Genomic DNA, 56,612 nt, shown 5'->3' with positions numbered 1-56,612 from the left:
CATGAAAAGACGCGTCATATCGAACGCGCCATGTGAGGATTCGTTTGCTAACGCTTCGAGACGTGATTCGCAATCGGCGCGATGCTCGATTTTTGCAATGCCGGCTGCGCAAAATCACTCGTCGAACACGCCTTCCAGCGCATAATGCGTCACCGTCTTGCGATTGGCGATGAGCTCGTCGATCGTCGGCTCGCCCTTCAAAGCGCGGGAAATCGCCAGCTTCGTCGCCTCGTAATTGGTGCGATAGAGGTCGCGCCGATCGAGATTGGGATCGGTCGCGCAACGCGGATCGAGCCAGACCATGATGATCATGACGAGATCATTCACCTGATCTTTCGGAATGATTCCTTCGGAAACCGCATCGACGATGGCGTCGCCGGTCGCCGCCTGCACGACGCCGCCGAGCAGCTCGACGTAATCATTGGAGCGCACCGTCATCTTGGTCGTCATCATGGTGGCGGGGCGCACCTGCTGATTGAGATCGCGAATGACGAACATGCGCGGATGGCCCGCGACCTGTCCCGTCATGGAGGCGAAAGCCGTCCCCACCGGGCCCTTCACGCTGCCGATCAGCACTTCCGGCATGGCGTCGGTATATTGCCCGTCCGCCGCCAGAACCGTCGCTTCGCCCGTCGCCAGCCAGATATCGGTCATCGTCGTTTTCCTTTTCATTCGTCGGAGGCGGTCGAATAGCACCGGCCGTCCGCTGCAGGAAGAGGCGCGCCACGCGGGAGGGACAGCCGTTGAATGCGCCGATAATTCTACCTTTTAAATATGATTTAGCCGAGCTAGAGTGCGGTCCTGTTTCAAAAGAGGCCGCCAATGAAGACATTCGCCCCGATACTTCTCCTCGTCGGCGTCTCGGCCGGCGCTTGCGCCGGTCTCGCCTTCGCGCAATCGGAGCCGGCGCGCCGGATCGGCGCCGCCGCCTTCGGCGATTGGCGTCTGGACGCGCCCGGAAGCTGGCGCAAGATCTCGCCCGCGGATCTGCCGGCCCCGCTCGCCAGCGCGCCTGTCGCCTCACGTTCGCAAGTGGTCGCGCGTCCCGACGGCGCAGCGCCGCGGACGCTTCCCGGCTTTTCGGCGGAGGTTTTCGCCTCCGGCCTCGAAGGGCCGCGCGTCATTCGCCACGCGCCCAATGGCGATATTTTCGTCAGCGAGAGCATCGGCGGCCGCATCCGCGTCTTCCATTCGCAGGAGGGGAGGATCGCGCCGGCCTCGTCCCATATCTTCGCCTCTGAACTCGAGCGGCCATATGGGATAGCTTTTTATCCTCCGGGGCCGGAGCCGCGTTTCGTCTATGTCGGCACGCCGACGGCGGTGCTGCGTTTTCCCTATCGAAACGGCGATTTGAAAGCCTCCGGCCCTGCCGAGACGATCGCCGCGCTGCCTTGGGACGGCGGCCATTGGACGCGCGATCTCGTCTTTTCGCGCGACGGCGCGACGCTCTATGTCGCCATAGGCTCCAAGACCAATGTCGCCGAAGGCCATCCGCGCCCTTCCGCGCAGGAAATCGCGCAGCTCGAGAAGGCGCATGGCGTCGGCGCGGGAGCAGGCGCGGAATTCGAGCGCGCCACCGTGATCGCCATAGACCCGGACGGAAAGAGCCGCCGCAATGTCGCCAATGGGCTGCGCAATTGCTCCGGCCTGCAATTGCAGCCGGAGACCGACGCGCTCTGGTGCGTGGTGAACGAGCGCGACATGCTCGGCGACGATCTGCCGCCCGATTACGCCACGCGCGTGAAGGAGGGCGGTTTCTATGGCTGGCCCTGGCATTACATCGGCGCGCATGAGGACCCTCGCCACGCCGGCGAGCGGCCCGACCTCGCGAGCAAGATCACTGTTCCCGATGTGCTGTTCCAGCCGCATTCGGCGCCGCTGGGCATCGCCTTCTACGACGGCGGCCAGTTCCCGGCGGAATATAAGGGCGACGCTTTCGTCGCTCTGCACGGCTCGTGGAACCGCGCCGAGCGCACCGGCTACAAGATCGTGCGCCTTTCTTTCAAGGACGGCGTCCCGACCGGCGAGTATCAGGATTTTCTCACCGGCTTCGTCGTCGACGACACGAGGGTCTGGGGCCGCCCCGTCGATGTCGCCGTGGCGCGCGACGGCTCGCTGCTGGTGAGCGAGGACGGCAATGGGACGATCTGGCGCGTCTCCTACAGCGGCGCCGAGCGGGCGCAGAGCTCGGGGCTGACGCCGGGCAAGTGAAGGGCAAGTGAAAGGCGAGTGAAGGGCGACGAGGCGAGCGTATGGCCGCGCGGCTGGACGCGGCGGGCGCCTTTGGCCTATTTCTTGGGAAAAATGCCGGGATACGATGACGTCCTCCCGGCGCTCCCGGAAACGCCGAGGCTAGCGCTATGTCCCTCCCACTCGCCACGCCGGGCCGCAAGCTCGGCTCGATCGCCCTTTGGACCGGAATCGTCGCCATCGGCGTCTTCTCGCTCTTCACTCTGGCGGTGGCGCGGGGCGAGACCGTCAACGCAATGTGGCTGGCAGCGGCGGCGATCTGCGTCTATCTCACCGCCTATCGCTTCTATTCGCTGTTCATCGCGGAACGCGCGCTCGGCCTCGATCCGCAGCGCAAGACGCCGGCGCATCGCCGCAATGACGGGCTCGATTATGTGCCGACCGACAAATATGTGCTGTTCGGCCATCATTTCGCGGCCATAGCCGGGGCGGGGCCGCTGGTCGGCCCGGTGCTGGCGGCGCAAATGGGCTATTTGCCCGGCACGCTCTGGCTGCTCACCGGCGTCATTTTCGCTGGCGCGGTGCAGGATTTCGTCGTGCTGTTCATCTCGACGCGGCGCGATGGGCGCTCGCTCGGCGATCTCATCAAGACGGAGCTCGGGCCGGCCGCCGGAATCGTCGCAATGGTGGGCATTCTCACCATAATGCTCATATTGCTCGCCGTTCTGGCGCTCATCGTGGTCAAGGCGCTGGCCGACAGCCCCTGGGGCTTCTTCACCGTCTTCGCCACTTTGCCCATCGCCGTGCTGATGGGCGTCTACGGCCGCTATATTCGCCCCGGCCGCATTTTCGAAATGTCGGCGATCGGCTTCGTTCTGCTGATCGGCTCCATAGCGCTCGGCCGCACGGTCGCCGAGACGCCGGCGCTCGCCGCGCTCTTCACCTTCAAGGGCGAGGCGCTCGCCTTCATGCTGATCGGCTATGGCTTCGTCGCCTCCGTTCTGCCGGTGTGGCTCTTGCTCGCGCCGCGCGACTATCTCTCCACCTTTCTGAAGATCGGCACCATCGCCTCTCTCGCGCTGGGGATTTTCTACGTCATGCCGGAGCTGAAAATGCCGGCGGTCAGCCGCTTCATCGACGGAACCGGCCCGGTCTTCGCCGGCAGCGTCTTTCCCTTCCTCTTCATCACTTTGGCCTGCGGCGCCATCTCGGGCTTTCACGCGCTCGTCTCTTCCGGCACCACGCCCAAGATGATCGGCGACGAGGCGCAAATCCGCTTCATCGGCTATGGCGCGATGCTGATGGAGTCTTTCGTGGCCATAATGGCGCTGGTCGCCGCCAGCGTGCTCGATCCGGGCGTCTATTTCGCCATGAACAGCGCGCCCGCCGTCATCGGCTCCACGGTCGACGCCGCAGCGCAGACCATTTCGTCCTGGGGCTTCGTCATCACGCCGGAGGCGTTGAGCCAGGCGGCGGCCGAGGTCGGCGAGAAGACGGTGCTCTCGCGCGCGGGCGGCGCGCCGACGCTCGCCGTCGGCATGGCGAAAATATTGTCGGGGGCGATCGGCGGCGCGTCCATGACAGCCTTCTGGTATCATTTCGCCATTCTGTTCGAGGCGCTGTTCATCCTCACCACTGTGGACGCCGGCACGCGCGTCGCGCGCTTCATGATTCAGGATCTCGTCGGAACCTTCTGGCCGCGCTTCAAGCATACGCGCGCCTGGATTCCCAATTTCGGCGCCACGGGACTCGCCGTCGCCGGCTGGGGCTGGTTCCTCTATCAGGGCGTGGTCGATCCTCTGGGCGGCATCAACACGCTCTGGCCCATGTTCGGCATCGCCAATCAAATGCTGGCGGCCATAGCGCTCACCCTCTGCACCGTGGTGCTGTTCCGCATGAAGCGGGAGCGCTACGCCGTCATCGTCGCGGCGCCTGCGGCCTGGCTCTATATCTGCACGCTGACGGCGGGCGCCGAGAAAATCTTCCATCCCGATCCCAAGATCGGCTTCCTCGCCCATGCCGCACGCTATTCCGCCGCCGCGGCGGAGGGCAGGCTGCTCGCGCCGGCCAAGACCGCCGCCGAGATGAGCCGCATCGTCTTCAACGATTATGTGAACACGACGCTCTGCGCCGTCTTCATCGCGCTGGTCCTGTCCATGCTGTTCTTCGGCCTGCGGGCGATCGGCGAGGCGCGGCGCGCGACCAGCGTCACCACCAGGGAGACGAGCGATGAGCTGCACGATCTGCGGATTGCCCGCGCTTGATCTTTCCAAGCTCGGGCAAAAGCTGCGCAATGGCGCGCGGCTGATGATCGGGCAGGGGGATTACGAGGCCTATGCCGCGCATCGGCGCGAGAACCATCCCGACGAGCCGGCGATGACGCGCGAGGAGTTTTTCCTCGAACGTCAGGCGAGCCGTTTCGGCGAGGGCGGACGGCGCGCGCTACGCTGCTGCTGAGCGGCGGAACTGACCGCGCAGCGCCTGAAAGGCCAGCAGCGCGGCCGCCTCGGCGGTGTTCAGCGAATAGGTCATGTAGAGGAAGCCGAGGAAGGTCGGCCGCGTCTCGCGGATTTTCCGGACGAGCGACGTCGGCTCGAAGGGCGCGCGGGCCGCGAGCTCGCGCAATATATTTTCCGCGGCAAGGCGATAGCGGTCGCGCTCGGCGAGGGGAGCTTCGTCCCAAGGCTCCGATCGGGAGCCGAGACTGACGAACAGCGACTGTGCGAGGTTTTCGACCACGTCGATCATGTGAATTCTCTTATGAAGATTTTGAAATCGAGAACGCCTGTCGACGAATGAGACGCCGGATCGCCGCTCTGTCTTCGCGGCGGAACTGGACGGCGTCGCCGCTCGGCCGGAGGGCGGAACGCCCTCTTCTCACCTTCGCCCGATCGCCGTCTTTTACGCTTCGTTAAGCTATCGACGCGCCCCGTCTGCGTGTAGATCGATAATCTACGCAACCACATCGTCCGCGCCCGTCGAGCGATCGGCGGCGCTGCGCGCGAGCCGTCGCCTTCCGCCGTCTCGCCCTTCACCTTTTCGCGACGCTGATCTAATCTCGCCGCCATGTCCGCTGACGCCGATCTCTCCACGCAGACGGGCCTCGCCGCGCTCGTCGATTGGTATGTGACGATCGGCGTCGACATAGCGATCGACGAGGCGCCGCACGACCGTTTCGCCGAGAGCGCCGCGCCGCCGCCGGGCCGCGCCGCCGCCGCGCCTCCGCCCGTCGCCGCGCCCGCGCGTCGCGCCGAGCCGCCGGCGCGGGAGACCCGCTCGCCGCGCCCAGCCGCTCCGGTCTTCACCGAGGAGGCCGCGCGCGCCGCGCGCGAGGCCGCGAGCGAAGCACGAACGATCGACGAATTGCAGGAGCGGCTCGCGGGTTTCGACGGCTGCGCGTTGAAGGCGACCGCCGGGCATTTTCTCTTCTCGGCGGGGACGCGCGGCGCGGCTCTGATGGTTCTGGACTTCGCGCCCGGCGAGGAGGAGGAGCGCGGCGGCGAGGCTTTCGTCGGGCCGGAGGCGCGGCTGCTCGACAATATGCTGCGCGCGATTGGCCGCGACCGCTCCGGCGCCTATCTAGCCTATGCGACGCCCTGGCGCCCGCCCGGCGCGCGCGAACTCAACCCTGCGGAAGTCGCGGCGCTCAATCCCTTCCTGCGCCGCCATGTGCAGCTGGCCGCGCCGCGCGCGCTTCTCATTCTCGGCGATTTCGCCGCCCGCGCCGCGCTCGGCTCGCCGGATGTCGCGCGATATCGCAACGGCTGGTTCGATTATGATCACGGCGGCGGAACGACGCGCGCGCTGCTCGCCCCGCCGCTCGCCAGCCTGCTGCGAACGCCCGTATTGAAGCGCCGCGCCTGGCGCAATCTGCGCGCGGCGGCGGCGGCGCTCGGCTGATCACTCCGCCGCTTCGCCCTCGGTGCCGCCGAAGCGACGGGCGACATAATCCTCGACGATGCGGGTGAATTCCTCGGCTATGCCCTCGCCGCGCAAGGTCATCGCCTTCTTGCCGTCGATGAAGACCGGGGCGGTCGGCGCCTCGCCCGTGCCGGGAAGCGAAATGCCGATATCGGCGTGCTTGGACTCGCCCGGCCCGTTGACGATGCAGCCCATCACCGCGACATTCAGCGTCTCGACGCCCGGATAATCCTGCCGCCACACCGGCATACGCTCGCGAATATGGGATTGAATGTCGCGCGCCAGCTCCTGGAAGACGGTGGAGGTGGTGCGGCCGCAGCCGGGGCAGGCGGCGACCAGCGGCACGAAGGTGCGAAAGCCCATCGTCTGCAAAATCTCCTGCGCGACGCGCACCTCATTGGCGCGATCGCCGCCGGGCTCTGGCGTCAGCGACACGCGGATCGTGTCGCCTATGCCGTCCTGCAGCAGCACGCCCAGCGCCGCCGCCGAGGCGACGACGCCCTTGGAGCCCATGCCGGCCTCCGTGAGGCCGAGATGCAGCGCATAATCACTGCGCAGCGCCAACATGCGATAGACGGCGATGAGGTCCTGCACGGCGGAGACCTTGGCCGAGATGACGATGCGGTCGCGCGAGAGGCCGATCTCCTCGGCGCGCTCGGCCGAGATCAGCGCCGAGCGGGCCAGCGCCTCGCGCGTCACCGCGCGCGTGTCCAGCGGCGCTGTGGAATTGGCGTTGATGTCCATCAGATGCGTCAGCAGCTCCTGGTCGAGCGAGCCCCAATTGGCGCCGATGCGCACCGCCTTGCCATGCTTTATGGCGAGCTCGACGATCGCGCCGAACTGGCGGTCTTTCTTCTCCTTGAAGCCGACATTGCCGGGATTGATGCGATATTTTTCGAGCGCCTCGCCGCAGGCCGGATGATCGGCGAGCAGCTTGTGGCCGATGTAGTGAAAATCGCCGATCAGCGGGACGTCGATATTCTTCTGCGCGAGACGATCGCGAATATGCGGCACGGCGGCGGCGGCTTCGTCGCGATCGACGGTGATGCGCACCAGCTCCGAGCCGGCGCGGACCAGCGATTCGATCTGCGCGACGGTGGAGTCGACATCGGCCGTGTCGGTATTGGTCATGGACTGGACGACGATGGGGGCGCCGCCGCCGATCGTCACCGCGCGCGGCCCCCGGCCGATCGTCACCGCCGCCGTCCTATGGCGCGGCGCCGGCTCGGCGGAGATGGGGTCGGGAAGGCGGGTCTCGATTTCGTCGGTCATCGTCGGTCTTGTCCCCTCGATGGGATTTGGGCTCTTGGTGGGCCGGAACGCGTCTCGCGTCAAGCCGGCGGCAAAGCGATCTGTCGGCAACCGATTCTTCGTGTGAGCGGGAGCTTCCACCTCCTCCTGGAGGGGGGAGGTCGAGCGCCGCAGGCGCTCGGGAGGGGGGTGACGCGCCGAGTCTCGCGAGCTTCACCCCACCCCGTCCGGCTTCGCCGGCCGACCCTCCCCCTGAAGGGGAGGGTGGAGCGTCTCGGCCGGTGGCAGCAGCCCCATGCGCTTGGCGAGGATGCGGTCCACCAGCCGCGCCGGCAGCAGGCGCGGCAGCAGCCAATCCAATAGATAGTTCGGCACGACGCGAATGCGCGCCGGGGGCCACTTCTCGGTCAGCGCGCGCAGCACGGCGGCGGCGACCCGCTCCGGCGGCGGGGCGAGCCGGCCCTTCTCCACCGCCCATTTCTGCAGCCTGCGGGCGGAGGGGCCGTAGACGGTGGAATCATAGCGGCCGAAATCGGCGTTCTCGGCCTTGTCCCATATTGGCGTGGCGATCACGCCCGGCTCTATGACCACCACATCGACGCCGAAAATCATCAGCTCGCGCCGCAGCGCGTCGGAGGCGCCTTCGAGCGCATGTTTGGAAGCGGCGTAGGCGCCGAGAAAGGGCGAGGCGAGGCTGCCCGCCACAGAGCTCATATTCACGATGCGGCCAGGCGGCTCGTTGCGCTTTGCCGGGCTCGCACCGAGCAGAGGCGCGAAAGCCTGGGTGACGGCGATCTGGCCGATGACATTGATCTCGATCTGAAGGCGGACCTCCTCGATCGGCTGATAGAGCAGCGGCGCCGGAAACGCCGCGCCGGCATTGTTGACGAGGCCGGTGAGGCGCGCGCCGTCGAGGCGCCGCTCGGTCTCCCGCGCGGCCTCGGCGACGGCGGCGGCGTCGGTCAGATCGAAGAGGAGCGGAGTGAAGCTCGCCGCGCCGAAGCGCGCTTGCAACCGCGCGCTGTCGGCCGGCGTGCGGACGCTGCCGAAAACGTGGTAGCCTCGTGTCGTCAGCGCCTCCACCAGCGCATAGCCTATTCCGGTCGAGACGCCGGTGACGACGACGAATTTTTTCTCGCTCACGCGCCTACTCCCGCCAGCGCGCGCAAGGTCGCAATAGTTGAGGAATCTGCGCGGCCGTCGACGAGGGCGGGGCGGAAATGCCGCTGAAAGGCGGCGACTGCGCCGGCGCAGGCTTGATCGTAATCGCCGGTGACGTCGATCTTATAGCCGTAATCGGCGAGCGCCTGCTGCAATCGCCTCACCTCGTCGCCGCGCGCGCCGGTCTCCAGCGTCGCGCCGCCTGTGATGGCGGCGGGCTCCACATAATGGCCGACGCCGAGCTCCGCGAGCGCCTTCCAGGGGAAGAACTCGCCGGGATCGATCTTGCGGCCGATGGCGATGTCCGAATGGGCGAGCACGCGCCGCGGCGCTATGCCCTGCCGCGCGCAAATATCGCGGCAGAGCGCCGCTGTCGCCTCGATCTGGCGGTCCGGGAAGGGGCGCGGATCGTCATGGCCGGGATGGACGATCTCTATGCCGATGGAGGCGGAATTCAGATCGGTCTCGCCGGCCCAGAAGCTGCGGCCGGCGTGCCAGGCGCGGCGCGCCTCCGGCACGAGCTGGAGGATGGTCCCGTCCTCATCGATGAAATAATGCGATGAGACCTGCCCCTCGGAGCTGGTGAGCAGCGCCAGCGCCGAGGCCGCCGTCGGCATCCCCGTATAATGCAGGATCAGCGCGGAGACGGGCGTCAGCCGCTCATTGTGATTGGGCGAGGGACGGAAATCGGCGGCGTGCGGCGTGTCGGGTGCGGGCATTTCGATTCCGATGAGGCCTATGGCCTTCTATACCCCCGACCTGCCGCTCGCGGCCAGCGCCCTCATGCGCGGGACTGCTTCGTCTCGCGCCGCTCACGCCGCTAGAGCGGCGAGCACGCGCGCCCAGGAGCGAGAGCCTTTCTTGAACGAGCTATAGGCGTATTTTTCGTTGGGCGAATGAATGCGGTCGTCCTCGAGCGCGAAGCCGATCATCAGCGTGTCCATGCCGAGATCGCGCTTGAAGGCGCCGACGATCGGAATGGAGCCGCCGCAGCCGACCAGCGCCGCCTCCTTCTCCCACTCGTCTTGCAAGGCCCGCCGCGCGCGCGTGAGCGCCTCTGAGCCGAAGGGCAGCTGCAGAGCGCGCGAGGCGCCATGGGGAACGAATTTTGCGCGCACGTCCACGGGTAGGTGATCGCGCACGAAGGCTCGGAACGACTCCAACACTTTCTCCGGGTCCTGCGTCCCGACGAGGCGGAAGGAGATTTTGGCGCTCGCTTGCGCCGGCAGCACGGTCTTGGCGCCCGGCCCGGTATAGCCGCCGATGATTCCGTTCACGTCGCAAGTCGGGCGCGACCATACTTGCTCGATGAGGCTGCGCCCGCGCTCGCCAGCCGGGCGCGCGACGCCGACGCTCTTCAAAAACGCCGTCTCGTCAAACTCCAGCCCGCGCCATTGCTCGGCGATCTCTTCCGGCAGCTCGGCGACGCCGTCGTAAAAGCCCGGCAGCGTGACGTGGCCTTCGGCGTCATGGAGATCGGCGATGATCTTCGCCAGCACATGGATCGGATTGACGACCGGCCCGCCGAATATGCCCGAATGCAGATCGCGATCGGCGGCGGTGAGGATCACTTCCTCCTGCGCCAGGCCGCGCAGCATTGTGGTGATGGCGGGCGTCTTGGCGTTCCACATTCCGGTGTCGCAGACGAGCGCCAGCGCCGGCTCGGACAATTCCTCGCGATTGGCGGCGAAAAAATCCGGCAGGGACGGTGAGCCGGTCTCCTCCTCGCCCTCGAAGAGGAAAGTAATATGGCAGGGCAGGCCGCCATTGCGCTGAAAGGCGCGGCAGGCCTCGAGAAAGGTCATCAGCTGGCCTTTGTCGTCCGAGGCGCCGCGGGCGACGATCTCCTCGCCCTTCTCGCCTTGGACGAGCCGCGGGTCGAAAGGATCGCTGACCCACAGATCGAGCGGGTCCGGCGGCTGCACGTCATAATGGCCGTAGAACAGCACATGCGGCGCGTCCGGCCGCTTGGCCTTGGCGTGGCCGACGACGATCGGATGCCCGGGCGTGTCGCGCACGCTGGCCTCATAGCCGAGCTCGCGCAGCTGGCTGGCGAGCCAGTCGGCGGCCCGGCGGCATTCGGAAGCGAAGGCGGGATCGGTGGAGACCGATTTGATGCGCAGAAAGTCGAAGAGGCGATCCGTGGCCGCGGGCAGATCGGCGTCCAAGGATTGGAGAACGGTTTCCGTCGACATGAAAGGGGCTCCGCTGCGGGTCGCGCGCATTTTCGGGACGGCGCGAGTCGCGATGAAAACTGCAAGCTGGCCTCGAAGCTAGTGCGAATGGAGCGTCATGAAAAGAGCGGCGGCCGTGAGATCAGCTGCGCGGCACGGAACGTGCGGCGCGAGCCGCTACAATAGAGAGAAAACGATCTCGAACGATGGCGAATAATTTGGGTGGAAGCATTCCATAGGCGACCGATAGATCATCGGCTCCGGGGAGCCGACGCAGGTCTGGTCCGGGCCAAACGAATTCATTCCATTCGGATAGAACGACCCAAGAGCGCGCTTCGTCCAGACCGAGACGTGATTTGACTTTCGCTGGGATTTCGACCGCCACGGCCGCGTCGCTCGGCTCCCGATGGGTGATCGGCAATACCAGCACGCGCGTGACGCCGACCTTGTCGGCGCGAATCGCCGCGATAATCGCGCAGGGCCGGTCCTTTTGGCCTTCTTCGCGACCGTCCAGAAACTCGCTCCGCCAAAGGTAGCTGTAACGGACGACGAGTCCGGGAACGGGTGCGGGAAGCGCCACCGTCTTTAATTCAATTCATCGTCGAGATGAGCGAATTCTTCTGGAACCTGCGCTCGGCGGACTGCTTCCGCCCATTCCTCTGGCAATTCGCTGGTCGGGCCGACGTTTCGACTACACTGCTTCAGCCGCTCCCACTGCTCTGCGGAGATGACGACGAGCGAGTCGCGGCCCTCGCGAGTTATGACCACGGGCTCATGGCGCGCTTTATCGCTCAGGGCTCCGAAGTCCTGCTGAAACTCGGCGGCGGTCACGCGTGTGGTCGACATGAAATTCTCCAAAGCAATAGTAGGTCCAAACCCGCCCCCGTTCAATCCGAAGTTCTGTCCCCTTCCGGCGTCGCCCGCACTTCCCAAGCCCTCATGTGCAGCCTAAGTAATGGGCGCGCTCCGTTCGGTGGGGCGGTGACGTCATGAGGAGACTTTCGGATGAATTTTTCCTTCCGCTGGCCGTCTCTGCTGGCCGCTCTCTTCCTCGCTCTCTCGCTATCGGGTTGCGGCTACAACACGATTCCGACGCAGGAGGAGGAAGCCAAAGCCAAATGGGCCGAGGTGGAGGCGCAATATCAGCGCCGCGCCGATCTCATCCCCAATCTCGTCGCCACCGTGCAGGGCTACGCCAAGCATGAGAAGGACGTGCTCACCGCGGTGACGGAGGCGCGCGCCCACGCCTCGCAGGCCAAGGTCGATGTCTCGCAGCTCACCGATCCTGAAAAATTGAAGCAGTTTCAGGAGGCGCAGGCGCAGCTCTCCGGCGCGCTGGGGCGGCTGCTCGCCGTCAGCGAGGCCTATCCCGATCTGAAATCCAACACCAACTTCCTGGCCTTGCAGTCGCAGCTCGAGGGCACTGAGAACCGCATCAATGTGGCGCGGCGCGATTACATTCAGGCGGCGCGGGAGTTCAACACCTCGCTGCGCACCTTCCCGACGCTGCTCTGGGCCAAGACCGTCTTCGCCGGAACCAAGCCGCTCGCCGAATTCACCGCCAACGCCGGCGCGGAGCAGGCGCCCACGGTGAAGTTCTAGAATCTTTTTGCAATGGGAGATCGCCGCTGATGCCGTCGCTTCCTTCGTGGCCTTCGCGTCGCCGCGGCGTCTTCGCCACGATGCGAGGGACACGAAGCCTCGCTCTGCTGGTCTTTCTCCTTTTGCCGGCGTTCGCTTTCGCGGCGCTCGATTTTCCCGCGCTCACCGGCCGCGTCGTCGACGACGCCCATATTATTCCGCCGGCGGCGCGGCAGGCGGTCGAGACGAAATCGAAAGAGCTGGAGGAGAAGTCCGGCATTCAGCTCGTCGTCGCCACAGTGCCGTCGCTGCAGGACACGGATATAGAGACTTTCGCCAATGGCCTGTTTCGCTTCTGGAAGCTCGGCGAGGCGAAGGTCAATAATGGCGTGCTGTTCCTCGTCGCGCCCAATGAGCGCAAGATGCGCATAGAGGTCGGCTATGGCCTCGAGGGGACGCTCACCGACGCGCTCTCCAAGGTCATCATCGCGACGGCGGTGACGCCGAAGTTCAAGACCGGCGATTTCGGCGCCGGAATCGAGCGCGGCGTCGATGGCATCATCGAAGTGCTGAGCGGCGATTCCGCCGAATGGGAAAAGCGCGTGAAAGTGCGCGCCGAGCATTCCGAGCCCGGTTTCGACGAGATCGTGCCCTTCATCATCTTCCTGCTCTTCATGTTCGTCTTCTTCTCCATGCTGGCCAACGCCCGCGGCGGCGGGCGGCGCATCTATCGCGGCGGGCGCGGGCCGATCGTCTATTTTCCGCCGTCGAACGACAGCTGGTCCGGCGGCTCCTCCTGGGGCGGCGGCTCCTCTTGGGGCGATGGCGGCGGATTTTCAGGCGGCGGCGGCTCGTCGGGCGGCGGCGGCGCCTCGGGGGATTGGTGATGCCGATTTCAGATGCGGATAAAGAGCGCATAGCGGAGGCGATCGCCGCCGCCGAGCGGCGCACGGCGGGGGAGATCGTCTGCGTCCTGGCGCGCCGCTCCTCCGATTACGCCTATGTGCCGCCGCTGCTGGCGGCGCTCATCGCGCTCATCGCGCCTTGGCCGCTCGTCTTCTTCACCGAGCTCGGCGTGCGGCTCATTCTGGCCATTCAGATTCTCGTCTTCATCGGCGCGGCGCTGCTGTTCTCGCTGCCGCCCTTGCGGCTCGCGCTGACGCCACGCTTCGTCAAGCGCGAGCGCGCCCATCGCGCGGCGATCGAGCAATTTTTCACGCGCGGCGTTTCGGCGACCAGGGACCGCACCGGCGTGCTGATCTTCGTCTCGCTCGGCGAGCGCTATGCGCGCATCATCGCGGACGAGGGGATAGCGGCGAAAATTCCGCAGGAGGATTGGCGCGCGGCGCTCGATCTTCTGCTCGCGCGCGTGCGCGAGGGGCGCATCGCCGATGGCTTCGTCGATGCGATCGGCGAATGCGCGCGGCTCTTGTCGAAACATGTGCCGCCCGGCGGCCATGAGGAGCTGCCGGACCGGATCTATGTGATCTGAAAAGTCCCGGAGGCCCGGAGGCGCTCCGGGAAGTCGCGCGAGGAGAAGGCTCTCAGCCGAGCAGGCGGGTGAGCTGGTGAATGACGACGATGAAGAAGGCGAGCGCGCCGATGATGCCGGCCAGCGCTTTGAAGACCTCCGCATTGCTGTGCATGACGTATTCTCCCTCAGTGCTTTTTTTTCGAAGACGATGACGCAACCGCATCGCCCGTGCGCATCGTCGTGAATGAAACTGCGCCGCCGCAGCGGCGCCGACAATTGCGCGGAGCTGCGGCAGAATGGCGCGAATAGCGCAACCGAATTGTATTTTCGGCGGAAAGCGCGGCGGCTACAAAAAGTCGCGCCCAGCTAATTGCGAGACGGGCCCGCGATAGCCGCAACTCGACTCCGTCACCGTCGCGTCGTTAATGGAAAAGCAATCTCTATGGCGACACGGGGCGCGGAAGCTTATTCCAAGCATTAACCCGTTTACGTTAATATCCGTAGGGCGCGAGTCGCGAGCGGCGCGCGCCGGCATCGTTCGAGAGCGGATGGCGCGCGAAAAGCGCGCCCGCCGCCGGTGGCGTGAGGCAGGAGAGCATGGTGTTCCGCGGCAGTTTCGCGCGTGCGTCCATTCTGGCGTTCGCAGTCGGGCTCGGTTCGTCCTTCGTCGTTGCGCATGGCGCAGACGCCGCGCCGCGCGCGCCCTTTCGCGGGCCGCTGGCCGTCGCGCCGCCGCCACTGGTTCGGCAGCTCGAGGTTTCTCGGCCGCCCATCGGCGAGCCGCCGGCCGAGCTCTTCCCGCCGCCGCGAACCTCGGCGCTGCTTCCCATCGTCAATTCCGTTTCGATCGTTCTCCCGCCCGCAGCCGGCGGCTTCGATGTCGCCGAGGCGCTGATCGGCGAGGCGCAGCGCGCTTTCGCCGACGCGCTCGACGCCTGGGCGAGCGCGGCGCGCGGCTCGGAGCAGCGCGCGCGGCGCAAAGCGATCGTCGCCTTTTATGCGCAGCGCGCCTATGCGCCGCTGTGGCGCGAGGGCGACTCCTGGCGCGCGTCCGCGCCGGCGGCCATAGAGCGGCTGAGCCGCGCGCGCGACGATGGTCTCGATCTGCGCGGCCTCGCCTATCCTTCGGAGACGAAGCTCGGCGGCGACGCCGATGAATTCGCTTTGTCGGAGGCGGTCGTCGCTTATGCGATTCAGGCGTCCGGCGGGCGCGTCGATCCGCGGCGCTTGTCGCGGCTCATCAGCGCGCATCCCGCTCTGCCGGAGCCGGGCGCCGCGCTCGCGACCATCGCCGCCGCGGGATCGCGCGCCGGCGATCGTCTACAAGACTATAATCCGCCGCATGAGGGCTATCGCGCGCTGCGCGCCAAGCTGGTCGAGCTGCACAGCGCTGGTCTGCCGGAGCTGGACAGGCGTTTCGCCGCGGCGTCGCATTCGCTCGCGCGCGACGCCGATCCGCGCGCGCAGGCGCCGAGCGCGCCGCCGCGCCGCTCCAATGCGCAGGTGGAGGCCGAGATCATCGCCAATATGGAGCGCTGGCGTTGGCTGCCGCGCGAGCTCGGCGAGAGCCGCATAGAGGTGAATATTCCGGATTTCGAGCTCGCCGTGGTGCGCGACGGGCAGGTGGCGCATCGCGCCCGCGTCATCGTGGGCAAGGAGGGCACGCCGACGCCGGTGTTCTCGGACAAGATGCAATTCATCATCGTCAATCCCTATTGGAATGTGCCGCCCTCGATTCTGACGAAGGAGATGCTGCCCAAATTCGGCGGCGATCTCAGCGCCATCGCCGCGCGCGGCTATGAGGTGATCACCCGCAAGGGACAGACTTTCGTGCGGCAGAGGCCGGGCGAAGCCAATGCGCTCGGGCGCATCAAATTCATGTTCCCGAACGACTTCTCGGTCTATCTGCACGACACGCCCAATCATGGGCTGTTCACTTCGGCGCATCGCGCCTTGAGCCATGGCTGCGTGCGCGTCGATCAGCCCTTCCGCCTCGCCGAGGCGGTGCTGGGGCCGGGCAGCGGCTGGCCGGAGGAGCGCGTCCGCAAGCTCGTCGGCTCCAGCGAGCGCTACATAAATCTCGCGCGGCCGCTGCCGATCCACATCGAATATTTCACCGCTTTCGTCGATGAGAACGGCCGCCTGCAATTGCGCGGCGATCTCTACGGCTATTCCGCCAAGGTGCGGCAGGCGCTGGGGCTCGAGGGGTAATTTCGGCTTCGCGCGGCGCCGGCCGCCTCCTTCTCCCCGCTTGCGGGGAGAAGGTGAGGATGAGGGGCTCGGGGCCTTTTCCGCTGCGGATAAAAAGCCCAGGCCCCTCACCCTGACCCTCTCCCCGCGCGCGGGGAGAGGGAAAGAGCGTCACAGAGTCGGCGCGTAGCCGAAGGCTTGATTCAATCGCGACAATGCGACGCCGAGGTCGATCGCGGCGCTCGCTCGCGCGCGCTGCGCGTCGAGCTGCAATTGGCGCACGCGGTAGAGATCGAAAGCGTTGATCTCGCCGAGCCGGAAGGAGCGCCGCGCGAGATCGAACTGTTCGGTCGCGACCGAAAGGCGCTTGGCGGCGAGGCCATCGGCGCGTCGCGCCGCGGCGACGGCGGCGCGGGCGGCGTTGATCTCCGCGGCGACGAGCCTCTGCGCGCGGCCGAATTCGGCGTTGGCGCGGTCGAATTCCGCCTGCGCCTCGGCGATGCGCGGAATGTTGCGGCCGGGCGTCGGCAGCGGAATGCGAAAGCGCACGCCGACCGTATTATTGTTGGAGCGGATCGGATCTTCGGTGGCGGGCTCTGTGCCTTGCTCATTGCGGCCGAAGATGGCGATCTCCGGATTGTCGATGAAGCCCGTCTCGATGAGCCGCATCTGCGCCTGCGCCTTGGCGAGCGCGGCGATCGGCGCGCGCAGCGCGGGATGATCCTCCGGCGGGCGCGCCGGCAATGGCGCCTCCAGCGTTCCATCCGGCGTGGCGCCGTCGGTCAGCACCTCATAGGCGGCGCGCGCGGCCTTGGCGGCGGCGTCGGTCTGCGCCACTTCCGTCTCGGCGGCGAGCGTCTCATTGCGCGCGAGCAATTCGTCCTGCGCGGCGTTTTCGCCGAGCTCGACGCGCCGCTTCATGTCATGGCCGATATCGCGCGCCGTCGCCAGACGATCGCGCGCGATGGCCGCGTCTTTCGCCGTGCGTTGCGCCGTCCACCAGGCGTCGCGCACCAGCGCCGCGACATCGAGCCGGCGCAGCGCCAGACGCTCGACGATCTCGGCGACGCCGGCGGTGACATTGAGCTCATACGCCTCGCGTTCGCCTGGCAGCCAGATCGGCATTCCGATCTCGAGCTCGGATTCGCGATAGCCCTGCACATTGCCCTTGACGCGCTCCTGCCGCGAGCCGCCGAAGTAGGGCGAGCCGGGCGTGAAGGAATTGGCCTGGGCATAGCGCGAGGCCACGGCGCGGCGTTGCGCTTCCAGCGCGGCGCTCTGCGCATCTATGCCGATCGCCTGATCGAGATGGCGCGTGAGCACGAGGCCGAAGGGCTTGCCCGGCGGCTTCTGCTTTGGCTTGGGTTTCGCCTCTATTCCCGGCGGCAGCGGCGAGACGGCGAGCTTGGGCTTCGTCTGCGCGGCCGCGCTCGCGGCGAGGACAAGGACGAGCGTGGTCGTAAGAAGCGGACGAATGCAGCGCATGGTTTTCATCGGCGCTGAATCCGCCAGCGAGAATCCGGCGTCGCCGAGGCGGGAGGGCGCGTCGCGGCGCGTCGGCGCAGCAGGCGCTTGAAGTCGAAGCGTTCGTAGAGAATGGGCAAGAGCAGCAGCGTGAGCGCGGTGGCGGTGACGAGGCCGCCGATGACGACGATGGCGAGCGGCCGTTGGATTTCTGCGCCCGGGCCCTTGGCGAAGAGGAAGGGCGCGAGGCCGAGCGCGGCGATGGTCGCGGTGAGCAGAACCGGGCGCATACGGCGGCGCGCGCCTTCGCGCACGGCCTCCGGTATGGCGCGGCCTTCGGCGACGAGCTTGTTGATATAGGAGATCAGCACCACGCCATTGAGCACGGCGATGCCGATGAGCGCGATGAAGCCGACGGAAGCCGGCACGGAGAGGAATTCGCCGGAGAGCCACAGGCCGATGACGCCGCCGATCGCCGCGAAAGGCACGTTGCAGAAGACGAGCGCCGCCTGCGACAGGGAATTGAAGGTGAGATAGAGCAGAAGGAAGATGAGCCCCAGCGCCAGCGGCACGACGATGGCGAGCCGCGCCGAGGCGCGCTGCTGATTCTCGAACTGCCCGCCCCAGACCAGCTCATAGCCCGGCGGCGTATGCACTTCCTTGGCGACGGCGGCCTTGGCCTCGTCGACGAAGCCGACGAGATCGCGTCCCGTGACATTGGAGAGCACGGTGGCGTAGCGCCGCGCCTCTTCGCGGATCACCTGGATCGGGCCGTTCTCGGCGCGAATGTCGGCGAGCTGCGACAATTCCACCACCTTGCCGTCGGCGGAGACGACCGGCACGCGGGCGAAATCCACCGGCGAGCGGCGCGACACCGGATCGCCGCGAATGACCAGCGGCGTGCGCACCGGGCCCTCGAGCACGAGGCCGACCTGCGTTCCGTCCACCCATATGCGCAGGCCGTCCTGTATCTCGCTGGCGTTGAGGCCGAAGCGGCCGGCGGCCAGACGATCGATGCGCGTGGTGAGATAGCGCATTCCGTCGTTCTGCAGCGCGAAGACGTCGCGCGAGCCCTCGATCTTGCGCAAGGTCCCGGCGATCTCGCGGGCGAGGCGGTTCAATTCGTCGATGTCGTCGCCGAACACTTTCACCACGACGTCGCCGCGCGCGCCGATGATCATCTCCTGCACGCGCATGTCGATCGGCTGCGAGAAGGAGTAGGAAATGCCGGGGAATGTGTCGAGCACCTTGCGCAGCTCGCCGAGCAGCCAGGCTACGTTCGGCTCGCGCCATTTGTCCATCGGCGCGAGCGTCAAATACATGTCTGTCTCATTGAGGCCGACGGGGTCGATGCCGAGCTCGTCGGCGCCGGCGCGCGCCATCACGCCCTTGATCTCCGGCACGCGCGCCATCAGCGCGCGCTCGATGCGCATGTCGGTCTCGGCGGTCATGTCGACGCTGATGGTCGGATGCTTGCGCACGGTGATGACCGGCGTGCCTTCGTCCATCACCGGCATGAAGGTCTGGCCGATGTGATTGGAGGCCAGCAGCGCCAGAGCGAGGCCGACAGTCACGGCGGCGCCGACGACCATCGGGCGCTGCAATGCGCGCTCGAGCAGCGGGTCGTAGAAGGCGGAGATTTTGCGCACGAGCCAGGGCTCGTCGCTGCCGCCGGCGCGCAGCAGGGAGGCGGCCAGCGCCGGCACCACGGTGAGCGAGAGAATGAGCGCCGAGCCCATGGCGAAGGCGATGGTGAGCGCGACCGGCGCGAACAGCCGCCCCTCGAGCCCCTCGAGCGAGAGCAGCGGCAAAAAGACGGTGATGATGATGACGGCGCCGGAGACGAGCGGGCCGGCGACCTCGCGCGTCGATTCGTAAGTGATGCGAATGCGGTCTTGCAGATCGGCCTTTTCCATGCCGGCGAGGCGATGCTCGACATTCTCGACGACGACGACGGCGCAATCGACCAATATGCCGATGGCGATGGCGAGGCCGCCGAGCGACATGATGTTGGCCGAGAGCCCGTAGAGCCGCATGATGGCGAAGGTGGAGAGCGCGGCGAGCGGCAGGATCAGTGAGACGACGAGCGCCGCGCGCAGATTGCCGAGGAAGAGGAACAGCAGAATGACGACGAGGACGATGGCCTCGATCAGCACTTTCTGCACGGTCCACACCGCTTTGGAGATGAGCTCGCTGCGATCGTAGAAAATCTCGACCTTTACGCCCTCCGGCAGGCGCGGTTTCAGCTCCTCGAGCTTGGCCTTGACGCCGGAGACGACGGTGCTGGCGTCGGCGCCGCGCAGGCCCAGCACCAGCGCCCAGACGGCCTCGTCCTCGCCATTGCGCGTGGTGACGCCATTGCGGGCCAGAGCGCCATTGCGCACTTCGGCGACATCGCCGACGCGCACGATTCCGGTCGGCCGCGCGGCGACGACGACGGAGCGTATGTCCTCGAGCGTGCGCAGCCGTCCCTCGGCGCGCACCAGCAGCGCCTCCTCGCCGTCGCGCACGCGGCCGGCGCCGTCATTGCGGTTGTTCTCCTCGAGCGCGTCCTTCAGCATCTTGACCGTGATGCCGCGCGCCGCCATGGCCGGCGGCGAGGGCGCGACCTCGAAAGTGCGCACATAGCCGCCGAGCACATTGACGTCGGCGACGCCGGGCAGGCCGCGCAGCGCGGGACGAATGGTCCAATCGACGAGGCTGCGCTGCTCGGCGGGCGTGAGGCCGCCTCCGACGAGGGTGAACATCAGCATTTCGGCGAGCGGCGTGACGATGGGCGCGAGGCCCCCCGAGGCGCCCGCCGGCAATTGGTCGGCGACCGAGGCGAGGCGCTCGTTCACTTGCGTGCGCGCCCAGAAGATGTCCGTGCCTTCGCTGAACTCGAATGTGAGCAGCGCCACCGAATAGCGCGTCGTCGAGCGCATACGCACGAGATTGGGAATGCCGCGCGCGGCGATCTCGATCGGCGCGGTGACGCGATTTTCGAGCTCTTCCGGCGTCAGGCCGGGCGCGCGCATGGAGACGAGCACCTGCACCGGCGCGACATCGGGAAAAGCGTCGATCGGCAGCTTGGAATAGGCGTTCGCGCCCCAGACCGCGAGAGCGATCGCAGCGAGAAAGACGAGAAGCCTCTGGCCGAGCGCCGCTTTGATGAGTTTATCGAGCATGTCGCCTTTCGCTCACTTAGCGCTCGGATCCTTGGCCGCCAGCTCGGCGAGCAGGGTCAGCATTCCGCGCGTCGCCACTTGATCTGCGGCCGAGAGCGGCCCTTGAATCGACGCGGATTGCGGCGTCTCCGAGACGAGGGTGACCGGCACGGCGCGAAAACCATCCGCAGAGCGCAGAAACACCCAGTCCTTGTCGCGATAATGGACCACGGCGTCGGCCGGCACGCGCCAGAGCGTCCCGCCCGTTCCTTTGATGCGCAGAATGGCCTGCACCGCCTGTCCCGGTCGAATCGGGGATTTGCCGGGCGAGAATTCCGCGACCGCAGTGACCGATTGCGTCGCCGGATCGACGGTGCGGCCGATGCGGATGAGCTTGCCTTCGACGCCATGGCTCGGCAGCACGACCTTATCCGTGCGGTCCAGGGCGGCGGCGCGGCCGGTGGGGATTTGCAGATTGACCCAGATCGGCTTGAGCCGCGCTATTGTGACGAGCGGAGCGGCGGCCATCACGCGGTCGCCTACAGTGGCGTGGCGGGCGAGGATGACGCCGGACACGGGCGCGCGCACGGTGAGGGCCGCGCCGAGCTTGCGCTCCTTGCGCAAGGTCTCGATCGCCTGCTCGCTCATGCCGTCGAGCGCCAGCAGCTGGCCGCGCTCGTCGAGCAGCGAGCGCGCCTGCGCCGCCTCGGCCCGCGTCACCAGCAGGCGGCGCTCGGCGATGATTCGTTCCTTATATAGCTGTTCGTCGCGGCGCAGCTTTTCGGTGGCGAGCGCCGCATCGGCGGCGGCCTGCAGAAAGGACCGCTGCGCCTCGATCAGCTCGGAGGATTTCAAGGTGGCGATGGGGTCGCCCTCCTTCACCTCCTCGTCCGGCGAGACCAGAATAGTCTCGACGAGGCCGGCGGCGGGAGCGGCCACCATGCGCAATTGCTGCGGCGGAACCGCCACGACTCCCGGCGCGACCAGCTCGTCCGAGCCGGAGCTCTTTTCCACCGGCTTGGTCTCTATGCCCGCGGCCTGGACATCCTGGTCGCGCAGCGGAATGGCGATCTCGTCCGCGGCGACGGCCGCGCTCGCGAAAAGCGCGCCGGCGAGGCCGGCAGCGAAAGCAAGATGCTGAAACTTTTGTATTTTCATTCCGCCTGGAACCGGTCTTTGCGTCGGGGCGCAATTTCGCTTATCGAAGCTGACGAAAAGCTGACGAGCTCGAACTCGACGCTGGCGCGACGACCCATGTTCGAGCGGATCATAGCATCGCAGCGCCGACACATGCGAATTTTGCTGGTGGAAGACGACGAGCGCATTTCCCGCGATGTGGCGAAGGCGCTGCAAGCGGCGGGCTATGTCGTCGACGCCGTCGCCAATGGCGAAGAGGCTTGGTTTCTCGGCGACACCGAGAATTTCGCGGCCGTCATTCTCGATCTCGGCCTGCCCGGCCTCGATGGGCTCGCCGTGCTCGAGCGCTGGCGCGAGCAGGGCCGCCGCACCCCCGTCCTGGCCCTGAGCGCGCGCGGCTCCTGGAGCGAGCGCGTCGCCGGCATAGACGCGGGCGCCGATGATTATCTACCCAAGCCTTTCCAGCCAGAGGAATTGCTGGCGCGGCTGCGCTCCATCATCCGCCGCTCGGCCGGCCACGCCTCCTCGGTGACGCGCAATGGCGCGCTCTCGCTCGACGAGCGCAGCATGACGATCAAGGTCGATGACGCGACCGTCGAGCTCACGGCGATCGAATATCGCCTCGTCGCCTATCTTCTGCATCGGCGCGGGCAGGTGGTTCCGCAATCGGATCTCGCCGAGCATGTCTATGGCCATGACCAGCAGAGCTCCAACGCCGTGGAAGTGCTGATCGGCCGCGTGCGCAAGAAGCTCGGCGCGCAGGCGATCGAGACCAAGCGCGGCTTCGGCTATTCGATGCCCGATCTCGACGCATGAGAACGCGCTCGCTGCGCCTGCGGCTGTTCCTCTTCGGAGCGGCCGCCATCGCCGGCGCGCTGGCGCTGGCCGGCTTCGTGCTGGTGCTCTTGTTCGAGCATCACGTCGAACGCACGATGGACGACGATATAGAAACCTACGTCCGCCAGCTCGTCTCCGATCTCGCCGTCGATGCGGACGGGCGTCTGCGCGTCATCACGGCGACGCCGGACCCGCGATTCGCGCGTTTTCGCTCCGGCTTCTATTGGCAGGTGGCGAGCGACGACGGCCGCGACGTCGAGCGTTCCGCCTCGCTCGGCGAAGAGGCGCTCGAGTTTCCGGCCGGCTGCGCCGCCACGGATCGGATTTATTATCACCGCCTGCGCGGGCCCTGGGGCAATGCGCTGCTCGGCGGGCAGCGCTGCATTGCGCTCGGCGGCGTGTCGGCGCTCCGCATTCGCGTTCTGGTGGCGCTCGATCTGGCCGGCGTCGTCCGCGCCCGCGACGCTTTCGCGACGGAGCTCGTGGCGGCGCTGTTTCTCATCGCGGTCGGGCTGACTTTCGCCACCTGGATTCAGGTCGGGCTCGGCCTCGCGCCGCTGGCCGGGCTCGGCGCGGCGGTGGGCGAGATCGCCAAGGGCCGCCGCCGCCGGCTCGATGCGCTGGCCCTGCCGGAGGTGCAGCCGCTCATCGACGAGGTGAACGGCCTGCTGGACGAGCGCGACAAGGAGATAGAGCGCGCGCGCAATCGCGCCGCCGACCTCGCCCATGGGCTGAAGACGCCGCTCACCGCGCTCGCCGCCGACGCTCGCCTGCTGCGCGAGAAGGGCGAGACGGAGATCGCCCGCTCGCTCGACCGCATCGGCGACGCCATGCATCGCCATGTCGCGCGCGAGCTGGCGCGGGCGAGGAGCCGCGGCCTCGCGCGGGGCGGCGCGCCGACGCCGGTCGCGGAAGTGGTGGATGCGCTGGCGCGCACTTTGGCCTCGGCGGGGACGGAGGCGCGTTTCGACATGCGCATCGCGCCGGATCTGCGCGTCGCCGTCGATCGCGTCGATCTGATGGAAATCCTCGGCAATCTCATGGAGAATGCGGCGCGCCATGCGCGCGCGCGCATTCGCGTTTCGGCCTCGGCGGGTCGCTTCGTCGTCGAGGATGACGGGCCGGGCCTGCCGGAGGGCAGCGAGGCGCTGATCCGCCGTCGCGGCGGCCGTCTCGACGAGACCGGCGGCGCCGGCCTCGGCCTCGCCATCGTGCAGGACGTTCTCGACGCCTATGGCGCCGACATGCGCTTCTCGCGCTCTTCGCTCGGCGGGCTGCGTGTGGAGGTGGATTTATCCGGCGCCGCCGAATTTCCTGCGGCGGGCTGAGCGCCGCTCAGCCGAATTTCAATCCCGAATCGATCGTCAGCCCGACGCCGACGCTGGCGAATTTATCGCCGCGCACGATCTTGGCCTGCGGCGTATGCACGAGGCAGGCGCGCTCGATCGCCGGAATGAAGGTGCTGCCGCCGGTGAAGAACACCGTATCGACCTCTTCCGCTTTCACGCCCGCCGTCTTCAGGCAGCGCGCGACGCAATCGGAGAGCTTGCGGCATTCATTGGCGATCGTCTCCTCGAACAGCGCGCGCGACGTTTCGATCATCAGCGCCTCGTCCACATAGGCGAGATCGATCATCGCCGTCGAGGATTCGGAGAGGATGATTTTCGCCCCTTCCACATCGCCGGCGACGCGATGGCCGGCGCGATCGTCTATGGCCTTGATGAAACGCTCGACCTTCTCCGGCTCGCCGGCGATGGCGCGCAGCTGCTTCAATTCCTCTAGGCTCTTGTTGTTGTAGAGGAAGGCGATGCGATGCCATTGCGCGAGATCGTGGAAATAGCCATTGGGCAGATCGAGCTCGGGGCGTTTCTTCTGCCGCGTCTGATAGCCGAACAAGGGCATGACCTGCTTGAGGCTCAGCCGATAGTCGAGATCGGTTCCGCCGACATGGACGCCGGCATTGGCGAGAATGTCGTCCTTGCGGTCGATCTTGCGCCTGTTCTTCGGCGAGACCTTCACAATGGAGAAATCGGAGGTGCCGCCGCCGATGTCGGCGATCAGCGCGATCTCCTCCCGCTCGATGCGCCGCTCGTAATCGAGCGCGGCGGCGATCGGCTCATATTGGAAGAGCACCTCCGCGAATCCCTGCGCGCGGGCGGCGGCGGCGAGCTGCTCCTGCGCCATGCGATCGGCGGCCTCGTCGTCATCGACAAAGAAGACCGGGCGGCCGAGCACGGCGTTGTCTATGGCGGCGCCGGCGCTCAGCTCGGTCTTCTCCTTCAAATGGCGCAGGAAGCTGCCCAAAATCGCGGTGAAGGCGACGCGCCTGCCGCCGGCGGCGGTGGTCTCGTGGATCAGCGAGCCGCCCAAAATGCTCTTGATGGCGCGAAACAGCCGGCCGTTCTCGCGATCGATATAGAGCGAGATGGCGGCGCGGCCGAAGCCGAGCTTGCCGCCATAGGCGGGGTAGAAGATCGCGCTCGGCAGCGAGACGCTGTCGCCCTCGAGCGGAACGAGCCTCGGCTCGCCGCCGGCCATATGGCCGACGGAGGAGTTGGAGGTGCCGAAATCGATTCCGCAAGCGAGGCGCACGCGATTGTCCTTATGTCATTCGTCGGCCGGCCTCGGCGCGGACGGAAAAATCCGCGCCGCGCATCGCGCATCGGCCATTTTCGTAGAGGCGGCAGGGCGTCCGGCGGGCCGCGTCGCCGCGCGGCCGTTCGAATCGGCGGCAAACTGCATTTTTTTGCCGGATTTCGCAAATGCCGGCCGCGGCCTCGCGCCGCCCGCGGGACGGTTTGAATCCCTTCGCGCAGGGGAGTAGAAACGGGCGCCGGGCCGCCTTTGCGCCGGCCATAGCGGAGCCTCCCCCTTGTCCCATTCCGTCACCGAGGCCATAGAGGCGATCGGGCGCGGCGAGATCGTCGTCGTCACCGATGACGACGACCGCGAGAACGAAGGCGACCTCATCGTCGCCGCCTCGCTCTGCACGCCCGAAAAAATGGCCTTCATCATCCGCCATTGCTGCGGCATCGTCTGCGCGCCGCTGACGCTGGAAGAAGCGCGCCGCCTGCATCTCGCCCCCATGGTCGCCGCCAATGACGCGCCGCTCGGCACCGCCTTCACCGTCAGCGTGGACGCGCGCGAGGGATTGACCACCGGCATTTCGGCCGAGCAGCGCTGCAACACGGTGCGCGCGCTCGCCAATGGCAATCGCGGCCCGCATGATTTCGTGCGGCCGGGCCATGTCTTCCCGCTCATCGCCAAGGAGGGCGGCGTGCTGATGCGCTCCGGTCATACCGAGGCCGCCGTCGATCTCTGCCGCCTCGCCGGCCTGCCGCCGGTCGGCGTCATTTGCGAGCTCGCCAATGACGACGGGACGGTGATGTCCGGCAAGCAGATCGTCGATTTCGCCGCCACACATGGGCTGAAGCTCGTCTCCACCGCCGATCTCATCGCCTACCGCCAGGCGCGCGAGAAGCTGGTGGAACGCGTCGCCTCCTTTCCGGTCAAGACCTTCGCCGGCGAGGCGACCTGCCACGCCTATGTCAGCGCCTTCGATCCGGTGCAGCATTTCGCCTTCGTCGTCGGGCAGATCGGCGACGGCAAGGGCGTGCCGGCGCGGCTGCATCGCGCCGACATCATCGCCGACGTCTTCGGCGGCGCGGACGCTATCCGCCGCACGATGGAGCGTTTCGCGGCGGAGGGGCGCGGCGTGCTGGTGTATCTGCGCGACGGCGCGGCGGGCGTTCCGGTCAATCCGGTCGTCTCGGGTGGCAGCAATTCGGAGGAGGCGCGCACGGCGCAATGGCTCGACGTCGGCCTCGGCGCGCAGATTTTGAAGGACTTGGGCGTCACCTCGATCCGCCTGCGCACCTCCAAGGCCAAGCCGCGCACCTATGTGGGCCTCTCGGGCTTCGGGATCGAGATCGTGGCGGTGGAGCCGCTGGATTAGCGAATCCAGACTCCCTCGCCCCGCTCGCGGGGAGAGGGTCGGGGTGAGGGGCCAGGGCGGAGGCTACAATGTCTCTCGCCGCTCCAGCGCCGTGAGAATCGTCTCTTTCACGCCGTCGAGATTGTGAAATACTTCGTCATTGGCGACGCGAAGAACTCGGAACCCCGCCTCGCGCAAAAAACGGTCTCGATGCGCGTCACGAGCGATTTCCGCGTCAGTGGAATGCGTCGCGCCGTCGACCTCGACGACGAGCGCTTCGTCTCGACAAGCGAAATCGGCGAAGTAAGGCCCGATCGGCAATTGGCGGACGAATTTATAGCCGGCGAGGCGGCGCGCTCTGAGCGCGCCCCACAAGCGCTCTTCCGCCGGCGTCTGCGCCGCCCGTACCCCGACCCTCTCCCCGCTCGCGGGGAGAGGGAGAAATCGTCCCTCAGATCACCACGACATTGGCGCCGATCTTGACGCGGCCGTAGAGGTCGATCGCGTCTATGTCGCGCATTCGGATGCAGCCGGAGGAAACGCTCTGGCCGATCTTCTCCGGCTCATTGGTGCCGTGAATGCGGTAGAGCGTGTCCTTGCCGTTCTCGAACAGATAGAGAGCGCGGGCGCCGAGCGGATTGTCCGGGCCGCCGGGCAGACCGCCGGCGTCGGCCGTCGGCTGCAGATGCGGCCAGCGCTCCAGCATGTCCTTGGGGGGAATCCAGCGCGGCCATTCCTGCATTCCGCCGACGACGGCGCGGCCGGTCCAGCCATAGGCCTCCTGGCCGGTGGCTACGCCATAGCGGATGGCCTTGCCGTTCGGCTCCACGAGATAGAGGAACTTGTTCTTCGTATCCACGACGATGGAGCCCGGCGGCTCGCTCGTTTTGAAATCGACCAGATAACGCTCATAGGCCGCGCCGACGTCCGCCGTCGGCACCAGAGCCATGAATTGTGCGTCGCGCCCGCTGAGCTGCGGATCGGGCAGCCGGGGCGCTCCGACGGCATTGCAGCCGGCGAGCGCCAGAGCGAGACCCACTGCGACGAAACCGTGCCTCGAATCCATGAACGCGCCCTTTCTCAACGCCCAAAACAGCTATTTAGGAATTTGCTTACCATAATCTTACCGAACGAAAACGTCGGCGATGAATAATTCCCGAGCTGTTGCCGCGGCGCAACGGCGGCGGAGGAGGCAAGGCGCTTCTCGAGAATTTTTCCGGCGCCCGCCCGGGGCGGCGACGTGCTAAAAGGGCGCCGGCTTTTTTTGCAGGGCAACTTCCTTTAGCGAGAGTCGAGAGCGGCTGGCCATGACGAGGACCCTGTTCGTCGCACATGAGAGCGGCCTCGCCCATAATATGGGCGCTGGTCATCCCGAGCAGCCGGACCGGCTGCGCGCCATAGAACGCGCGCTCGAGGACGAGCGTTTCCAGCATCTCATTCGTCTCGCCGCGCCCGCGGCGCCGCGCGAGGCGCTGCTGCGCATTCACCCCGAAAGCCATTTGCGGGCGATCGAGAAGGCCGCGCCGCGCGAGGGCCTCGTCGCGCTCGACCCCGACACTCTGATGTGTCCCGATTCGCTCGTGGCGGCTTTTCATGCGGCCGGCGGGGCTGTGGCGGCCGTGGACGAGGTGATGACAGGGGCGGCGGACACGGCCTTCGTCTGCGTGCGACCGCCCGGCCATCACGCCGGGCCGACGACGCCCATGGGCTTCTGCATCTTCAACAATGTCGCCATCGCCGCGCGCCATGCGATCGCCGTCCGCGCGGCGGAGCGCGTCGCCATCGTCGATTTCGACGTGCATCACGGCAATGGCACGCAGGAAGCGTTCTGGGCGGATCGGCAGGTCCTGTTCTGCTCCACCCATCAGGCGCCCTATTATCCCGGCACGGGGGCGACGAGCGAGACCGGCGAGTTCGATCAGATCGTCAACGCCCCGCTCTTCGCGGGCGCGACGGGCGATGATTTCGTCGAGGCGCTGACGACGCGCATCCTGCCGCGGCTGAAAAATTTCGCGCCCGATCTGGTGCTGATCTCGGCCGGTTTCGACGGCCATAGGGACGATCCGCTCGGCGGGCTGCGCTTCACCGAGCGCGATTATAGCGAGGCGACCAAGCGCATCATCGACGCCTCGCTGCGCAGCGCCGACGGGCGCGTCGTCTCATTGCTCGAGGGCGGTTATGATCTCGCCGCGCTCGGCCGCTCGGCGGCGGCGCATGTGCTGGCGCTGATGGGCGCCTGACAGACCAGAACCTCACAGACAAAAAAACGCGCCGCTGCGAGGCGGCGCGCCGTCAGGACAGGAGGCGAAGGCTCAGCCCTGGCGGGCTTTGAAGCGCTTCTGCACCTTATTGATCACATAGACGCGGCCCTTGCGGCGCACGAGCTGGTTGGCGCGATGGCGCGCACGCAGCGATTTCAGCGAATTGCGGACTTTCATCGGTCGATCCCCGGGCAAAATTACACATAGCCGGGATCACCGCCCAGCGCCTCGTGGGCGCAGCCTATGCCCGATTTCGGCTCCGCGATCAAGTCCTGCGCACGACTCCCTTCGCCAATTCGATCCCGCGCTGCGCCTCGGCAGATTGACAGCAGCGGAGCCTCGGGCGCATATCTACGTAATGTTATAACATCGAGTCTCGGGGGCGAGATCCATGGAAAAATCATCTGTCCGCTTCGCGCTTTCGGCCGGCGTTCTCTCGGCCGCCGTTCTTTCGGCGGCGCTCGGCCCCGAGGCGGCGCGGGCCCAGGAGGCTCTGCCCGACATAGAAATCGCCGCGTCGAGCCCGATCCAGCGGCGCGCCCCCTCGACGGAGCGGCCGGCCGCGGCCGAGACGCGCGGCGCGCTCCCCATCGTCGCGGATCAGTTCGCCACGGTGACTCTCGTCGACTCCGACGAGATTCGCCGCTCCGGCGGCGCGACGCTCGGCGATCTTCTGTTCGACAAGCCCGGCGTCACTGGCTCGAGCTTCGCGCCCGGCGCCGCCAGCCGGCCGATCGTGCGCGGCCTCGACGCGCATCGCGTCCGCATTCAGGAGAACGGCCTCGGCTCCAGCGGCGTCTCCGAGCTCGGCGAGGATCATGGCGTCCCGCTCGATCCGCTCGCCGCCGATCGCGTCGAGGTGGTGCGCGGCCCGGCCACGCTGCGCTGGGGCTCGCAGGCGATCGGCGGCGTCGTCGACGCCGCCAATAATCGCATTCCCGAGGCTCTGCCCTGCCGCGGCGACGAGCGGCTCCCCGGCCCCTGCACGCGGCTGGAGACGCGCAGCGCCGTCTCCACTGTGGATGCGGGATTGGAGCAGGCGGCTCTCGTCGATGTCGGGCAGGGCAATTTCGCTCTGCACGCCGACGCCCATGGCCGCCGCGCCAGCGATTACGCAATCCCTGCTTACCCTTATCTCTCGCCGACCGATCCGGCGCCGCTCGTCTTCGGACGTCAGCCAAATTCCTATATGCGCTCCGGCGGGTGGTCCGCCGGCGGTTCCTATATTTTCGACCGCGGCTTTTTCGGCGCCTCGGTCACGCAATTCGAGAGCACCTATCGCATTCCCGGCATGGATGCGACGGAGAGCCGCACGCGCATCCAGCTACGGCAGACGAAAGTGGCGGTGAAAGGCGAATATCGCCCGCCAGCCTCCTTCATCGAGGCCATTCGCCTCTGGGCCGGCGCGACGGATTACAAGCATAACGAAGTCGCCTTCGAGGGCGGCTTCGAGGGCATACAGCAGACCTTCACCAATCAGGAGCAGGAGGCGCGGCTCGAGGCGCAACTCGCGCCTTTCGATCTGCGCTTCGCCAAGCTCACCACCGCGCTCGGCGTGCAGGGCGCGCATCGGCGGCTGACTTCGCCGGGCGTCGAATCGGCTCTGTTCGACCCCACGGACTCGCGCAGCATCGCCTTTTATCTCTTCAACGAGCTCCAGCTCACCAATTCGCTGCGTCTGCAACTCGCCGGCCGCATCGAGAATGTCGAGACGACCGGGCAGACGCCCGATCTCTTCGTCGATCCGACGGTCGCCTATAAATACGATCGCCATTTCACGCCGAAGAGCCTAGCGATCGGCCTGCTGCAGGACCTGCCTTTCGACACGGTCGGGAGCGTGACGGCGCAGCATGTCGAGCGCGCGCCGCGCGGGCCGGAACTGTTCTCGCACGGCGTCCATGAGGCGACGGGAACTTTCGACATCGGCAATCCGCTGCTCGGCATAGAGGCCGCCGATTCGGTCGAGGTCGGCCTGCGCCGCGCCAAAGGGCCATTCCGCTTCGAGGCGACATTTTTCTACACGCATTTCGACGGCTTCATCTATCGCCGCCTCTCTGGTGAGACCTGCGCCGAGGATTTCGACAGCTGCTCGCCGGCCGGCGGCGGCGGCGCGCTCAATCAGGCGCTCTATTCGCAGCGCGACGCCACTTTCCGCGGCGGCGAGTTCCAGAGCCAATGGGACGCGCTTTCCGTCGCCGGTGGAATCCTGGGCGTCGAAAATAAATTCGACGTGGTGCGCGCGACATTCGCGGACGGAACCAATGTGCCGCGCATTCCGCCCGTGCGCCTCGGCGGCGGATTATTCTGGCGCGACTCCAATTGGCTGGCGCGCGTCAGCTATCTGCACGCCTTTCCGCAGAACAACATTGCGACGATCGCCGAGACGCCGACCAAGGGCTATAATCTGCTGAAAGCCGAGATCAGCTATAAGGTCGCTCTGCCCAAGGGCGAATTCCCGGCGCGCGAGATGACCGTCGGAATCGTCGGTGACAATCTGCTGAACGCCGACATACGCAACAGCGTGTCTTACAAGAAGGACGAGGTTCCGATGCCGGGCGCCAATGTGCGGCTGTTCGCCAATTTCGTGTTTTAGACCATAGGGCTCTGGCGGGCGCGCGCGCCGAGGCTCCGCGCTTCCGCGAGAGCGACGGGAGCATAGGGGCGACGTCCGTGGGCGTGAAGGCGAAGACGCGCGTGAAGACGATCGCGTCGAGCAGGCCGAAGATCGCCGCGAAATAGACGACAGTCCGCCAGGCGAGCATGAGCGCTGCTGTCCTCGTCGATCGAAGGGAGCCGCTGCGCCATTCTGGGACGCGCGAGCGGCGGCCGCAGAAAAAGCTCGAAGAATCGCGCCGGCCGCCGCGGGGCGCATTCTGGCATGGTTTCTTCTTCATTCGCGCAGAGGGCGCTTTTTTGCGCCGATTTGAACCGAATGGAAAGCCTGAGCCGAGGAATAGATCGCCGCGTGCGGACGAAAGCCTTAAACCGAGCAGGTGTGATTATGCGTGAAGGTGTGATTATGCGTGCAGGTGTGATTATGCGTGAAAGTGAGCGAGTCGACGAAATGAATTTTACCCCCGTCGCCATTGGCGAGAGCTTCGGCTGGCTTCATCATGCGGACGGCGACCGCGGCGTCGTGATGTGCGCCTCCATCGGCTATGAGGGGCTCTGCGCGCATCAGTCCTGGCGCGTGCTGGCGGATCGTCTGGCCGCCGCCGGCCTTCCCACTCTGCGCTTCGATTATCCGGGTGAGGGCGATTCGCTCGGCGATCCCGCCGATCCGGCGATCGTCGACGCCTGGCGCGAGCAAATCCGCGCCGCCGTGCGCTGGATGCGCGAGGCGATCGGCGTGCGCGAGGTCGCGCTCGTCGGCCTGCGTCTCGGCGCGGCGCTCGCGGCCGAGGTCGGCGGCGTCGAACGTCTGGTGCAGATCGCGCCCGTGACGAAGGGCTCGTCCTATCTGCGTGAGCTCAAAATGATGGCGCGCGTGCTGGCGGCCAGCGGGCCGACGCCGGAGGCGAGCATCGCCGCCGCCACCGCCAGCGACGATATTCACCTCGAAGGATTCACGATCACGCAGCCCATGGCCGCGGCGATCAAGCGCATCGATCTTTCGCGGCTCGAGGCCGCGCCGGCCGAGCGTGTGCTCGTGCTGCACGATCCGGCGGCCAGGCCGGCGCCGGAATTCCTCGAGCGTCTCCGATCGCTCGGCGCGCATGTCGAGACGCGGGAGCTCGCCGACTATCGCGCGCTGACTCCGGCGCCCATGCCGCCGCCGCCGCCGCTGGCCGATCTCGACGCCGTCGTCGCCTTCGCCGGCGAGGGCGCCGGCCGGGCGCTGATCTCGCAGCCGCCGCAAGGCGCGCTCGCCACGGAGCATTTCGTCGAGCGGGGCGTCGTGTTCGGCGAGCGTCGACAGCTCGCCGGCGTGCTGTGCCTGCCGCGCGGCAAACCGAAGCTGACCGTGCTGTTGCTCGACACCGGCGCCAATCATCATATCGGCTGCGGCCGCTCCACCGTCGATTTCGCTCGCGCGCTGACGCGCCTCGGCTTCGCCTCGCTGCGCATGGACACGCTCGGCATAGGCGATTCCGCCGTCGTCGAAAACGGGCCACGCTCCGCTCTCTATGACGCGGCGCGCGCGGAAGACGTCTCGGCCGCGCTGGACTTCCTCGAGATGCGGGGCCTCGAGAATGTGACGCTCTATGGCGTGTGCAGCGGCGCGGCGCTGGCGCTCTACGCCGCCCTCGCAGATACGCGCGTGACGGCTCTGGCGCTCGCCAATCTCCAGGTCTTCGGCAGGGTCGAGGGCGAAGATCGCGAGAAGCTGCTCGAAATGGGCTTTGCGGCGACGCATACTTATGTCGCCAAGGCGATGAGCGCCAAAGCCTGGGCGCGCGTCGTCAATGGCGAGGTCGCTTTCGCCAAGCTCCTCGACATCGCATCGGCGCTGCTGCGTCGCAAGGGTTCGGCCTTCGCCGTCGCGCTCGCGCAACGCCTCGGCCTCGCGCATGGCAAGACGCACGAGGCGCGGGCGAACTTCGCGCGATTATCGGCGCGCGGCGTGCGTATCCTCATGCTGCATGGCGACCATGACGTCGGCAGAGAAGAGATGAACGTCTGCTTCGGGCCGGACGCGCGCTTCTTGCGAAATCTTCCCAATGTCGCGGTCGACGTCCTCGACGGCGCCGATCACGCCCTCTCTTCGGCGCTCTCGCGAGAGGCGCTGCTGGAGAAGATGAGTTTTTTTCTCCTGGCGGCCGACCGCGATGCGGATCCCGGCCGCGACGATCGCAGAGCGATGGCGGGCGCTCTGACCATGGCGACATTCGGCGCCTTCACTCTGACGACGAATCTGGAATGACACGAGCCTCTCGACTTCCCCTCGAATCCATCGCCGACGCCGCTCGTTTCGAGGCGGTCGTCTGCATTCCGACCTTCCGCCGTCCCGAAATGCTCCGGACGACGCTGGAGTCGATCGAAGCGCAGGCGACGAATGTCGCCTTCGCCGTCGTCGTCGTGGACAATGACGCGGCCGCGCCGGTCGGCCTCGATGTGGCGCAATCCTTCTTTCGCGAGGGGCGCCTCTCCGGCGTCGCCGCGGTGGAGCCGCGCCAAGGCAATGTCCATGCGATCAACGCGGCCTTTCGCCTCGCGCGGGAGCGCTATCCCGCGGCCGAATATTTCCTGATGATCGACGACGACGAGCGCGCCGAGCCGCAATGGCTGGAGGAGATGGTCGCCAGCGCCCGCCAGGGCGCCGACATCGTCGGCGGCCCGGTGACGCCCATCTTCCCGGAGGAGGCCAAGGCCGCCTTCCGCGATCATCCGGTGTTCTGGCCCGCCTTCGGCGCGACCGGCCCGGTGCCGATCATCTATGGCACCGGCAATTGCCTGCTGCGGCGCGAGGTGTTCGACGGCCTCGCAGAGCCCGCGCTCGATCCGAGATTCAATTTTCTCGGCGGCGGCGACACGGAATTCTTCACCCGCTGCCGCCGCGCCGGCTTCACTTTCTTCTGGCGCCAGGAGGCGCAGATCTATGAGCAGGTGACGCCGGGCCGGCTCGCGCTCGGCTGGGTGCTGCGCCGCAGCCTCGCCACGGGCGCGATCAATTACAGCATCGATCGCCTCGCCGCGCGCAGCCTGCGTCAGCGCCTATTGCTCATCGCCAAGAATCTCGCTCTCGGCCCGGTCTCGCTGCAACGCGCGCTGCGCATGTTGCGGGACTCCAAGCATCCGCTCGCCGCCACCCATCCGATCGGCATAGCGATCGGCCGGCTGCTGGCCTCGGTGGGGGCGACGCCGCAACCCTATCGCTATTCCTCATGACGGATATGAGCGCCTCCTCCATGGGGGGACTGGACGAGATCGACGGCCGCGGAATCCTGTTCTGCGTGATTCTGCTCGTCGGCTGGATCACTTTCTCGCCTTTCGCCGATCTCGCTTCACCGGAGACGCTGGAACTGGCGGAAGGCCGCGATTTTCAGATCTACGCCGCTTTCGGCCTGATGGCGGCGGGGTCCTTCTTCTACATCTGGCGGACCGATCGGCAGGCGCTCGCCGCGCTCGCCACGCCCGCCAATATCGCGCTGGCCGGCTGGATCGGCGTGACGCTCGTCACCTCGCACGAAATCTCCAACTCGCTGAAGCGCGTCGCGATGCTCGGCTGCGTCGGGACCTGCTGCCTCTCGCTGTTTCTGCTGCCGCGCGGCCGCGACGATCTCGCCAAGCTGCTCAGCATCGTCGCGCTCATCATCGTCGGCCTCTCCTATTTCGGCCTCGTCTTCCTGCCGAATTACACGATCCATCAGGCGACCGACATAGGCGAGCCGCAGCTCGCCGGTGATTGGCGCGGCATCTTCGCTCATAAGAATGTCGCCAGCGCCGTCTTCTCCATGCTGACCTTCATCGGCATTTTCGTGCTGCGCGCCGGCCGCACGGTCGAGGGATCGACGATTTTCATCCTCTCGCTCGTCTTCGTGCTGTGCTCGGGCGGCAAGAGCTCCACCGCCATTTGTCTCACGACGATCACCCTCTCCCTGCTCGCCGAGCGCACGCGCAATGTCGTCCTGTGGTCGATCATCGTCTTCTCGCCGCTGGCGCTGCTGAATTTCTTCGGCATAGGCGCCATTCTCTCCCCGCAGCTCGGCGCCATCGCCGCGGCGCTGCCACTCGACGCCACCTTCACCGGCCGCACCGACATTTGGACCTTCGCCATTCCGAAAGCCGCCGAGACGCCGATCTTCGGACATGGGCTCGGCGCGTTCTGGGCGACGGCGGCGCTGCGTTTCGGCGGCGACGACACGACGATCTGGGCCGGCAACGCCGCCCATGCGCATAACGGCTATCTCGACACTGTGCTGGCCATGGGCCTGCCGGGACTGGCCTTCACCTTCGCGGCGCTGATCGTGCAGCCCGCGCGCGACCTTCGGCGCGTCTGCGCGCGCGGCGACGAGCCGGCGATGTCTCTGCTGTTCCTGCAGATCTGGATGTTCGGCCTCTATCTCAACTCGCTCGAGAGCTTTTTGTTCGAGCGCGCCAATCCGAGCTGGATCGCCATGCTCTTCGCCTTTTTCGGCATTCGCTTTCTCGCCGAGTTCCGGATTCGCGCCTGAGCCGCTGCGGCTCGACGCTCAGCGGATGCGCTCCGCGTCTATGCGCGAGGCCGAGCGCGTCTCCGGCATACGCGCGTAGACGATCAGCGAGCAGAAGATCGCAGCGCTGACATAATAATAGAACCAGCTCTCGCGCCCCTCGCTCTTGAACCAGAGCGCGACATATTCGGCCGTGCCGCCGAAGAGGGAGACGGCGATCGCGTAGGGCACGGCCACGCCGGTCACGCGCACCGAGGCGGGGAACAGCTCCGCCTTCACCAGCGCATTGATCGACGTATAGGCGCCGACGATGAGCCAGCCCGCCAGCACCAGCGCGAAGGCCGTCCAAGGATCGCGCGCGGTCTGGATCGCCGTCATCAGCGGCGCGGTGAAGAGCGTCCCGAGCACGCCGAAAGCGATGAGCAGCGGGCGCCGTCCGATGCGATCGGATAGAGCGCCATAGGCCGGCTGCAGCGCCATGGCGAAGACGAGCGCGCCGGCGCTGATCCATGTCGTCTGCGCATCGCTCAGCCCGGCGGAGAGCTTCAGGAACTTCTGAATGTAGGTGGTGTAGACATAGAAGGCGAGCGTGCCGCCCATGGTCAGCCCGACCACGGTCGCCGCCTCGCGCGGATAGGATAAGAGCGCGCGCAAGGAACTGCGCTGCCGCGGCGCGGCCTCGGAAGCGAAAGCCTCCGTCTCCTCGAGATCGCGCCGCATGATCAGCGCGAACAGCGCCAGTCCCGCGCCGATGGCTAAAGGAACGCGCCAGCCATAGGCGCGCAACTCCTCCGGCGTGAAGACGAGATTTTGCAACACGAGCAGCACGATGAGCGCCGTCAGCTGTCCGCCGATGAGCGTGACATATTGAAAGCTGGAATAGAATCCGCGCCGGCGCGAGGCCGCCATCTCGCAGAGATAGGCGGCGGAGGAGCCATATTCGCCGCCGAGGCTGAGCCCTTGCAGCAGCCGCGCGAAGAGGAGCAGCGCCGGCGCCGCCTCGCCTATGCTCGCATAGTCGGGCGTGGCGGCGACGATGAGCGAGCCGAGGCACATCAAAAGAACGGACAGCGTCAGCGCGCGCCGGCGCCCGAACCGATCGCCGATCTCGCCGAACAGCGCGCCGCCGATCGGCCGCATGAAGAAGCCGAGCGCGAAGACGCCGGCGCCGGACAGCATTTGCGCGACCGGATCGTCGCCCGGAAAGAAAGAATTGGCGAAATAGAGCGAGAAGGCCGAATAGACGTAGAAATCATACCATTCGACGAGATTGCCGAGCGAGCCGATGACGATCGCCTTCAGCCGGCGCGCGGCCTCGGCGAGGCTCTCCTCCTCGAGCGTTTCCTCGCGCGCGTCAGCCAATCCGTCCTCGCCTCTCGCGCCATGTCGCGAGAGGCGAGGCGCGAGAGACTTATGGGCCGGCCCCGTCTTCGACGCAAATCAGCGCGTCGAACCCGCGCGAAGCGCCGCAAAGGCGATCCCGCGTTTCCGCCGCTTTTCCGCTCCGCCGCGCGCCGTTTCGCGAGCGAGGACGGCTCGTCCCAAAAATGGCGGAAAAACGCCTTGCTCGCGCCCTCCCTGGATTCGACCTGGAAACGATCGAGACATATTCGCGGGATAGGTCTCGATCCGACGCGACGGACACGCCGCCGCGCGACCCCGCAGGTGCGCTCGACGTGACCAAGACAGACGCAATTCTCCTGGTCGAGGACGATTCCGAAATCGGCGATTTGATTTCTCGCTATTTGCAGACCCATCAGATCGACGTCGCCCTCGTCGCCGATGGCGCGGCGATGGACGCCGCGCTCGCGCGGCGCGAGTTCGATCTCGTGATCCTCGATCTCAATCTGCCGGGCGAGAACGGCCTCTCCATCTGCCGCAGGCTGCGCGCCGACCGCAATCTGCCGATCGTCATCGTCACCGCGCAGGGCGAGGATGTCGATCGCATTCTCGGGCTGGAGATGGGCGCCGACGATTATCTGGTGAAGCCCTTCAATCCGCGCGAATTGCTCGCCCGCATCCGCTCCGTGCTGCGCCGCGCGCGCGCCGCCTTCGCCGGCCGCGACGAGACGAGCTCGCGCTATTATCTCTTCGAAGGCTGGCGCGTGGACATAATGGCGCATCAGGTGACGACTCCCGCCGGCACCAAAGTGGCGCTGACAAGCGCCGAATTCGATCTTCTCTATGCGCTGTGCGAGCGGCCCAATCGCGTGCTGACGCGCGATCAGCTGATCGATCTGACGCATGGACCGACCGCCGGCCCCTTCCAGCGCAGCATAGACGTGCTCATCAGCCGGCTGCGCCAGAAGATGGAGAGCGATCCCAAAAATCCGCGCTATATTCAGACCATTCGCTCGGAGGGCTATTTGTTCACGCCGCAGGTGGTGCGCGCGTGAGACGATTCTGGCGCACGCTGCGGCCCGATCATCTCGCCGGACAGATCGCCATTCTGGTGCTCGCCTCCATCGTGCTGTTCCACCTCTGCGTGACGATCGCGGTGCAATTCGTCCACGTCGAGCGACATGCGCGCCAGGAGCGATCGCATGTCGCTTCTGTCGAGACCGCTTCCGCTCTCGCCTGGGCCCTCGATCTCGCATCCGTCGCCGACCGCGAGCGGCTCATCGCCGCGTTCGACGATCTCGCCCATGGACTGCGGCCGAGCCTCGCCGCCGAGCATCCGCCCGCGGCTCGGGCCGCCGGCGCCGAGCCTTCGCCGACCGCGTTGCGCGGGCGCCTGTGGCCCGGCGCGGAGGTCTTCGGTATCGCGCCCGACGGCCGTCGTCTCGCCGTAGCGCTGCACAAAGGCGGCTATCTGACGCTCACGCCGGTTTCGCGCGAAGGGCGACGCGAGGGTTTCGGCGACGGCGGCCCGCGCGCGCCGCCGCCGGAGGAACTGCCGCCGCCGCCGCTGGGTGGTCCGGGGCGGCCTCTCGCGCCGCCGATGATAGGCGTCTGGCTCGCCTCCGCGTTCTTCTTCCTCATCTGCGCCGCCATATTGACGTTCTGGACCTCGAGCGCGGTCGTCGCGCCGCTGGTCGAACTCGCCCACAGGGCGGAGAAATTTCCGAGCGACTCGGGCGAGAGCGAGCCGCTGATGGAAAAAGGCCCGCAGGAGGTGCGCGATCTCACGCGCTCGCTCAACCGAATGCAGGCGCGCATCTATTCGATGATCGCGGCGCGCTCGCGCGTCCTGGCGGCGATCAGCCATGATCTGCGCACGATCATCACGCGAATGCGGCTGCGCGCCGAATTCATCGACGACGAGGCCTTGCGCGCCAAAATGCTGCATGACGTCGATCTCATGGATTCGATGCTCTACAAGAACCTCCTCTTCCTGCGCGAGGAGCGCTACCGCCACACGCATGAGATCGTCGATCTCGACAGCGTGCTGCAGACGGTCGCCGATCAATTCGCCGATCTCGGCCATGACGTCGCCTATGAGGGCGACGGGCGGCGCATGGTGATCGGCTCGCTCACCGATCTGCAGCGCGTCTTCGCCAATCTCATCGAGAACGCCGTCGCCCATGGGCGCCACGTCGTCATATCGGTGGCGCGCGGCGCGGCTGAGGGCGTCCAGATCGACGTCTCCGACGATGGTCCGGGCATTCCCGACGCGGAGAAGGACGAGGTCGTCGAGCCCTTCGTGCGCGGCCGGCCGGGGCGCAATCTCAATGAGCACGCCGGCTTCGGCCTAGGCCTCTCCATCGTGCGCGCGCTGGTCGAGGAGGCCGGCGGCTCCCTCCGCCTGCTGGACCGCGAGCCGCATGGGCTGGTCGCCAGGGTGACGCTGCGGCCGGCCGAAAAAGCCGAGGCCGGGGCGGCCTGATCGGCGCCCGCGCCTGCGCTGTCTGGTCGCGGCCCCTCGGCGCGCCCCGCGATTCTCGGCGGCGCGGATTCGTGGTCTCATGGTTCTTCTGCGAGTCGGGCGCGCCGCCCGGCGCGCCGAAACCGAGGAGGAGCCCCGCATGAAACTCTCGCGTCGCCTCTTTGCGCCGCTGGCCCTGGCCGCGGGCTTTTGCGCGCCGGCCGCCGCCGGCGACGCCGCCCATGGCAAGCGCATCGCCGAGCGCTGGTGCTCCGCCTGCCATGTGGTGACGAGCGCCCAGAAGACGGCCAACGCCGACGCCCCCTCCTTCGCCGACGTCGCTCAGCGCCGCACGGACGCCAAAGCTCTGGCCAATTTCCTCGTCGATCCGCATCCCAAAATGCCGAACATGCATCTGTCGCGGCGGGAGATCGACGATATCGTCTCCTATATCCGCAGCCTCGACCCGCGCCCGCGCGAGCCGGAGCAGGGCATTGACCGCTATGAACGGCCGAAGAACGGGTGAAGCGACAGAGGGCGCCTTCCATGATAGGCTCATGCCCCATGATCCTCGGCCGGAGCCGCTCATGAAGGTCGAACTGACCCCCGACGCCGCCCAATGGGTGGAAGCCGCGCTGGCGGCCGGCCGCTTCGCGAGCGCGGAAGAGGCGATCCGCTACGCCGTCGATCGCATCAAGCTATCCGAGCTGCGCGCCGAATTGGCCGCGGCCGAGGCGGAAGGCGGAGCGTTCGGCGGCGACGAGGTGAAGCGCTTCGCGCGCGATCGTCTCGCCGCCGAGGAGCGGACGTCAGACCACTGACGTGACCCGGCTCGTCTATCGTGCTGCGGCTCGCCGCGCCCTGGCGGAAATCGCCGCCCATATCGCCCGCGAGAGCGGCAGTCGCTCCGTGGCGGAAAACTTCGTCGATAGGCTCGTCGCTTATTGTGAGAAGCTCGCATCCCTGCCGGGCCTACTCGGCCGGCCGAGGCCGGAGCTCGGCCGAGACTATCGCAGCATTCCCTTCGGAAATTATGTGATACTGCTGCGTTATGCGGATCAGGACGGCCCGCGCAGCCACCTATATGTCGTCCATATTATTCACGGCGCTCGCGACATCGAAGCTCTCCCTGAGCCATTCGACTGAGATCCCGAGGCTTGAAAAATTTCGCCCCGCTGGACCCCCGCCGCGCGAGGCACTAATCAGTCCCGATTGCTCCACGGGACATGAAACCATGGCCTATGCGGTCAAGGAAGCCTTCAAGACGCTGCAGGGGGAGGGCCGCCATTCCGGGCGGGCCGCCGTCTTCTGCCGTTTCGCCGGCTGCAATCTGTGGAGCGGCCGCGAGGCCGACCGGGACGCCGCCGACTGCCGCTTCTGCGACACGGATTTCGTCGGCGTCGACGGCGAAAGCGGCGGCAAATTCGCCGAGGCTCCCGCTCTCGCCGCGCATTTGGCGCGTCTCTGGGGCGAAAACCGCGAGCGGCGTTTCGTCGTCTTGACCGGCGGGGAGCCCCTGTTGCAAATCGACGCCGCGCTGCTCGATGCGCTCCATGCCGAGGGTTTCGAGATCGCGGTCGAGACCAATGGGACGATTCCCGTCCCGCCTGCGGTAGACTGGATCTGCGTCAGCCCCAAGGCGGGCGCGCCGCTGGTCCAGACCAGGGGCGACGAGCTCAAGCTCGTCTATCCGCAAAAAGGCGCGGAGCCGGAGCTGTTCGAGGGGCTCGCCTTCGACCATTTCCTGCTCCAGCCCATGGACGGGCCGGACATATTGCGCAATACGAAAGCGGCGATCGACTATTGCCTCGCGCATCCGCGCTGGCGGTTCTCGCATCAGACGCATAAGGCCATCGGGGTGAGATGACGGTTCTGTTCGAAGTCTATCGGGAGTTCTGCTTCGAGGCGGCGCACGCCCTCTACGACCCGGATCACCCGACCGGCGGGAAATACCGCAATCTGCACGGGCATTCCTTCCGCGTGCGGGTGACTTTGCGCGGCCCACGCCAGGACGGCGACGAATGGGTCATGGATCTCGGCAAGCTCGGCGCGCGGCTGCAGCAGCTGCGCGAGCGGCTGGACCATTCCTTCCTCAACGAGCTGGAAGGCCTCGGCAAGCCGACGCTCGAAAATCTCTGCGTCTATATATGGAAGGACCTCGAGCCCTCGCTGCCGGCGATCCACGAGGTCGGCATTTTCCGCGACACCTGCAACGAAGGCTGCGTGCTGAAAAAGCCATGAAAAAAGCCTGCCCGAGTCGCCTCGGGCAGGAAGTCGGGAGCCCCCGCTCGGGAGCGCGACCGAGCGAAGAAGGAAAAGGGCTCGGCTCAGCCGCTCGCCAGGAATTTCTCGAGATAGACCTGTTCCTTGGGAACGCCGGCCGTCGCTGCGGCGTCGAAGGCGGCCTCGATCATGCCGGGCGGACCGCAAAGGTAGATGTCCGGCGCGCCGCGCAGCTTCTCGAGCTCGGCGCGCATGAGATCGATGACCGTTCCCTTGGCGACGCCATTCGCCTCCGTCGCATTGACGACCGCCACCTGCACATCGAGGCTCGGCATGGCCTTCTGCAGCGCCCTCAGCTCCTCGACATAGAAGAGCTCCTCATAATTGGTGACGCCGAAGAACAAGGTCGCCGGTTGCGGATCGGCTTCCTTTTTCAATTGCCGGATCATCGACAGAACGGGCGAGAGGCCGGTGCCGCCGGCGACGAAGAAGCGCGGCCGCTCGCTCTTGTGCAGAAAGAAGGAGCCGGCCGGCCCGCGCAGCGCGACGCGCTGGCCGACGCTCGCCTGCGTGCGCAGATAATTGGAGAAAGCGCCGTCCGGCAGCAGGCGGATGAAGAATTCGAGCCGACCATCCTCCGCGACCGAGGCCATGGAATAGGAGCGGCGCGTATGCGTGCCGGGAATTTCGATATCGACGAATTGCCCGGGAGCGAAGTTCAACGAGATGGGCGCTGCGCCATCCGCGGTGAGGGGCTGCAGCACGAGCCGCACGACATTGGACGACACGCGATCGCATTCGACGATCTCGGCGAGCCAATTGGTCTGGATCGCCTCGAAGGAGATGCGATCATAGGTGTAGGGCACGATGAGATGAAGGTCGCTGCGCGGAAAGGTGCGGCACAGCAGAACCTTTCCGTCCTCCTCCTCGTCCGGCGGAAGAGCCTGAACCTTGACGTCGATGAGCTCGTATTCGCCATCCGTGCAATCGGCCTTGCAGGTCGCGCAGCCGCCGGCGCGGCAGGAGGCGAGCAGGATGACGCTCTGACGAAGCCCCGCGGAAATGACGTCCTCGCTCGGTCCGCATTCGAACGAACAGGTTTCTCCGTCCTCAGTTTCGATGACGATCTGGTACATACGTCTTTCGCCCTGTCTCTACTCTGGCTGCGCCAGCTCGTTCTTCGTCGAATCGTTCTGCTCATTGACGGGGATCGGCGTGCCGAGCGATTGCAGGAGCCGCTTGATCTCCGCGCTATTGTCGCCGGGCCGCTGCGCGGCCTCGTCCTGCCGCTTGAAATGGCTCAGCACATGAGCGACCGCCTCGCGCGACGAATCGAAGGACAGCGAGCAGCCTTCCTGGACGAATTCGCCGTCACGCAGGATTTCCCAACGCCACATATAGTCGAGGTCGACCGTAAAGGCCTCGTAGCGCGCATCCGAATGAATCAGAATGCGCGACTCTTCGGTCGCAGGTTCCGCAGAATGCGCCATCGCATCCTCTCCTTTCGAGGAAATGACCTTCGGGCGGCGCACACGCCGCCCGAACGCATGGATCATTGCCGAAAGCGAAGCGATCAGGCCTGCAGATGCAGGACCTTGACGCCGCGCTCCTTGCGCAGACCCTCGAGAGGCGTGGCGTAATAATCGGTGTTGCGCAGCTCCATCAGAATGGTGCCCAGCGCCGCATCGGTGCGCAGGAACACATTCACCGGCAGGACCGGCGGCTTGTAGAGCTGACGGAACTCGATATGGATGCGCTCCGCCGCATATTTGCTCTCGGCGGCCTTCATCTTGGCGATCCAGGCGGCTTCCACCGCGGCGGCGTCCTCGCCGGTCGTCGCCTTGGTGACGAGATCCGCGACGGAGAGCTTCTCGGTCTTGAGCACCGAGAGACGCTCTTCGATCTTGCGCTCGATATATTGATAATCGACGTCGAGGTCGTAGCTCTTGCGGAAGGGCGAGGAATAGGCGACGCGGAAGTCCTGAATGAACTTCGTCGCCTGGTCCACACTGTTCAGCTTGGCGATCTTTCCTTCCCACTCGGTGCGAGTGGAGTTCTCGTGGATCGGTTCTCTCTTCGCCATTGTGGCAATCCTTATCGTCGACCGATCAAATATCGGTCAGGGCGCGATCGAGGCCCATGAGTTCCGAGGTGATGGTGAATTTCGTGCCGAGCGTGTAGGCGCGGCCGACGGTCGACGACACATTCACGAGAAGGTCGTAGACCGAGAACGGCTTGCCGAGCAGATCGGCGGCTTCGGCGGCGTCGATCTCGATCGCGCCATCGGCCTTGATCCACCAGAAGCCCGCCTTGTCCTCGACGACGATCGACGGATTCTTCGCCTTGCCGCCCTTGAGCACCATGTCCTCGATGATCGCGTCGATCTCGTCGCTCTTCATCAGGACCAGAACCACGGCGTTGGATTCGTGGACGACCTGATTCTCCTCGGCGAAGAACTCGTCCGCGAAAGCCTTGCCGGTCTTCTGCATGATTCCGGCGTTGTAAGCGTTATGCGCGCTAGACATAGGAGCGTTTCCTTTTCAGTTCTTGTAGCCGGCGAGAACGGCGTCGACCTTCTGGTCCACGTCGATCTTGAAGCCGATCTTGTCGGCGTAATCGACCTTCCAATCGCCGAAGACGCGCTGCAGCGCCTCGGAGACGCCAGCGCGATCGGTCGCGCCCGCGACCTTCTCGACCTTGGCGTAGATGCCGACGAAATCCTTCAGCGCCGTCACCGAACGCGCGAGATAATGCTCGGTCCAGGCGTTGAGGAAGGTGCGGTTGTGCGCGCCGAATTCCGGATCATTGGCGAGGCAATAGACGAAGAGATCGTCGATCGCGCCGCGCGTGGTCTGGAAATAGGTCTGCGATTGCGCCGTGAAGAAGGGCGTCAGCGTGTCGCCATAGACCGTGGCGAGGCGCTGGAAGAACTCGCGACGGGCGAACTGGCCGAAGGTCGCGTCATAGACGGCGTGACCCGCCCAGAGGATCTCGTTCCAATCCTGAATGCCCTGCCAGATTTCTTCCACCGCGCCGCGGGCGCCGGCGTAGATCGGATCGGTGGTCCAGATCTTCTTCGGCACGTCGGTCGAAGCGTCGAAGCCCGGCACGAGCTTGGCGATGAACAGACGCTCCATCTGGATCATCTGCGCATTGTCGACCTTGTCGAGACCAGCGAAGGTCGCCGACTGACGGATCGTGTCCGACAGGCAGTCGCGGCCGACCGACGAATGGGCGTTGAACAGGCCATATTCGTTGTAGAGCAGCGCGCCGTAATATTTGTTGAGGATCTCGTCGCGCCAATAGGCGTCGATGGTGCGGATCGAGCCCTCGGAAGAATAGGCGGCGAGGAAGCGCTGCGTGTAGCGCGCCTCTTCCGACTTGTCCTTCACATAAGGCGCGTGCCAGCGACGGGCCGGATCGCGATGGCGATACCAGTCGGTCGTGCGCAGCTCGGTGCTCTCATTGCCCCAGGACGGACGGCCGCCGTGGAACTTCTGAGTCCAATCGCCCCAATCGAGGCCGCCGGCGATCCAGTCGGGATTGGGCTGGGCATAGCAGGACAGCTGCTCATATTCCGACAGGCGCTTCCAGCGCGGCTGGATGAAATAATGATATTTGCGCTGCGTGTCGAGCGCGTGATCCGGAACCGCGGCGGCGATGATCGCGGCGCGTTCCGGATCGGTGAGACCTCGCTTCGTAACCTGAGAGCTCTGAGGCTGTGACATTTCAGACGTCCTCCACTAGGGATTTTTCGTGCTTCGTGCTTGTCGACGGACGCACGTCGCCCGCCGAGGACCCGGCGCGCGCGAAACGCGCCGGGAACCCGTTGCAATTCGACGCGAAGCGCCGAATGAAGATCAGAATTTGGCGAGCGGATCGGGGAAGACGCAGCCCGCGCGCTTGATGTCCTCGAGCGTCCAGAGATTATCGCCGCGCACGTGAGGCTGGGCGATCAGCGTCTTGCCGTCGGAGCGAACGCCATGGCCCTCGGCGATCACTTCGGACAGTTCGCGTCCCTCATACTGCTCGAAGAGATTGTGGCACTCGTAGCGCTCCGGCTCCGACAGCCACATACGCTCACCCCAATCATCCGTGAGCGAATGCTTCTTGCCGTTGAACTCGTGCACGCGCAGCGAGCCGGAGCCCTTGGCGAGAGACGGGATGAACGGCACTTGCGAGACGCGGTCGATATAGACGTCGTGACCGTTCTGCAGCAGCCAGGCGTAGGGGATGAACCCGCTCTTGGGATCCTCATAGCCGAGCTTCTTCCACTCATTGTAGATCTTGCCGTAGTGATCGGCCCAACCCGGGTAGTTCGCCTCGAACCACTCCTGATCCTCCTCGTCCGGCAGAGCCAGACGCGCGAAGCCGAGCGGCCACAGCGCGTAAGCGGCGAGGGCGAGATCGTGATGGGCCCAATAGGCGTCCGTCTTGGCGTCGCGCAGCGAGCGGGGGCTCTCCACGCCATACTTTCCGAGGCGACCGATCCAGATTCCACCCCAATCCTCGTAGACCCAGCGGTTCCAGGTCTTCACCCAGGGCTCGACCTTGAACTTGGAGCCATACTCGAAGAGATAGCCGAGGGCAGGCGTGAAATACTTCTGCTGCGTCCAGAAGGCGTTGTTCAGATCGGTGTTGAGGAACTTCGCCGCCGCCGGATCATTGGCGATGGACACCACCGTCTGATAGCCGTTCGCCATATGCCGCAGCTCGTCGGTCTCCACCGACAGGAACACCGTCGGCGTGATCTCGTCGCCATTGGCCGAAGCCCATTCGGTGACGGCGACGATCAGCGGATTGGTGAAGCAGGCTTCGCCGACCAGCTGCAGATTGACCGAGCATTCCACGGCGTCGCCGGAGATGAAGCCGTCGGCGAAGACGCGCTTCATGCCCTTCCACAGCGGGCCGATCGCGCGGGTGCGACGGGCGTCATTGTGGCCGGCCGGATCGTGATAATGCTTGGAGTAATAGTGGTTGATGAAAGCGCATTGATGCGTGTGACGAATTTCGTCGAGCACCTGAGCGAGATAGCCGTTCTTCTGCTCGGCCGCGGTGGCGCTGTCCCACAGCATGGCCGAAGCGGCGATGGCGTTATACTCGCCGACCTCGAGGAAGTTCGAGATCACTTTCATGGTCTCGCCCCAGCGGGGATGCACCTTGTTGCCGGCGCCGAGACGGGTCAGACCATCGAGCAGAGTGCCGAACTGGCGCTCGTCCTTGGCCGCCTCCATGCGGGCGTATTCCTTGGCGATGACCTTGAACTGCTCCTTGGTCTGGTTCGCCATGTGATATTTGGTGGCGTATTTGGTGCGATTTTCCTTGAAGTCCCAGTTGAAGCTCTGCAGCCACTTGTGGACCTCCTGCGGCTCGACGCCGACCGGAGCGCGGTTGACCTTCAGAGCATCGGTCGCCGCTTTTGTCGCGAGACTGATTGCCATGCTTCTTCCTCCTCACAGACTTTTTGTTTCTCGGATCGACGACTTCGTCTGCAGTCGCAGATCCGAACGTGAGCGCCGCTTTCCAAACTTTCGAAATGGAAACTTCGATGTCGTCTGCAATTCATCTATTGCGGAAGCGACGACGCTTATTGTTATGGCAAGCCCCGTGCCACTGATGGTGATTTTGCGGAATCATAGAGTTTGCAAGGGATTCGCAACGATCGTGAAAGAGATACGACGTGAGCGCGGGAATATTCGAAGGCGGCGCTCGATACAGTTGTCAAATAAGCATACGCACGAATTTCATCGACTGTTTCGATCGCCGCGATCCATGCATGATCGCGGCGATCGAGGGCCTGATCAGGCGCGTGGATCTTCGCGCGTTTCGGCGGCGCGGCGCGCATCGAATCCGAATGTCGGATCGCTCGGCGGAATATGCGTCACCGCGCATTCCACCGTCATCAGCGAGGAGGCCGTGGCGACCGCATTGCGCAATGCGAGACGCGTGACGCGCACGGGATCGATGACGCCGGCGGCGAAGAGATCGCCGCAAGCGCCGCTGCGCATATCCATTCCCCAGAAATCGTCATTCGATCGCCGCAGCTCGAACAAGAATTCATCGGCGTCGACGCCGGCGTTGGCGGCGATGCGGCGTATCGGCTCGTCGAGCGCGGCGCGCACGATGGCGACGCCATGGTCCTGATCGAGATTGTCGCCGCGCAGCTCTGCGAGAGCGGCGCGCGCGCGATAGAGTCCGACGCCGCCGCCGGCGATGACGCCGTCATTCTGCGCTGAGCGGGCGGAGTTGAGCGCATTCTCGATTCTCTGCATACGCTCCTTGATGACGATGTCCGACAAGCCGCCGGCGCGGATCGTCGCCATTCTGCCGGACAGGGCTTTTATGCGCGTCTGCAGATTTTGGAGCTCGTGGCGCTTGCCGCTCGGCGAGCCTTTGGAGCCGTCGCCTTCGACGATCCAATCGGCCTGACGTTTCGCCGAAGCGAGGCGATCGGCGATGACGGCGGCGTCGCCTTCGCCGCCGATGACCAGCGTATCGTCCTCGCGCACGACGACGCGTCGCGCGCGGCCGAGATGCTCGATCGTGACATTGGAAATATCTTCGCCGAACGCTTCCATGATCGCGCGGCCGCCGGTGAGCGCGGCGAGATCGAGAAGATATTCGTAGCGACTGTCGCCATAGCCCGGCCCCTTCACGGCGATGGAGCAGAGATTCTTGCGAATGTGATTGAGCAAGAGTCCGGGAAGCGCTTCCTCCGCTATGTTTTCCGCGACGACGAGCAGGCTGCCGCCGCGGCGCCGCACGAGCTCGAGCGCCGGCACCAGCTCGGAAAATTCATTGATGACGCGATCGTAGATGAGAATATGGGGATTCTCGAGCTCGGCGATTTTGCGCGCGCTGTCGGTCATGAAATAGGGCGAGCGATAGCCCTGTTCCCAATGCATTCCTTCGACGGATTCGATCTCGTCGGTCACGCCATTGCCGAGCTCGACATCGACGACGCCGCCTTCGCCGGCGATCTCCAGCGCTTCCGCGACGATCTCGCCTATGCCGTCATCGCCGCCGGCCGCGAGAGTCGCGACATGAGCGAGCGAGCGCCGATCGTCGCAACGACGCGAACGGCGCAAAAGGTCGGCCTCGACCGCGCGCGCGGCGCGCTCCATGCCGAGCGAGACGTCGCGCGGATTCATGCCGGCGGCGAGCGCTTTTCGCGTTTCCGCGGCGACGCGGCGCGTCAGCACGACAGAGGTCGTCGAGCCGTCGCCCGCTTCTTTGGCGACCGTCGTCGCCATTTGGCGCACCAGCGTTATGCCGACGCTCTCCATGCGTCCGGCGGCTTCGACCGCCTGCGCCACTGTGGCGCCGTCCTTCGTCGCGACCGGCGGCAAGCCGGAGGCGCGATGCTCGATGACGACATTGCGCCCGCAAGGCCCGAGCGTCACGCCGACCGCGTCGGCGAGAACATCGACTCCATCGAGCAGCTTTTTGCGAACGGCGTCGCCGAAGCGAATATTCCTGGCCACGACACTAATCCTCCACTGATGCGCGGCGCCGCCGCGGCGTCGCGCGCGTTTCCTTTGTTTTTTCGTTTCGCTTATTTTTTCTTGGGCTTGTCGAAAGCCGTAATGTCGATGTCCTCGCGTCCGGCGTTGAGCGTCATCGCGCTGCGGCCCGCCGCCACACGGCGCGCGCGGTTGCGCTCGACACGTATCCAGACGGAGATCAATCGGCGATCGTCGAAATCGAGCGTGCGACGTATTTCCTCTATGTCGACAGGCTCGAATTCCCGGCGCAGATAGGCCGCGAGTTCTCGCACGCGCTCCTCGCCGATGATTTCTTTCAGACGCTCTTCCTCTTCCTCGAGCTCGCGCAGAGAGGCGTCGAGCGCGCGGGCGGCTTCTTCGATAAAATCGCGGTCTTCCGGTCCCATCGCGTCACCTCTTGGAGACGATGCGCCGATCGCTTCGCAAGCCGTAGCGCGCCATTTTATGGTAGAGCGTCGCTCTGGTGATGCCGAGGCTGCGCGCCGCTTTGGCGATATTGCCTTTGCTCGAGGCGAGCGCATGTCGAACGGCGCGCGCCTCCCAATCGGAGAGGTCGAATCCGGCTTCGAGCTCGACTGTTTCGTCGACATTGGCGTCTTGTGACTCGGCGTCGGTCACGCGCTGATCGAAGTCGAGCTCCTGTAGAAAATCGATCGGAAGATCGTCGATCTCGATGACCGGGCCCTTGGCGACGGCGATGCTGGAGCGCAGCACATTGCGCGCCTCGCGAATATTGCCGGGCCAGGGATGCTTGAAGAATATGCGCCAGACTTCATCGGAAAAGCGCAGATCTTCCGCCGATCCCAGCGCGTCTCGCTCGAGGCGGAACAATTGCGCCAGCAGCCCGAGGCGATCGGGCCGCTCGCGCAGCGGCGGCAGCCATAGCTGCACGCCGTTGAGGCGATAGTAGAGATCGCGGCGAAACGCGCCTTTTTGCACCATCTCCTGCAGGCTGCGATTGGTGGCGGCGACGACGCGCACATCGACGCGGATCGGCTTGCTGGAGCCGATCGGCACGACTTCGCTGGAGTCGAGCACGCGCAGCAGCGTCGCTTGCAGATCGGCGGCCATGTCGCCGATTTCGTCGAGGAACAATATGCCCTTGTCGGCCTCGACGAATTTGCCGGATTTGCCCTTTGCGCGCGCGCCGGTGAAGCTGCCGCCCTCATAGCCGAACAATTCGCTCTCGATCAGCTCGCGCGGAATGGCGGCGCAATTGATGGCGACGAGCGGACGCTCCTTGCGCGGTCCGCCGGCGTGCAGGCGGCGCACCAGATAATCCTTGCCGACTCCGGACTCGCCGGTGATGAGGATCGGAATATTGCGCTCCTGCAAGCCGGCCGCCTTGCGCAGCGCCGTCTCCAGCACGCTGTCGCTCCAATCGCGCTCGGCGTCGGGCCCGCAGGGCGCGGCGTCGGCGCGGTCGGGCGCGCGGCGAGCCGATGAGGCGGCGCCGTCGCGCCTCGGACAGCGATGCGCTTCCGCATAGAGCGGACGGCCGTTGCGATCGGGGAGCGATAGGATGCGGCCGCCTTCATGCGCGGCGATCAGCGCCGGCAGATCGACGCCGAGCGCGGTCGCCGCGCGCGCGCCGACGAGCGCGGAATAGCCGCCGCCGAGCGCCTCGACGGCGGCGCGGTCGACGCCGCGAACATATCCGTCGGCGCCGACGAACACGCGGCCTTCGTCGGCGAAACGCGCATCCGCTTCGCCGATCGCGCGCAGGCGCAGCAGATAGCCGTCGGCGGCGAGGCGGTCGAACAGGCTCGCCTCCAGCATATGCCGCGCGATCTTCAGAAATCCGAGGGCGAGCTTGGCGGCGTCGCGCCGATCGGAGATCATGCCGAGGATCGCGCAGAGCCCGCCGTCGGGCGCGACGATGGGACAGCCGGCGGTCGCGAAGCGATGCAGCGCGCCGTTGAAATGCTCCTTGCCGTCGAAGGCGACGGGCTCGCGCAACAGGCTCGCCGTGCCGACGCCATTATTGCCGAGGCTGGCCTCGCTCCAATCGGCGCCGATGCGGCCGATCTGCGCGCCGCCGGCCGTTATGCGCGAGCCGGAGTCGAGCAGATGCACGACGGCGCCCGCCGGATCGGCGAGCAGCAGCGCGACATTGGTCTCGTCGAGCAGCGTGCGCAGATCATAGACCAGCGCCGAAAGATGCCCGGCGACGCCGCCGAGCGAATTGCGGCGCCAGCCGTCGAGCTCCGAGGCGCCGCTCTCGAGGCGGCGCTGGCGCGGCGCGAATTCCGCGCCGGGGGGCAGAGCATGGTCGTCGACGCAGCGCGCCCAGGCTTCCGCGACCTGCGGGCGCACCCAATCGGCGCCGGCGGGCGCCTGGCCGGTCTGCTTCATCCAGTCCCAGGCGACGCCCGGCCGATCGACGCCGTAGAAGCCGGTCTCCTCGGCGCCGCGCAGAGCGGCGACGGAGGCGGCCGCGCGATCGAGCAAGGGGGATCTCATTGCCATATCGCTCAAAAGCGATCCTCCCGAATTGTGACGTGTTGCGCCGGGCGTCCGCGCCGGGGCGCTCATGCGATGGCCGGCGCCCGCCGTCGCTTCGACGGCGGGCGCGCTTTCGACGTCGTAGCGGTCGGCGCTCAGCTGCGCGCGGCCGAGGGGGCTTTCTGGCCGGGCAGGGGCAGCTTCTGCAGCGCTTCGGCGAGCTGTTCGGCCGCATAGCCGAAGACGGCGCCCACGATCAGCGACAAGGCCGCCAGCAGCGCCGGATTATTCGGCGCGAGCGCGAGCAGGTCGTCGGCGTGCGTCGTCGCGAGCAGCGTCGCATAGGCGGCGAGGGAGACGGGCCATTCGGCGAGCGCCGGCAGCTTGGAGGCGAGCACGAGCAGGACGAGCGTCACCGCCACGGCGATGGCCGTCCAGGCGGCGACGCCGATCGTCTCGCCATAGGGCAGGCGCGTGGCGGCGACGAGCGCCACAGCGGCGAGCAGGACGCCGAACAGATGATGGGGGATCGACTTCTTGAGCCCCTCGAGCTTGCCGCCGAATTGCATATAGCCGGCCCAGCCGATGAGCGCGGCGAAGAGCTGCGCGCCATAGGATGCGGCGGGACCGAGCGCCAGAAATGCGGCGAGACCGCCGAGAGCGCCGACGCTCACGGCCCTAAAGGATGTGATGCTCATGACAATAGCCTCCAGCTGCGCGCGCGATCGAGGATCGGCGCAGATCGCATGAATCCCTCGACGGCGCAGTGGTCCGTCGATCTTCGAAAAGGAGAGTGGGGGAGTTCAGGCGAGGCGCGCTGGGGGCGCGCGTGGGAACAGCGGCCGCAGCTCGGGCGCGGCGACGACGGCGTCGACGACATAGAGCGGCGTCGGCGCGCCGGAGAACATTTCGAGCGGAAGGATCGCGATGAGGACGCGTTCTTCCTCGCCGTCTATCGCCGAGCTGCAATGGAGAATGCAGCAGGGGCCGACATGATGGCTCTCGATCGGGGAAGAGTCGTTTTGCGAAGCGCGGGCGGAGTCGGCCTTGAAAGTCGCGCAGACGACGCCGGAGAATTGCGCGCTGTCGGCGGTGGCTCCGGCGGCGAAGCCGACGCCGACCGTCTGCAGCAGGAACAGCAGCGCCGCGACCAAGCTCAGGGCCGTTCGCATGACGCTCGAATGTGTCCGGCCGAGGATTCGCAAGGTCATATGCTCTGAAGCGTTCAGATTTCAACGGTACGAGCGGCGCCCGCGAGCGTCAAGCGACGCTCCCTCGCGCACATGCGGCATGTTGTCGCGAACGTGCGCCCACGCCTGCGTCTGCGCTCCGCTCTGCTCCGCGCCCCGTTCCGCCTTTGCGGCGCGTGTGCGCGGCGGATGAAATCCTTCAGCGTTTTCGCAGCGTCGCCGCCACGATCCATGAAGGAGGCGACGCCGGACATGACGCCTTCGTGATCGACGAGATAGACGAGCGTGGTGTGGTCGATCGTATAGTCGCCGCCGTCGAGAGGAACCTTGCGATGATAGACGCGAAAGGCGCGCGCGGCGCGGTCGATCTCCTCCGGCGCGCCGCGCAGGGCGATGATGCGTCGTCCGAAGGAGGAGACGAAATCGGCGAGGCTTTCGGCGGTGTCGCGCTCGGGATCGAGAGTGACGAAGAGAATGTCGAAGCCGGCGCCGGAGGGATCCGCCTCATTGGCCGCGCGCGCGACCTCGAGCATCGTGCTGGGGCAGACTTCCGGACAATGCGCGAAGCCGAAGAAGATGGCGTAGGGCCGGCCGAGCATGGTCGTTTCGTCGACGACGGCGCCATTGGTCGCGGTCAGCCGGAAGGCGGGCGAAAAGCCGCGCGCGGCCGCTTGCGTGTGCGGCGCGAGGCGCGGCGCGGCGGCGCTCGCCAGAACGACGGCGGCGGCGATGGCGATCCACCATCGGCGCGCGCCGAGCGCGGCGGGAATGCGGCGTTCGCCGCCCGGCGCGGTGCGGGCGCCCGCCGGGCGGCTGGAGCGAGCGGAGCTCTCGGGCGGGATGGAGACCGATGCTCCGCTCGAACGACGAAGGCCGCGGCGGCGAATGAGGCGGCGAAAGCGCGCTGCGAGCCGCGCGCCGGTTCTCGGCGCGCGGCGCAGCGCTTCGACGAATGTGGTGCGTATGCGCGGCTCCACCTCTATGCCGCGCAGGCCGTCGGCGAGGCGCTCGACGGCGCTCTCCTTTTCCGCCGGCGTCGAATGACGTCCGATCTCGAGCCGGCGTCCGGCGGTTCTGATCTCCACTTGCAGATAGCGACGCGCGCGATCGAGACGCCGCTCGATGACGAGATCGGCGGCCTTGACGCGCCTCTGGTCGATGAGCCGGCCGCGCACATAATGCGCGACGCAGACGACGCCATTCTCCACCGTCACGCGCTCGACGATTTCGCCGCGTTGCGCGGGCGCGTCGCCGGCGAGGCGGCCGCAGAAGGATGCGAGGCCGTTGGCGGCGCTCGTCGCCGCGCGCATCAAGAGCGAAGCGAATGTGCGCGGCGCGGCAGGCGCGGCGTCGGCGGCGGGATGGGCGGATCGCGGTTTCGTCGGCGCGGGCTGCGCGCAGGGCTCCGTCACGCAGGTCTCCATTTCGCGGCGTCGTGTCGCGGCTCTCAGTGTCGCGAGGTCTTATCGAAAACAGCAATTGCGCATATAGGTCAACGCGAAGGCGAATGATGTGGATGCGACCGGACGTCGCGTGCAGAAAGTGAACGACCATGCGTTCGATCGTGATCGTCGCAATGCGCGCGAAAGCGATACGTCTGTGCAGATTTCGATCCGAAATTCGCCGCTCAGCGCCTTTTCGCGCTATGTTTGTCGCTTCATGTGTCTCTCTGTGCGCTGGCGCCGAAGTTGCGGACCTCGCGCCGAGGGGCATGTTCAACAATCGGCTCGAGACATGATCACAGGCTCGCCGCGGCGGCGCGACCTTCTATCCTCGATAGGATATGGAAAATTTTGCCTATTGCGGGCGCTCACGCTCCCGCTGCTCCTTTTTGCGACAGTGGCGCTCTCCGCGCCCGCCGCGATAGAGGTGGAGCGCGCCTGGTGCGCGACGCCCCCCAAAGGAGTGAGGATCGGCGCCTGCTATCTCGCCCTGCGCAACGACGGCAAGATCGAGGATCGGCTGCTCGGCGTGGAGGCGGAGGCGGCCGGTCGCGTCGAATTGCATGTGACCAAGGTGGCCGACGGCGTCGGACGGATGCGGCCGCTCGCCGATGGGGTGGACCTTCCGCCCGAGTCGGTCGTCGATTTCCGCGAAAAGGGCTATCATCTCATGCTCGTCGATCTGCGCGGGCCCCTCGCCGAGGGCGAGACCATGCGCGGGACGCTGCGCTTCGAGCGCGCAGGGCCGCGGCCGGTGCTGTTCCACATCGAGCGGCCGGGCGCGCATTGAACCCGGCCGCGGCGTCGGCGTAGGATTGCGACGCCACGGCGCGGCGCGAAAATGATCCAAGGGCGGAGCTTTGCCGCCGGCGGGCGACCGGCCAATTAGGGATGCCGTAAAGGGGCGGATGGCGGAGTCGACGGATACCTCTATTTCAAGCCGGACGGAAAGATCGCGGAAAAGGCCGTGGTCTCGGTCAAAGGCGGCGGCAATGTCGGCGTGGCGATGATCCGCGACCTCATCGCCACGATCGAGCGCGAAGGCGCCAAAATCGGCGTGATCCTCACCCTCGAGGACTCTACGACGACCATGCGCCGGGACGCGACGGCAGCCGGCCTCACGAGAGTCCGATGCATGGCAAGTTTCAACGAATTCAAATTCTCACGATCGAGGATCCGTTCGGGGCCAAAAGCCGCATCTGCCCTGGATCGACCCGAGCGTCTTCCGCAAGGCCGAACGCGAGACCTCGAGCAAACAAGGCGATCTCTTATTGTAACCACTTCGTCATGAATATGACGCAAAAACGGGCGGAGCCTTTTGCGCCCGTCTTTGCGGCGACAAAATCCCTCCCATAGTGGGGTTCATCCCGCATTCAGCCGGAGTGCGGGATAGGATCGGCCTTCGCTCTCATGCTAGATGGGCGCGGATTTCCCGCGGATATGTCACGCAATGAATGAGTTGAACCCCAGTTTCGCGCAGAGCTCGCGTCTCGACGAGAATGCGGAGATCGCCGAGGACGAGGCGCGCAACGCGACGGCGAGGGCCGTGATGCGCGGCGCGGTCATGCCGCATCTGCTGCGCGACGAATTGCTTTGCGAGATTTTCGCGGCCCGCGTCGCGGCGACGCCCAATGGGCTCGCCATGGCGACCTTGGAGCGGCGCTTCACCTATCGCGAGGTGGACGCGCAGGCCTCGGCCATCGCCTGCGGCCTTTCGGCGCGGGACATCGGGCCCGGCGACGTCGTCGGCCTTTGGGGCGCGCGCGGGCCGGAGCTGCTGATCGCCCAGATCGCCATCGCCAAGACCGGCGCCGCCTGGCTGCCCTTCGACGCCGACGCGCCGGTCGACCGCATCGCGGTCTGCCTCGCCGATGCGGGCGCCAAGGCGCTGCTGACTTCGGCCGCTTTCGCCGCCAAGGCCGCCCCGTCGGTCTCGGTCGAGACGCTGGTCGACGAAGAGATCGCGGTCGCCGGCGGCCTCTGCCCCGATCCGCGCGGGCTCGGCGCGACGGGCGACCATGCGGCCTATCTCATCTACACCTCGGGCTCGACGGGGACGCCCAAGGGCATTGTCGTCACCGCGCGCAACATCTGTCATTATCTGCGCTCGGCCAATGAGATCTATCGGATTTCCGCCTCCGATGTGGTGTTCCAGGGCGCCTCCGTCGCCTTCGACCTCTCCATGGA

The 56,612-nt window shown here is 66.2% G+C and carries 53 protein-coding genes (1 of these 53 running past the window's edge); 26 read left to right on the top strand and 27 right to left on the bottom strand.

Annotated features, from left to right (window positions below; genetic code table 11):
- Positions 1-114: 114 nt before the first annotated feature.
- The gene (gene fae / locus FMZ75_RS05185) at positions 115-654 is read right to left on the bottom strand and encodes a formaldehyde-activating enzyme (RefSeq protein WP_108916208.1); all 540 of its coding nucleotides are present in this window, start codon (positions 652-654) and stop codon (positions 115-117) included.
- Between the two features lie 168 nt (positions 655-822).
- Between fae and FMZ75_RS05180 the strand changes: the two genes are divergently transcribed.
- From FMZ75_RS05180 to FMZ75_RS05170, 3 genes are all read left to right on the top strand, one after another.
- On the top strand, positions 823-2,211 hold the full coding sequence (locus FMZ75_RS05180) for a sorbosone dehydrogenase family protein (RefSeq protein ID WP_166141569.1): 1,389 nt from the start codon (positions 823-825) through the stop codon (positions 2,209-2,211).
- 149 nt (positions 2,212-2,360) lie between these two features.
- Positions 2,361-4,454: a carbon starvation CstA family protein gene (locus tag FMZ75_RS05175; RefSeq protein ID WP_166141568.1), complete on the top strand. Its 2,094-nt coding sequence runs from the start codon at positions 2,361-2,363 to the stop codon at positions 4,452-4,454.
- Positions 4,420-4,647, top strand: a complete 228-nt coding sequence (locus FMZ75_RS05170) for a YbdD/YjiX family protein (RefSeq protein ID WP_142863549.1) — start codon at positions 4,420-4,422, stop codon at positions 4,645-4,647. The genes FMZ75_RS05175 and FMZ75_RS05170 overlap by 35 nt, the downstream gene beginning before the upstream one ends.
- Here FMZ75_RS05170 and FMZ75_RS05165 read toward each other — a convergent pair.
- Complete coding sequence (locus FMZ75_RS05165) at positions 4,633-4,938, bottom strand: hypothetical protein (RefSeq protein WP_142863548.1); 306 nt, start codon at positions 4,936-4,938, stop codon at positions 4,633-4,635. The two genes, FMZ75_RS05170 and FMZ75_RS05165, sit on opposite strands and share 15 nt — an antisense overlap.
- A gap of 318 nt (positions 4,939-5,256) precedes the next feature.
- Between FMZ75_RS05165 and FMZ75_RS05160 the strand changes: the two genes are divergently transcribed.
- Positions 5,257-6,090, top strand: coding sequence for a uracil-DNA glycosylase family protein (locus FMZ75_RS05160; RefSeq protein WP_166141567.1), 834 nt, complete (start codon positions 5,257-5,259; stop codon positions 6,088-6,090).
- Here the strand turns inward: FMZ75_RS05160 and ispG are convergent, their stop codons facing one another.
- The 5 genes from ispG to FMZ75_RS05135 all read right to left on the bottom strand — a co-directional run bounded on the left by ispG (position 6,091) and on the right by FMZ75_RS05135 (position 11,543).
- Positions 6,091-7,383 carry a flavodoxin-dependent (E)-4-hydroxy-3-methylbut-2-enyl-diphosphate synthase gene (gene ispG, locus FMZ75_RS05155; protein ID WP_166141566.1) on the bottom strand — a complete coding sequence of 431 codons (1,293 nt, stop codon included), beginning with the start codon at positions 7,381-7,383 and terminating at the stop codon, positions 6,091-6,093.
- Positions 7,384-7,575: 192 nt separating this feature from the next.
- Positions 7,576-8,505, bottom strand: coding sequence for an SDR family oxidoreductase (locus FMZ75_RS05150; protein ID WP_166141565.1), 930 nt, complete (start codon positions 8,503-8,505; stop codon positions 7,576-7,578).
- Positions 8,502-9,242 (bottom strand): N-acetylmuramoyl-L-alanine amidase, encoded by a 741-nt coding sequence (locus FMZ75_RS05145; protein WP_166141564.1) that lies wholly within the window; start codon positions 9,240-9,242, stop codon positions 8,502-8,504. The genes FMZ75_RS05150 and FMZ75_RS05145 overlap by 4 nt, the downstream gene beginning before the upstream one ends.
- A gap of 93 nt (positions 9,243-9,335) precedes the next feature.
- Positions 9,336-10,718, bottom strand: a complete 1,383-nt coding sequence (locus FMZ75_RS05140) for a M20/M25/M40 family metallo-hydrolase (protein WP_166141563.1) — start codon at positions 10,716-10,718, stop codon at positions 9,336-9,338.
- Positions 10,719-11,282: 564 nt separating this feature from the next.
- A complete protein-coding gene (locus FMZ75_RS05135; RefSeq protein WP_166141562.1) occupies positions 11,283-11,543 on the bottom strand; it encodes a type II toxin-antitoxin system Phd/YefM family antitoxin in 261 nt (86 codons plus the stop codon).
- Positions 11,544-11,702: 159 nt separating this feature from the next.
- Here FMZ75_RS05135 and FMZ75_RS05130 point away from each other — a divergent pair, with 159 nt between their 5' ends.
- The 4 genes from FMZ75_RS05130 to FMZ75_RS05115 all read left to right on the top strand — a co-directional run bounded on the left by FMZ75_RS05130 (position 11,703) and on the right by FMZ75_RS05115 (position 15,963).
- The gene (locus tag FMZ75_RS05130) at positions 11,703-12,299 is read left to right on the top strand and encodes a LemA family protein (RefSeq protein WP_108916219.1); all 597 of its coding nucleotides are present in this window, start codon (positions 11,703-11,705) and stop codon (positions 12,297-12,299) included.
- Positions 12,300-12,379: 80 nt separating this feature from the next.
- A complete protein-coding gene (locus FMZ75_RS05125; protein WP_166141561.1) occupies positions 12,380-13,165 on the top strand; it encodes a YgcG family protein in 786 nt (261 codons plus the stop codon).
- Entirely contained in the window at positions 13,165-13,770 is a 606-nt protein-coding gene (locus tag FMZ75_RS05120) for a TPM domain-containing protein (RefSeq protein ID WP_166141560.1), read from the top strand. Before FMZ75_RS05125 ends, FMZ75_RS05120 begins: the two co-directional genes overlap by 1 nt.
- A 579-nt stretch (positions 13,771-14,349) precedes the next feature.
- A complete protein-coding gene (locus tag FMZ75_RS05115) occupies positions 14,350-15,963 on the top strand; it encodes a murein L,D-transpeptidase (protein WP_166141559.1) in 1,614 nt (537 codons plus the stop codon).
- Between the two features lie 150 nt (positions 15,964-16,113).
- Here the strand turns inward: FMZ75_RS05115 and FMZ75_RS05110 are convergent, their stop codons facing one another.
- Genes FMZ75_RS05110 through FMZ75_RS05100 form a run of 3 tightly spaced genes read right to left on the bottom strand, consistent with a single transcriptional unit; the run spans position 16,114 to position 21,710 of the window.
- A complete protein-coding gene (locus FMZ75_RS05110; RefSeq protein ID WP_246728772.1) occupies positions 16,114-17,436 on the bottom strand; it encodes a TolC family protein in 1,323 nt (440 codons plus the stop codon).
- The gene (locus FMZ75_RS05105) at positions 17,433-20,573 is read right to left on the bottom strand and encodes an efflux RND transporter permease subunit (protein WP_166141558.1); all 3,141 of its coding nucleotides are present in this window, start codon (positions 20,571-20,573) and stop codon (positions 17,433-17,435) included. Before FMZ75_RS05105 ends, FMZ75_RS05110 begins: the two co-directional genes overlap by 4 nt.
- Positions 20,574-20,585: 12 nt before the next feature.
- Positions 20,586-21,710: an efflux RND transporter periplasmic adaptor subunit gene (locus FMZ75_RS05100; RefSeq protein ID WP_166141557.1), complete on the bottom strand. Its 1,125-nt coding sequence runs from the start codon at positions 21,708-21,710 to the stop codon at positions 20,586-20,588.
- Between the two features lie 132 nt (positions 21,711-21,842).
- Between FMZ75_RS05100 and FMZ75_RS05095 the strand changes: the two genes are divergently transcribed.
- Both FMZ75_RS05095 and FMZ75_RS05090 read left to right on the top strand, forming a co-directional pair.
- Entirely contained in the window at positions 21,843-22,505 is a 663-nt protein-coding gene (locus FMZ75_RS05095) for a response regulator transcription factor (RefSeq protein ID WP_142864090.1), read from the top strand.
- A complete protein-coding gene (locus tag FMZ75_RS05090) occupies positions 22,502-23,854 on the top strand; it encodes an ATP-binding protein (RefSeq protein WP_166141556.1) in 1,353 nt (450 codons plus the stop codon). The genes FMZ75_RS05095 and FMZ75_RS05090 overlap by 4 nt, the downstream gene beginning before the upstream one ends.
- Positions 23,855-23,861: 7 nt before the next feature.
- Here FMZ75_RS05090 and FMZ75_RS05085 read toward each other — a convergent pair whose 3' ends face one another.
- On the bottom strand, positions 23,862-25,118 hold the full coding sequence (locus FMZ75_RS05085; RefSeq protein ID WP_166141555.1) for an Hsp70 family protein: 1,257 nt from the start codon (positions 25,116-25,118) through the stop codon (positions 23,862-23,864).
- 280 nt (positions 25,119-25,398) lie between these two features.
- Between FMZ75_RS05085 and ribB the strand changes: the two genes are divergently transcribed.
- The gene (ribB, locus tag FMZ75_RS05080; protein WP_142864093.1) at positions 25,399-26,481 is read left to right on the top strand and encodes a 3,4-dihydroxy-2-butanone-4-phosphate synthase; all 1,083 of its coding nucleotides are present in this window, start codon (positions 25,399-25,401) and stop codon (positions 26,479-26,481) included.
- A gap of 63 nt (positions 26,482-26,544) precedes the next feature.
- Here ribB and FMZ75_RS05075 read toward each other — a convergent pair whose 3' ends face one another.
- Together FMZ75_RS05075 and FMZ75_RS05070 are read right to left on the bottom strand one after the other, a co-directional pair.
- On the bottom strand, positions 26,545-26,835 hold the full coding sequence (locus tag FMZ75_RS05075) for a DUF559 domain-containing protein (protein WP_166141554.1): 291 nt from the start codon (positions 26,833-26,835) through the stop codon (positions 26,545-26,547).
- 76 nt (positions 26,836-26,911) lie between these two features.
- Complete coding sequence (locus FMZ75_RS05070; RefSeq protein ID WP_142864095.1) at positions 26,912-27,526, bottom strand: L,D-transpeptidase; 615 nt, start codon at positions 27,524-27,526, stop codon at positions 26,912-26,914.
- Between the two features lie 241 nt (positions 27,527-27,767).
- On the opposite strand from FMZ75_RS05070, the gene FMZ75_RS05065 reads away from it, so the two are divergent.
- Positions 27,768-28,700 carry a histone deacetylase family protein gene (locus tag FMZ75_RS05065; RefSeq protein ID WP_166141553.1) on the top strand — a complete coding sequence of 311 codons (933 nt, stop codon included), beginning with the start codon at positions 27,768-27,770 and terminating at the stop codon, positions 28,698-28,700.
- A gap of 72 nt (positions 28,701-28,772) precedes the next feature.
- On the opposite strand, the gene ykgO is transcribed toward FMZ75_RS05065, so the two are convergent.
- Positions 28,773-28,898 carry a type B 50S ribosomal protein L36 gene (gene ykgO / locus FMZ75_RS05060; RefSeq protein WP_018264215.1) on the bottom strand — a complete coding sequence of 42 codons (126 nt, stop codon included), beginning with the start codon at positions 28,896-28,898 and terminating at the stop codon, positions 28,773-28,775.
- A 214-nt stretch (positions 28,899-29,112) separates the two neighbouring features.
- On the opposite strand from ykgO, the gene FMZ75_RS05055 reads away from it, so the two are divergent.
- From FMZ75_RS05055 to FMZ75_RS05040, 4 genes are all read left to right on the top strand, one after another.
- Positions 29,113-31,314 (top strand): TonB-dependent receptor, encoded by a 2,202-nt coding sequence (locus FMZ75_RS05055; RefSeq protein ID WP_166141552.1) that lies wholly within the window; start codon positions 29,113-29,115, stop codon positions 31,312-31,314.
- 471 nt (positions 31,315-31,785) lie between these two features.
- A complete protein-coding gene (locus FMZ75_RS05050) occupies positions 31,786-33,585 on the top strand; it encodes a hypothetical protein (RefSeq protein WP_166141551.1) in 1,800 nt (599 codons plus the stop codon).
- The gene (locus FMZ75_RS05045) at positions 33,582-34,550 is read left to right on the top strand and encodes a glycosyltransferase family 2 protein (protein ID WP_142864480.1); all 969 of its coding nucleotides are present in this window, start codon (positions 33,582-33,584) and stop codon (positions 34,548-34,550) included. Before FMZ75_RS05050 ends, FMZ75_RS05045 begins: the two co-directional genes overlap by 4 nt.
- The gene (locus FMZ75_RS05040; RefSeq protein WP_166141550.1) at positions 34,547-35,836 is read left to right on the top strand and encodes an O-antigen ligase; all 1,290 of its coding nucleotides are present in this window, start codon (positions 34,547-34,549) and stop codon (positions 35,834-35,836) included. Before FMZ75_RS05045 ends, FMZ75_RS05040 begins: the two co-directional genes overlap by 4 nt.
- An 18-nt stretch (positions 35,837-35,854) precedes the next feature.
- Here FMZ75_RS05040 and FMZ75_RS05035 read toward each other — a convergent pair whose 3' ends face one another.
- Positions 35,855-37,177 carry an MFS transporter gene (locus tag FMZ75_RS05035; RefSeq protein WP_207783290.1) on the bottom strand — a complete coding sequence of 441 codons (1,323 nt, stop codon included), beginning with the start codon at positions 37,175-37,177 and terminating at the stop codon, positions 35,855-35,857.
- 314 nt (positions 37,178-37,491) lie between these two features.
- Between FMZ75_RS05035 and FMZ75_RS05030 the strand changes: the two genes are divergently transcribed.
- The 7 genes from FMZ75_RS05030 (at position 37,492) to FMZ75_RS05000 (ending at position 41,861) form a co-directional block, all read left to right on the top strand.
- Complete coding sequence (locus FMZ75_RS05030) at positions 37,492-38,211, top strand: response regulator (protein ID WP_108916238.1); 720 nt, start codon at positions 37,492-37,494, stop codon at positions 38,209-38,211.
- Positions 38,208-39,641 carry a HAMP domain-containing sensor histidine kinase gene (locus FMZ75_RS05025; protein WP_166141549.1) on the top strand — a complete coding sequence of 478 codons (1,434 nt, stop codon included), beginning with the start codon at positions 38,208-38,210 and terminating at the stop codon, positions 39,639-39,641. The genes FMZ75_RS05030 and FMZ75_RS05025 overlap by 4 nt, the downstream gene beginning before the upstream one ends.
- 139 nt (positions 39,642-39,780) lie before the next feature.
- Positions 39,781-40,146, top strand: coding sequence for a cytochrome c (locus tag FMZ75_RS05020; protein WP_142864477.1), 366 nt, complete (start codon positions 39,781-39,783; stop codon positions 40,144-40,146).
- 61 nt (positions 40,147-40,207) lie between these two features.
- Positions 40,208-40,441 carry a hypothetical protein gene (locus tag FMZ75_RS05015; protein ID WP_142864476.1) on the top strand — a complete coding sequence of 78 codons (234 nt, stop codon included), beginning with the start codon at positions 40,208-40,210 and terminating at the stop codon, positions 40,439-40,441.
- A gap of 1 nt (position 40,442) precedes the next feature.
- The gene (locus FMZ75_RS05010; protein ID WP_166141548.1) at positions 40,443-40,766 is read left to right on the top strand and encodes a type II toxin-antitoxin system RelE/ParE family toxin; all 324 of its coding nucleotides are present in this window, start codon (positions 40,443-40,445) and stop codon (positions 40,764-40,766) included.
- 88 nt (positions 40,767-40,854) lie between these two features.
- Positions 40,855-41,487: a 7-carboxy-7-deazaguanine synthase gene (gene queE / locus FMZ75_RS05005; RefSeq protein ID WP_166141547.1), complete on the top strand. Its 633-nt coding sequence runs from the start codon at positions 40,855-40,857 to the stop codon at positions 41,485-41,487.
- Positions 41,484-41,861, top strand: coding sequence for a 6-carboxytetrahydropterin synthase (locus tag FMZ75_RS05000; RefSeq protein ID WP_142864473.1), 378 nt, complete (start codon positions 41,484-41,486; stop codon positions 41,859-41,861). The genes queE and FMZ75_RS05000 overlap by 4 nt, the downstream gene beginning before the upstream one ends.
- An 86-nt stretch (positions 41,862-41,947) precedes the next feature.
- Here FMZ75_RS05000 and mmoC read toward each other — a convergent pair whose 3' ends face one another.
- The 12 genes from mmoC to FMZ75_RS21885 form a co-directional block, all read right to left on the bottom strand.
- Complete coding sequence (mmoC, locus tag FMZ75_RS04995) at positions 41,948-42,979, bottom strand: aromatic/alkene monooxygenase hydroxylase FAD-binding subunit MmoC (protein ID WP_166141546.1); 1,032 nt, start codon at positions 42,977-42,979, stop codon at positions 41,948-41,950.
- A gap of 18 nt (positions 42,980-42,997) precedes the next feature.
- Entirely contained in the window at positions 42,998-43,333 is a 336-nt protein-coding gene (gene mmoD, locus FMZ75_RS04990; protein WP_166141545.1) for a soluble methane monooxygenase-binding protein MmoD, read from the bottom strand.
- Positions 43,334-43,416: 83 nt separating this feature from the next.
- The gene (mmoZ, locus tag FMZ75_RS04985) at positions 43,417-43,926 is read right to left on the bottom strand and encodes an aromatic/alkene monooxygenase hydroxylase subunit gamma (RefSeq protein ID WP_108916245.1); all 510 of its coding nucleotides are present in this window, start codon (positions 43,924-43,926) and stop codon (positions 43,417-43,419) included.
- Between the two features lie 25 nt (positions 43,927-43,951).
- Positions 43,952-44,368, bottom strand: coding sequence for a methane monooxygenase regulator MmoB (mmoB, locus tag FMZ75_RS04980; protein WP_161912852.1), 417 nt, complete (start codon positions 44,366-44,368; stop codon positions 43,952-43,954).
- Between the two features lie 15 nt (positions 44,369-44,383).
- On the bottom strand, positions 44,384-45,571 hold the full coding sequence (gene mmoY / locus FMZ75_RS04975; protein WP_166141544.1) for an aromatic/alkene monooxygenase hydroxylase subunit beta: 1,188 nt from the start codon (positions 45,569-45,571) through the stop codon (positions 44,384-44,386).
- Positions 45,572-45,703: 132 nt separating this feature from the next.
- Positions 45,704-47,284: an aromatic/alkene monooxygenase hydroxylase subunit alpha gene (gene mmoX / locus FMZ75_RS04970; protein WP_161912854.1), complete on the bottom strand. Its 1,581-nt coding sequence runs from the start codon at positions 47,282-47,284 to the stop codon at positions 45,704-45,706.
- Positions 47,285-47,644: 360 nt separating this feature from the next.
- Positions 47,645-49,327, bottom strand: coding sequence for a molecular chaperone GroEL (locus FMZ75_RS04965; RefSeq protein ID WP_166141543.1), 1,683 nt, complete (start codon positions 49,325-49,327; stop codon positions 47,645-47,647).
- A gap of 71 nt (positions 49,328-49,398) precedes the next feature.
- Positions 49,399-49,734, bottom strand: a complete 336-nt coding sequence (locus FMZ75_RS04960; RefSeq protein ID WP_166141542.1) for a hypothetical protein — start codon at positions 49,732-49,734, stop codon at positions 49,399-49,401.
- 4 nt (positions 49,735-49,738) lie between these two features.
- On the bottom strand, positions 49,739-51,811 hold the full coding sequence (locus FMZ75_RS04955) for a sigma-54-dependent Fis family transcriptional regulator (RefSeq protein WP_246728770.1): 2,073 nt from the start codon (positions 51,809-51,811) through the stop codon (positions 49,739-49,741).
- A gap of 137 nt (positions 51,812-51,948) precedes the next feature.
- On the bottom strand, positions 51,949-52,491 hold the full coding sequence (locus FMZ75_RS04950; protein WP_166141541.1) for a DUF1097 domain-containing protein: 543 nt from the start codon (positions 52,489-52,491) through the stop codon (positions 51,949-51,951).
- A 105-nt stretch (positions 52,492-52,596) separates the two neighbouring features.
- Positions 52,597-52,965, bottom strand: coding sequence for a hypothetical protein (locus FMZ75_RS04945; protein ID WP_142864486.1), 369 nt, complete (start codon positions 52,963-52,965; stop codon positions 52,597-52,599).
- Positions 52,966-53,018: 53 nt separating this feature from the next.
- Positions 53,019-54,395, bottom strand: coding sequence for an SCO family protein (locus FMZ75_RS21885; RefSeq protein WP_166141540.1), 1,377 nt, complete (start codon positions 54,393-54,395; stop codon positions 53,019-53,021).
- Between the two features lie 388 nt (positions 54,396-54,783).
- Here FMZ75_RS21885 and FMZ75_RS04935 point away from each other — a divergent pair, with 388 nt between their 5' ends.
- The 3 genes from FMZ75_RS04935 to FMZ75_RS04925 form a co-directional block, all read left to right on the top strand.
- On the top strand, positions 54,784-55,215 hold the full coding sequence (locus FMZ75_RS04935) for a copper chaperone PCu(A)C (protein ID WP_158271761.1): 432 nt from the start codon (positions 54,784-54,786) through the stop codon (positions 55,213-55,215).
- Positions 55,216-55,377: 162 nt separating this feature from the next.
- A complete protein-coding gene (locus FMZ75_RS04930; protein WP_370464673.1) occupies positions 55,378-55,716 on the top strand; it encodes a hypothetical protein in 339 nt (112 codons plus the stop codon).
- Between the two features lie 159 nt (positions 55,717-55,875).
- A protein-coding gene (locus tag FMZ75_RS04925; RefSeq protein WP_207783289.1) for a Pls/PosA family non-ribosomal peptide synthetase crosses the window boundary here: on the top strand, positions 55,876-56,612 show its start. Its footprint extends 3,364 nt past the window's final position; the window shows 737 of its 4,101 coding nt (coding positions 1-737); it begins with the start codon at positions 55,876-55,878; its stop codon lies off the right edge, out of view.

It is taken from the genome of Methylosinus sp. RM1 (assembly GCF_011378635.1).
Lineage (GTDB): Bacteria > Pseudomonadota > Alphaproteobacteria > Rhizobiales > Beijerinckiaceae > Methylosinus > Methylosinus sporium.
This window is presented reverse-complemented; position numbering and strand designations above follow the sequence as displayed.

Coding starts and splice junctions, on each gene's coding strand:
- fae (WP_108916208.1), bottom strand. CDS start 654: ATGACCGATATCTGGCTGGCGACGGGCGAAGCGACGGTTCTGGCGGCG.
- FMZ75_RS05180 (WP_166141569.1), top strand. CDS start 823: ATGAAGACATTCGCCCCGATACTTCTCCTCGTCGGCGTCTCGGCCGGC.
- FMZ75_RS05175 (WP_166141568.1), top strand. CDS start 2,361: ATGTCCCTCCCACTCGCCACGCCGGGCCGCAAGCTCGGCTCGATCGCC.
- FMZ75_RS05170 (WP_142863549.1), top strand. CDS start 4,420: ATGAGCTGCACGATCTGCGGATTGCCCGCGCTTGATCTTTCCAAGCTC.
- FMZ75_RS05165 (WP_142863548.1), bottom strand. CDS start 4,938: ATGATCGACGTGGTCGAAAACCTCGCACAGTCGCTGTTCGTCAGTCTC.
- FMZ75_RS05160 (WP_166141567.1), top strand. CDS start 5,257: ATGTCCGCTGACGCCGATCTCTCCACGCAGACGGGCCTCGCCGCGCTC.
- ispG (WP_166141566.1), bottom strand. CDS start 7,383: ATGACCGACGAAATCGAGACCCGCCTTCCCGACCCCATCTCCGCCGAG.
- FMZ75_RS05145 (WP_166141564.1), bottom strand. CDS start 9,242: ATGCCCGCACCCGACACGCCGCACGCCGCCGATTTCCGTCCCTCGCCC.
- FMZ75_RS05140 (WP_166141563.1), bottom strand. CDS start 10,718: ATGTCGACGGAAACCGTTCTCCAATCCTTGGACGCCGATCTGCCCGCG.
- FMZ75_RS05135 (WP_166141562.1), bottom strand. CDS start 11,543: ATGTCGACCACACGCGTGACCGCCGCCGAGTTTCAGCAGGACTTCGGA.
- FMZ75_RS05130 (WP_108916219.1), top strand. CDS start 11,703: ATGAATTTTTCCTTCCGCTGGCCGTCTCTGCTGGCCGCTCTCTTCCTC.
- FMZ75_RS05125 (WP_166141561.1), top strand. CDS start 12,380: ATGCGAGGGACACGAAGCCTCGCTCTGCTGGTCTTTCTCCTTTTGCCG.
- FMZ75_RS05120 (WP_166141560.1), top strand. CDS start 13,165: ATGCCGATTTCAGATGCGGATAAAGAGCGCATAGCGGAGGCGATCGCC.
- FMZ75_RS05115 (WP_166141559.1), top strand. CDS start 14,350: ATGGTGTTCCGCGGCAGTTTCGCGCGTGCGTCCATTCTGGCGTTCGCA.
- FMZ75_RS05110 (WP_246728772.1), bottom strand. CDS start 17,436: ATGAAAACCATGCGCTGCATTCGTCCGCTTCTTACGACCACGCTCGTC.
- FMZ75_RS05105 (WP_166141558.1), bottom strand. CDS start 20,573: ATGCTCGATAAACTCATCAAAGCGGCGCTCGGCCAGAGGCTTCTCGTC.
- FMZ75_RS05100 (WP_166141557.1), bottom strand. CDS start 21,710: ATGAAAATACAAAAGTTTCAGCATCTTGCTTTCGCTGCCGGCCTCGCC.
- FMZ75_RS05095 (WP_142864090.1), top strand. CDS start 21,843: ATGCGAATTTTGCTGGTGGAAGACGACGAGCGCATTTCCCGCGATGTG.
- FMZ75_RS05090 (WP_166141556.1), top strand. CDS start 22,502: ATGAGAACGCGCTCGCTGCGCCTGCGGCTGTTCCTCTTCGGAGCGGCC.
- FMZ75_RS05070 (WP_142864095.1), bottom strand. CDS start 27,526: ATGGATTCGAGGCACGGTTTCGTCGCAGTGGGTCTCGCTCTGGCGCTC.
- FMZ75_RS05065 (WP_166141553.1), top strand. CDS start 27,768: ATGACGAGGACCCTGTTCGTCGCACATGAGAGCGGCCTCGCCCATAAT.
- ykgO (WP_018264215.1), bottom strand. CDS start 28,898: ATGAAAGTCCGCAATTCGCTGAAATCGCTGCGTGCGCGCCATCGCGCC.
- FMZ75_RS05055 (WP_166141552.1), top strand. CDS start 29,113: ATGGAAAAATCATCTGTCCGCTTCGCGCTTTCGGCCGGCGTTCTCTCG.
- FMZ75_RS05050 (WP_166141551.1), top strand. CDS start 31,786: ATGAATTTTACCCCCGTCGCCATTGGCGAGAGCTTCGGCTGGCTTCAT.
- FMZ75_RS05045 (WP_142864480.1), top strand. CDS start 33,582: ATGACACGAGCCTCTCGACTTCCCCTCGAATCCATCGCCGACGCCGCT.
- FMZ75_RS05040 (WP_166141550.1), top strand. CDS start 34,547: ATGACGGATATGAGCGCCTCCTCCATGGGGGGACTGGACGAGATCGAC.
- FMZ75_RS05020 (WP_142864477.1), top strand. CDS start 39,781: ATGAAACTCTCGCGTCGCCTCTTTGCGCCGCTGGCCCTGGCCGCGGGC.
- FMZ75_RS05015 (WP_142864476.1), top strand. CDS start 40,208: ATGAAGGTCGAACTGACCCCCGACGCCGCCCAATGGGTGGAAGCCGCG.
- queE (WP_166141547.1), top strand. CDS start 40,855: ATGGCCTATGCGGTCAAGGAAGCCTTCAAGACGCTGCAGGGGGAGGGC.
- FMZ75_RS05000 (WP_142864473.1), top strand. CDS start 41,484: ATGACGGTTCTGTTCGAAGTCTATCGGGAGTTCTGCTTCGAGGCGGCG.
- mmoC (WP_166141546.1), bottom strand. CDS start 42,979: ATGTACCAGATCGTCATCGAAACTGAGGACGGAGAAACCTGTTCGTTC.
- mmoD (WP_166141545.1), bottom strand. CDS start 43,333: ATGGCGCATTCTGCGGAACCTGCGACCGAAGAGTCGCGCATTCTGATT.
- mmoZ (WP_108916245.1), bottom strand. CDS start 43,926: ATGGCGAAGAGAGAACCGATCCACGAGAACTCCACTCGCACCGAGTGG.
- mmoB (WP_161912852.1), bottom strand. CDS start 44,368: ATGTCTAGCGCGCATAACGCTTACAACGCCGGAATCATGCAGAAGACC.
- mmoY (WP_166141544.1), bottom strand. CDS start 45,571: ATGTCACAGCCTCAGAGCTCTCAGGTTACGAAGCGAGGTCTCACCGAT.
- mmoX (WP_161912854.1), bottom strand. CDS start 47,284: ATGGCAATCAGTCTCGCGACAAAAGCGGCGACCGATGCTCTGAAGGTC.
- FMZ75_RS04960 (WP_166141542.1), bottom strand. CDS start 49,734: ATGGGACCGGAAGACCGCGATTTTATCGAAGAAGCCGCCCGCGCGCTC.
- FMZ75_RS04955 (WP_246728770.1), bottom strand. CDS start 51,811: ATGAGATCCCCCTTGCTCGATCGCGCGGCCGCCTCCGTCGCCGCTCTG.
- FMZ75_RS04950 (WP_166141541.1), bottom strand. CDS start 52,491: ATGAGCATCACATCCTTTAGGGCCGTGAGCGTCGGCGCTCTCGGCGGT.
- FMZ75_RS04945 (WP_142864486.1), bottom strand. CDS start 52,965: ATGCGAACGGCCCTGAGCTTGGTCGCGGCGCTGCTGTTCCTGCTGCAG.